The organism is Desulfonatronospira thiodismutans ASO3-1 (assembly GCF_000174435.1).
Taxonomy (GTDB): Bacteria; Desulfobacterota; Desulfovibrionia; order Desulfovibrionales; family Desulfonatronovibrionaceae; genus Desulfonatronospira; species Desulfonatronospira thiodismutans.
This window is the reverse complement of the sequence record NZ_ACJN02000002.1, coordinates 692059-749729: the sequence shown is the minus strand read 5'-3', so window position 1 is coordinate 749729 and position 57671 is coordinate 692059. Positions and strand designations below refer to the sequence as shown.

At 46.2% G+C, this 57671-nt stretch carries 48 protein-coding genes and 2 CRISPR repeat arrays (1 of these 50 running past the window's edge); of the genes, 5 read left to right on the top strand and 43 right to left on the bottom strand.

Annotated features, from left to right (window positions below):
• Window positions 1-140 precede the first annotated feature (140 nt).
• The 19 genes from DTHIO_RS09585 to cas1 (DTHIO_RS09495) all read right to left on the bottom strand — a co-directional run bounded on the left by DTHIO_RS09585 (window position 141) and on the right by cas1 (DTHIO_RS09495) (window position 23423).
• Window positions 141-908 carry a hypothetical protein gene (locus DTHIO_RS09585; RefSeq protein ID WP_008870105.1) on the bottom strand — a complete coding sequence of 256 codons (768 nt, stop codon included), beginning with the start codon at window positions 906-908 and terminating at the stop codon, window positions 141-143.
• A gap of 31 nt (window positions 909-939) precedes the next feature.
• Window positions 940-5391 carry a DEAD/DEAH box helicase gene (locus tag DTHIO_RS09580; RefSeq protein ID WP_008870104.1) on the bottom strand — a complete coding sequence of 1484 codons (4452 nt, stop codon included), beginning with the start codon at window positions 5389-5391 and terminating at the stop codon, window positions 940-942.
• A gap of 7 nt (window positions 5392-5398) precedes the next feature.
• The gene (locus DTHIO_RS09575; RefSeq protein ID WP_008870103.1) at window positions 5399-7048 is read right to left on the bottom strand and encodes a tetratricopeptide repeat protein; all 1650 of its coding nucleotides are present in this window, start codon (window positions 7046-7048) and stop codon (window positions 5399-5401) included.
• A 166-nt stretch (window positions 7049-7214) separates the two neighbouring features.
• Window positions 7215-7505: a hypothetical protein gene (locus DTHIO_RS09570; RefSeq protein WP_008870102.1), complete on the bottom strand. Its 291-nt coding sequence runs from the start codon at window positions 7503-7505 to the stop codon at window positions 7215-7217.
• Between the two features lie 229 nt (window positions 7506-7734).
• Window positions 7735-7872, bottom strand: coding sequence for a hypothetical protein (locus DTHIO_RS21425; protein ID WP_153305069.1), 138 nt, complete (start codon window positions 7870-7872; stop codon window positions 7735-7737).
• A gap of 543 nt (window positions 7873-8415) precedes the next feature.
• Window positions 8416-9000, bottom strand: coding sequence for a hypothetical protein (locus DTHIO_RS09565; protein WP_008870101.1), 585 nt, complete (start codon window positions 8998-9000; stop codon window positions 8416-8418).
• A gap of 83 nt (window positions 9001-9083) precedes the next feature.
• Window positions 9084-9257, bottom strand: a complete 174-nt coding sequence (locus DTHIO_RS21420) for a hypothetical protein (protein ID WP_161598659.1) — start codon at window positions 9255-9257, stop codon at window positions 9084-9086.
• Between the two features lie 227 nt (window positions 9258-9484).
• On the bottom strand, window positions 9485-9781 hold the full coding sequence (locus tag DTHIO_RS09555; protein ID WP_008870099.1) for a hypothetical protein: 297 nt from the start codon (window positions 9779-9781) through the stop codon (window positions 9485-9487).
• 96 nt (window positions 9782-9877) lie between these two features.
• Entirely contained in the window at window positions 9878-10498 is a 621-nt protein-coding gene (locus DTHIO_RS09550) for a hypothetical protein (protein WP_008870098.1), read from the bottom strand.
• 399 nt (window positions 10499-10897) lie between these two features.
• Window positions 10898-11098, bottom strand: coding sequence for a hypothetical protein (locus tag DTHIO_RS09545; RefSeq protein WP_008870097.1), 201 nt, complete (start codon window positions 11096-11098; stop codon window positions 10898-10900).
• A gap of 92 nt (window positions 11099-11190) precedes the next feature.
• Entirely contained in the window at window positions 11191-11820 is a 630-nt protein-coding gene (locus tag DTHIO_RS09540) for an EcsC family protein (protein ID WP_008870096.1), read from the bottom strand.
• A 502-nt stretch (window positions 11821-12322) separates the two neighbouring features.
• Window positions 12323-13073: a CRISPR direct-repeat array (repeat unit 36 nt; unit sequence GCCGCAATGGTTCTAAACCCAGCCAGTCCTTCGGAC).
• Window positions 13074-13550: 477 nt separating this feature from the next.
• Window positions 13551-13751, bottom strand: a complete 201-nt coding sequence (locus DTHIO_RS21670; RefSeq protein ID WP_008870094.1) for a hypothetical protein — start codon at window positions 13749-13751, stop codon at window positions 13551-13553.
• 318 nt (window positions 13752-14069) lie between these two features.
• Complete coding sequence (locus tag DTHIO_RS09530; protein WP_008870092.1) at window positions 14070-14267, bottom strand: hypothetical protein; 198 nt, start codon at window positions 14265-14267, stop codon at window positions 14070-14072.
• A 437-nt stretch (window positions 14268-14704) separates the two neighbouring features.
• Complete coding sequence (locus DTHIO_RS19780; protein WP_008870090.1) at window positions 14705-15955, bottom strand: putative CRISPR-associated protein; 1251 nt, start codon at window positions 15953-15955, stop codon at window positions 14705-14707.
• 80 nt (window positions 15956-16035) lie between these two features.
• Window positions 16036-16314 carry a CRISPR-associated endonuclease Cas2 gene (cas2, locus tag DTHIO_RS09520; RefSeq protein ID WP_008870089.1) on the bottom strand — a complete coding sequence of 93 codons (279 nt, stop codon included), beginning with the start codon at window positions 16312-16314 and terminating at the stop codon, window positions 16036-16038.
• 167 nt (window positions 16315-16481) lie between these two features.
• Window positions 16482-17258: a uridine phosphorylase gene (udp, locus tag DTHIO_RS09515; RefSeq protein ID WP_008870088.1), complete on the bottom strand. Its 777-nt coding sequence runs from the start codon at window positions 17256-17258 to the stop codon at window positions 16482-16484.
• A 78-nt stretch (window positions 17259-17336) separates the two neighbouring features.
• Window positions 17337-18974: a CRISPR-associated primase-polymerase type A1 gene (locus DTHIO_RS09510; RefSeq protein WP_008870087.1), complete on the bottom strand. Its 1638-nt coding sequence runs from the start codon at window positions 18972-18974 to the stop codon at window positions 17337-17339.
• Window positions 18975-19425: 451 nt separating this feature from the next.
• Window positions 19426-20389: a CRISPR direct-repeat array (repeat unit 36 nt; unit sequence GTCGCAATGGTTCTAAACCCTGCCAGTCCTTCGGAC).
• A 481-nt stretch (window positions 20390-20870) separates the two neighbouring features.
• Complete coding sequence (locus DTHIO_RS09505) at window positions 20871-22271, bottom strand: tetratricopeptide repeat protein (RefSeq protein WP_008870086.1); 1401 nt, start codon at window positions 22269-22271, stop codon at window positions 20871-20873.
• Window positions 22272-22604: 333 nt separating this feature from the next.
• Window positions 22605-23423, bottom strand: a complete 819-nt coding sequence (gene cas1 / locus DTHIO_RS09495) for a CRISPR-associated endonuclease Cas1 (protein ID WP_244156348.1) — start codon at window positions 23421-23423, stop codon at window positions 22605-22607.
• A 147-nt stretch (window positions 23424-23570) separates the two neighbouring features.
• Here cas1 (DTHIO_RS09495) and istA point away from each other — a divergent pair, with 147 nt between their 5' ends.
• Window positions 23571-25118 (top strand): IS21 family transposase, encoded by a 1548-nt coding sequence (gene istA, locus DTHIO_RS09490; protein WP_008869525.1) that lies wholly within the window; start codon window positions 23571-23573, stop codon window positions 25116-25118.
• Window positions 25119-25130: 12 nt separating this feature from the next.
• Window positions 25131-25886, top strand: coding sequence for an IS21-like element helper ATPase IstB (gene istB, locus DTHIO_RS09485; RefSeq protein WP_008869526.1), 756 nt, complete (start codon window positions 25131-25133; stop codon window positions 25884-25886).
• 111 nt (window positions 25887-25997) lie between these two features.
• On the opposite strand, the gene cas1 (DTHIO_RS09480) is transcribed toward istB, so the two are convergent.
• The 19 genes from cas1 (DTHIO_RS09480) to DTHIO_RS09390 form a co-directional block, all read right to left on the bottom strand.
• The gene (cas1, locus tag DTHIO_RS09480; protein ID WP_008870084.1) at window positions 25998-26999 is read right to left on the bottom strand and encodes a CRISPR-associated endonuclease Cas1; all 1002 of its coding nucleotides are present in this window, start codon (window positions 26997-26999) and stop codon (window positions 25998-26000) included.
• 508 nt (window positions 27000-27507) lie between these two features.
• Window positions 27508-29715 (bottom strand): HD domain-containing protein, encoded by a 2208-nt coding sequence (locus DTHIO_RS09475; protein WP_008870083.1) that lies wholly within the window; start codon window positions 29713-29715, stop codon window positions 27508-27510.
• A complete protein-coding gene (locus DTHIO_RS09470; protein ID WP_008870082.1) occupies window positions 29712-31097 on the bottom strand; it encodes an RAMP superfamily CRISPR-associated protein in 1386 nt (461 codons plus the stop codon). The genes DTHIO_RS09475 and DTHIO_RS09470 overlap by 4 nt, the downstream gene beginning before the upstream one ends.
• Window positions 31094-31483: a hypothetical protein gene (locus tag DTHIO_RS09465; protein ID WP_008870081.1), complete on the bottom strand. Its 390-nt coding sequence runs from the start codon at window positions 31481-31483 to the stop codon at window positions 31094-31096. Before DTHIO_RS09465 ends, DTHIO_RS09470 begins: the two co-directional genes overlap by 4 nt.
• Window positions 31484-31487: 4 nt before the next feature.
• Window positions 31488-32363, bottom strand: coding sequence for a hypothetical protein (locus DTHIO_RS09460; RefSeq protein ID WP_144311501.1), 876 nt, complete (start codon window positions 32361-32363; stop codon window positions 31488-31490).
• Between the two features lie 323 nt (window positions 32364-32686).
• Window positions 32687-33346 (bottom strand): RAMP superfamily CRISPR-associated protein, encoded by a 660-nt coding sequence (locus DTHIO_RS09455; protein ID WP_008870079.1) that lies wholly within the window; start codon window positions 33344-33346, stop codon window positions 32687-32689.
• 12 nt (window positions 33347-33358) lie between these two features.
• Complete coding sequence (locus DTHIO_RS09450) at window positions 33359-34939, bottom strand: hypothetical protein (RefSeq protein WP_008870078.1); 1581 nt, start codon at window positions 34937-34939, stop codon at window positions 33359-33361.
• Window positions 34939-36945 carry a TIGR03986 family type III CRISPR-associated RAMP protein gene (locus DTHIO_RS09445; protein ID WP_008870077.1) on the bottom strand — a complete coding sequence of 669 codons (2007 nt, stop codon included), beginning with the start codon at window positions 36943-36945 and terminating at the stop codon, window positions 34939-34941. Before DTHIO_RS09445 ends, DTHIO_RS09450 begins: the two co-directional genes overlap by 1 nt.
• Window positions 36946-36983: 38 nt before the next feature.
• The gene (locus DTHIO_RS09440) at window positions 36984-38306 is read right to left on the bottom strand and encodes a hypothetical protein (protein WP_008870076.1); all 1323 of its coding nucleotides are present in this window, start codon (window positions 38304-38306) and stop codon (window positions 36984-36986) included.
• Window positions 38307-38320: 14 nt separating this feature from the next.
• Window positions 38321-39148, bottom strand: a complete 828-nt coding sequence (locus tag DTHIO_RS09435) for a hypothetical protein (protein ID WP_008870075.1) — start codon at window positions 39146-39148, stop codon at window positions 38321-38323.
• Complete coding sequence (locus DTHIO_RS09430) at window positions 39141-43697, bottom strand: RNA polymerase Rpb2 domain 6 (protein ID WP_008870074.1); 4557 nt, start codon at window positions 43695-43697, stop codon at window positions 39141-39143. The genes DTHIO_RS09435 and DTHIO_RS09430 overlap by 8 nt, the downstream gene beginning before the upstream one ends.
• An 84-nt stretch (window positions 43698-43781) precedes the next feature.
• Window positions 43782-44786 carry a CRISPR system precrRNA processing endoribonuclease RAMP protein Cas6 gene (gene cas6, locus DTHIO_RS09425; RefSeq protein WP_008870073.1) on the bottom strand — a complete coding sequence of 335 codons (1005 nt, stop codon included), beginning with the start codon at window positions 44784-44786 and terminating at the stop codon, window positions 43782-43784.
• On the bottom strand, window positions 44779-46227 hold the full coding sequence (locus DTHIO_RS09420; RefSeq protein ID WP_008870072.1) for a hypothetical protein: 1449 nt from the start codon (window positions 46225-46227) through the stop codon (window positions 44779-44781). Before DTHIO_RS09420 ends, cas6 begins: the two co-directional genes overlap by 8 nt.
• 3 nt (window positions 46228-46230) lie before the next feature.
• The gene (locus DTHIO_RS09415) at window positions 46231-47652 is read right to left on the bottom strand and encodes a hypothetical protein (RefSeq protein WP_008870071.1); all 1422 of its coding nucleotides are present in this window, start codon (window positions 47650-47652) and stop codon (window positions 46231-46233) included.
• A gap of 763 nt (window positions 47653-48415) precedes the next feature.
• Window positions 48416-48751, bottom strand: coding sequence for a hypothetical protein (locus DTHIO_RS22385; protein WP_008870070.1), 336 nt, complete (start codon window positions 48749-48751; stop codon window positions 48416-48418).
• A gap of 166 nt (window positions 48752-48917) precedes the next feature.
• Complete coding sequence (locus tag DTHIO_RS22380) at window positions 48918-49160, bottom strand: type II toxin-antitoxin system HicB family antitoxin (RefSeq protein ID WP_008870069.1); 243 nt, start codon at window positions 49158-49160, stop codon at window positions 48918-48920.
• Between the two features lie 10 nt (window positions 49161-49170).
• Entirely contained in the window at window positions 49171-49710 is a 540-nt protein-coding gene (locus tag DTHIO_RS09400; protein WP_008870068.1) for an ORF6N domain-containing protein, read from the bottom strand.
• Window positions 49711-50049 carry a hypothetical protein gene (locus DTHIO_RS09395; RefSeq protein WP_144311500.1) on the bottom strand — a complete coding sequence of 113 codons (339 nt, stop codon included), beginning with the start codon at window positions 50047-50049 and terminating at the stop codon, window positions 49711-49713.
• Window positions 50050-50051: 2 nt separating this feature from the next.
• Window positions 50052-50660 carry a transposase gene (locus DTHIO_RS09390; RefSeq protein WP_244156346.1) on the bottom strand — a complete coding sequence of 203 codons (609 nt, stop codon included), beginning with the start codon at window positions 50658-50660 and terminating at the stop codon, window positions 50052-50054.
• 606 nt (window positions 50661-51266) lie between these two features.
• Here DTHIO_RS09390 and DTHIO_RS09385 point away from each other — a divergent pair.
• Window positions 51267-52421, top strand: coding sequence for an ATP-binding protein (locus DTHIO_RS09385; RefSeq protein WP_008870067.1), 1155 nt, complete (start codon window positions 51267-51269; stop codon window positions 52419-52421).
• Between the two features lie 247 nt (window positions 52422-52668).
• Here the strand turns inward: DTHIO_RS09385 and DTHIO_RS09380 are convergent, their stop codons facing one another.
• The 4 genes from DTHIO_RS09380 to DTHIO_RS09365 all read right to left on the bottom strand — a co-directional run bounded on the left by DTHIO_RS09380 (window position 52669) and on the right by DTHIO_RS09365 (window position 55358).
• On the bottom strand, window positions 52669-52917 hold the full coding sequence (locus DTHIO_RS09380) for a hypothetical protein (RefSeq protein WP_244156345.1): 249 nt from the start codon (window positions 52915-52917) through the stop codon (window positions 52669-52671).
• A 111-nt stretch (window positions 52918-53028) separates the two neighbouring features.
• On the bottom strand, window positions 53029-53466 hold the full coding sequence (locus DTHIO_RS21120; protein WP_161598658.1) for a hypothetical protein: 438 nt from the start codon (window positions 53464-53466) through the stop codon (window positions 53029-53031).
• A 482-nt stretch (window positions 53467-53948) separates the two neighbouring features.
• Window positions 53949-54983 carry a hypothetical protein gene (locus DTHIO_RS09370; RefSeq protein ID WP_008870065.1) on the bottom strand — a complete coding sequence of 345 codons (1035 nt, stop codon included), beginning with the start codon at window positions 54981-54983 and terminating at the stop codon, window positions 53949-53951.
• Between the two features lie 18 nt (window positions 54984-55001).
• The gene (locus tag DTHIO_RS09365) at window positions 55002-55358 is read right to left on the bottom strand and encodes a helix-turn-helix domain-containing protein (protein ID WP_008870064.1); all 357 of its coding nucleotides are present in this window, start codon (window positions 55356-55358) and stop codon (window positions 55002-55004) included.
• A gap of 91 nt (window positions 55359-55449) precedes the next feature.
• Here DTHIO_RS09365 and DTHIO_RS20820 point away from each other — a divergent pair, with 91 nt between their 5' ends.
• The gene (locus tag DTHIO_RS20820; RefSeq protein WP_008870063.1) at window positions 55450-55713 is read left to right on the top strand and encodes a hypothetical protein; all 264 of its coding nucleotides are present in this window, start codon (window positions 55450-55452) and stop codon (window positions 55711-55713) included.
• Between the two features lie 244 nt (window positions 55714-55957).
• Entirely contained in the window at window positions 55958-57076 is a 1119-nt protein-coding gene (locus DTHIO_RS09355; protein WP_008870061.1) for a glycoside hydrolase family 3 protein, read from the top strand.
• Between the two features lie 301 nt (window positions 57077-57377).
• Here DTHIO_RS09355 and DTHIO_RS09345 read toward each other — a convergent pair whose 3' ends face one another.
• Window positions 57378-57671: the end of a sodium:solute symporter family protein gene (locus tag DTHIO_RS09345; protein WP_008870060.1), read on the bottom strand. 1077 nt of this gene lie beyond the right edge of the window; the window shows 294 of its 1371 coding nt (coding positions 1078-1371); its start codon lies off the right edge, out of view; the stop codon is at window positions 57378-57380.

Genomic DNA, 57671 nt, shown 5'->3' with positions numbered 1-57671 from the left:
CCAATAAGCAGCCTTGAGAACTCTTTTTTGGATAAAGCCTGTTTGAAAGTTCAAAGATTTTTTCCTTAAAGAATTGAACTTCCCTGAAGTTTATCAAAGCTAAAAACAAAACATCTTCTTTGCTGATTGGCTCTATCTTCTCAACCAATTTTTGAAAACAGCTTATCAATACACTTTTCCATCCTGAAAAAATCATATCGCAGATCATCAGCATCCAGGGGATCAGCCATCCTTCTGTTCCAGGCTTTTGCCAGGGATTGTGCTAAAACCAGAAAATCAAAGTCCAGATGTTTGTAAGGCTTGAGCACCGACAGGTAGTATTCTACCTCTAACAGATCGTCATCTGCAGGCTGACTGAAGCTGTCCCAAAGAGTCTTAAGCAGTTCTCTCTTGCCTGCTTCTCTTATTTCATGAAACTTCGGGCAGGTACCCTTTTTTGTTTGGTAGATATTCAGATATCCCCAGCCTGCATCTTTTGATCCTACAGCCATCTGAACCCTGGGAACAGGTAAATAAAAGGCTTGCTTTATGAAAGAATCCACCTCATGGCTTTTCAAATATTCTTGAAAAGCGCTTACCATATCTGTAAAATCTTTTTGATGCTCTTGTGCAGAAAAATGACCGTTGGCCTTGCCTGCCTCTACTGTTTTAGCGCTATCATCGAGACATTCCTTTATTTTCTGCTGAAGTTCAATGTCACTTACGTTCTCCAACTGATATTTGAATGCATTCTTTTTGGAACTGTAGTGAATTACAAGCTGACCCTGGGGCAATACAACCTTGATACTGTACTGCCTGATACTGCCCTTGAGGACAGCAGCCCTGATCTCATGGAAGCGGAGCTTTTCCACCAGTTCCGCAGCTCTTGCTGCCAGATGTCCGGCATTTTCACCTTCAGTCTTGTCCATAAAAACCTCTATAGCATCTAAAAATCTTTTTTCAACCTTGCTTTATGTTCACCGCATCGCACCTGAGCAGTTCAAACCTGAGGCGTCCAAGCTCCCAGCCTGCGGTTCTGGCCTGGGTTTGTCTATTGATGTTCTTCACAAGAAAATCCAGGTTTGTTGTTATGACCAGGTTTTGCCCTCCTGAAGGAAACCAGGACTGGATAGCTCCGGCCAGGGACTGGTAGACGGTGACGGCATCGCAACTACCGCATGTCAACGGTTCTTTGCCTGCCGAACTGATTGTCAGGAGACGGTTTTTCCACCTTACATCAATGTCAGCTCCATTAGCGCCTCCACTTTTTTTATACGGCTGGATATCAGGGGTAAGCCTGTCTTTTCCCGCCAGGTATCCGAGAACATTCATTGCTGTCCCCCTGGATGCGAAACGGGCAAGATGTCTTGTATAAAAGCTCTTGAGACAATCATAACAGCCGTCAGTCAGGTTTTTAATACAATAATTACAGTCCCTGAGCCTGGCATAGGCCTCAATAAAAACCTTTTCTATTTCCGCTGCAACTTTATCCAGAGGCAAGTCGCTGTTGCCGGTGGAATCGTAAATTGCCAGGTGATGATGAGAAATCTTTTTAAACGGTGTGTACAGGTCCTGCCAGGGCAACAATCCCGTAACAGACGTTATTTCTGAATCGTTCAGCCTGTAGCGGTTTTTTATTGTACGGTCCAGTGCTGACAATAAGCTTATGGGTAGCTCAAAAGAATAAAATATTTCCCGGGGAATTTTCATAACCAGCGCATCACGTACAAGGTGATATCCCAGATAGAATTCTCCATTTTTATCTTTGAAAACAGTTTCCTGAGAATTTAAGCAGCCAAAATTCATAAAAGCGATTTTTGCCTGAGGATCCCTGGTTACCTGCAGAATATTTCCAAATTCTTTCCAACTGGTTGAAACATTATACATGGTATTCAGCAAATATATGGGCGGATCATTGTCTTTCTGCACCTGTTCGGGTTTTGATGCTGTGACTATGCTGTAGCTTCGCACCGGAGGCTCGATCCTGCCGGTTTGTGCCTCAATACTCCACTCCTGGTACCTGCCGGTGGTTTCAAACCTGTATACATCTCCGGCCAGATAGCCTGTACGACCAGGAGCAAATTTGGATACAGCCTGTTCCGGTTCTCTTTCGGAAATATGATCCCGGTTCATTGGGGAAAGTCGGCCTGACCCTGCAAGTTTCTGGTAATGGTCATATTCATAGACCCGTACATTATCACGGTGAAACCCGTAGTCAGGTAAAAAACCAGTCTGATACATGAGGTTCAGTGGATTAAGGTTGAAGGACCTGGATTTTTCAAAAATTTCCCGGCATTCATCTGTAAAATGGTTTCTTGCATAATCTTCAACAAAACTCATTTTGTTTTTGTCGACCACTGAGCTCAACCCATCCAGCCTCTGCAGGATCAGGTCCTGATCCATGGCTGCGAATTCCTGCATTGAACCTGTTCCGTCTGCATATCCACTGAGCAGCTCCGCACGGACATGTTTGAGCAAAAGTCGGCTGGAGGGCCTGTGAATGGTTGGAGGGTTAATGAGACCATTGATCATTTCAGCGGGCCGATGGAAATAAAAAACATCATGGGGCAGATGATCCCGGCAGTAACAGATGGTCAAAGACAACTGGCCACGGCGTCCGGCCCTCCCGGCTCTTTGAGCATAGTTGGCTGCGCAGGGAGGTACTCCCACCAGGAGGATAGACTGAAGTGAGCCGATATCGATTCCCATCTCAAGGGTAGGAGTGGCCAAAAGAAAATCTACATCCCCCTTTCTGAATTGATTTTCAACATCGGCACGTTTCTGGGTTTCCAGCTCTGAACTGTGATACCTGACAATGATTGCTCTTGGATCAGAACCTGCCCGTGTTCTTCTGGAATTGATCCACTCCGGTGAAAACACAACGTATTCCGGGTTAAGAGCATAACTGTTTCTCCCGTCATCAGAAAATTCCCGGACAATGCCCTTTTCAACCAGGGACGATATGATTTTCCTGACAATATTTGCTCCGGCCCTGGCTGCCTCTGAGACGCTCAGGTGGCTGTCAGCATCTGCCGGGACTGACCTGCCGAGGTCTGCCAGGAAAGCGTGATGGTTTCTGGAATAATGCGAAAGAGAGATTCCTGTTATCCTTTCTGACACCGGTGCCTGCTCCGCATCCAGATAAATCCGCCGCTTTCTTATAGCCAAGTGTCTGTTGTACTTGATATAACTGCTGTCCTTCCAGGCTTTAATGTCAAAAAGCTCTATAGCTCTTTCCTTTAGAAAGACATTCAGGATTTTTTGTTCTACCGGGCTTAAAGATGACACTGTCCGGAGCATCAAAAAATCTTTTTTTCCCTGAGAAGTATCCGGAGGTTTTTTGATAAATCTCAAAAACCAGAGTTCGGCTTCATCCAGGATCTCAAGTTCCTGGACGGTAAACATAGATTCGCTGCCGGGACTTGCTGGATAGCGGCACAAGGTGTTCAGTGCTTGCAGGATAGAGCATTGTGCGGTGGCATCAGGGTATAAATTGACCAGAAGTTGTTCGAGGAAGTCTGCTGCGAACTCATCCCGCAGTACTGAAGAATTGTGTGAAACACCCTCCCGGTCATCAATAAATGCCAGCAGCTTGCGCTTATTTTCGGGTAAATACTGAAGCACATGGTAAATCAAAGATCTGAGATAATCATTGGCCTTGTGCCTTTCAGTCAGATTTACAAACAATCTGTTCAGGGACGTCTTATCCCTGTCTTCCTGCAGCACCAGACAGTAATCCCCATGAGCGTCCTGATAAAAAACAAGGGATTCCGTGGAATCGTTGTTTTTCGCTGAAAAATCTATTCTGCATCGCAGTATTCCTGTTTCGTGTTCAAGCTCATGTGTATACCTGCGTATCTGCACACAAACACTATCTTCATAAAACTCCTGGAACTCGAGTGGATGTAGTCTGCCTGACTCAGCAATGGCCAGGCAGCAGTGGATGTTTCTTTTGTCCGAAGGAAAAAGAGGCAGGGAGCAGTCAGGGCAGACCCCAGAACCTTCTGGATGATAAGTTTCGCAGCTAAGGCAGAAAAAAAGATGTCCAGCAAGGGCGCGCATAAACATATGCAGCCTCAAGTCCAGAATCGGCTTTTTCAACCGAAAAGAGTTCATGCAGTTTATCAGGGAAAGCCAGGCCCTTACGTGCTCTGTCGCCTCATGACTGGTCAGCCTGTATGGACAGATGTCCCTGTATATCCGGATTATCTCTGCAAGGTTCATGGCTCCATTATCTCTTAGGTTTTGAGCAAGAGCCATCATAAATGGATGTCTGGCAATACGTTCGACCGGATGGGAGCTGTCAGAAACCTGGCTGTCTAAGTCTTCATGTCCATCAAGTGAGATACCGCAGAGATCTTTGAGCATCGTTGCCAGGGACTTCCGGCTCACAGGTCTGGAAAACAGTTCAGGGTCAGGTCCCGGCTTCCTGGGCCATTCAATGGATATTTCACTTGAAGGAGGCTCAGGCTCAGGGGTTATGATATTGCACCTGGTCACGCTGAAAATGGTGCAGACATAATTATGAAGTTCTTTTTCCCTCTCCTGGCCGTCGACACTGTCTCTGCCAGGACTTGATAAAGTAGCGCTGGATCCGATGAGCAGAGCTTTTCCGGACAGACGTCTTTGAAGCCGCCTGAGCAGCAGCATAATATGAGCGGCTTTGCTGCCCTGATAGGTATGCAGCTCATCCAGGACAACATACTTAAGGCTGTGGGCAAAGGATTCAACTAAGCTGTGCCATTTCCCGGTGGTCAATACCCTTTCCAGCATGACATAGTTGGTCAGCAGAATATCTGGAGGGCTCTTTGTTATTTCCCGGCGGGAATACTTTCTATTGGCATCTTCAATGCTTTTTTCCGGTAATGGTTCTTCTGGAGTAGCACCGGTCAGCAGGCCATAGCTGACATCCGTATCACGGCATAATTGAGCTATTCTCTGCATCTGGTCATTGGCCAGGGCATTCATAGGATAGAGCAGCAAGGCCTTGACGCCTGGGTCCTTACTTTTCAGGCAGTGTTCCAGCACCGGGATAAGGAAGCACTCGGTCTTGCCGCTGCCTGTTCCAGCGGAAATTACTGTGGGTACATTGTCCAGAATGGACTCAACAGCTTTTTTTTGATGCTCAAAAAGGCGAAAACCATGTCCGTGCAGACTGGTCAAAGACCTGTCCAGATGCGGTGAAAGACCTTTTTCGCTGCAATACCTGGAAAATGATTCAGGGCATTTCCGGTATTCCGGCTGAAGGGAGAAATACAGATCACTGCTGATGCGAAATCTTTGCACAACATGGGATATATACTCCGACTCAAGACCTTCCGATTCCAGGCCCTGCACCAGTTTGCGGCGGTAATCCTGCAATACGCCCAGGGCTGTCTCAGAATAATTATTAAGAATATCTTCCTGGATCATGTCTTTTTCACTCCTGCTTTCTATAGAGGCTCACAGCCCGCCACCCGTACTGCTCTTTTTTGGGGTTGTATTCCATAAGCGCCACCCCCTGGAGCTCATCTTTATTTTTCAACTCCCAACGCCCCACTAATTCCCGGGGAATATAAACTTCATCTACAAATCCGAAATCAGCCCAGCCTTTCAAGTTGAGGCTGCCGGAAAAACGTCTGGCAAACGAAGGCAATTCTTCTTTTTTCCCGATCCACACCACCCTTTGCTTCATGTCTTTCTCTGAGACAGTCCTTATATTTAGTCCGTCTCCTGGTTCAAAGGACCTTATCTCAGGGAGACTGTCATGGTAAACTGGACAGAATTCATCAGAGCTCAAGGCAACAAAGGTAATGCCTTTGCCGGTGTTGATATTTTTTACGACCCCGGGCCTTGGTTCTATTATATCCCATGACTCCCCTTCTCTTGGCTCCAGATTAATCACCACAGGCTCCTGTCCGGACAGCTCAAGGCTAAGACTCAGTGGAGTGCCCGGGGGCATATTATTCAGCACAGGAAACTTTTTTGTCTTGATCAGGACCTGCTCCAAAGAGCCCTCGCGGGTAAACCCCATGAAGGTCAGGCCTGGCCTTTTATCCTTTTCAGGCAGGTGCTTGATTACTATTGCAGGATGAACAGGAAGCCCATGAAATACAATTTCTTCAGCCAGGGATGAATGATCCTGGTATAATTGCCGGTTGCTGTTCAACACCTGAACTTGGGAAAACCAGGGGCTGGACCTGAAAAGCTGCATTTTTGCCGAAACTTTCCATTCATTGGATTCCTGGATATTAATGGCCTGTTCTATCTCATATCTGGCTTCAGGCAATTTTTCCTTTTCCACAAGAATCTCTGCCAGCTCTTCATGAACCTTGACCCGGTATTTCTCCTCTTTGGCCGGGCACAGTAAAGCCCTGCACAGGCATGACAGCCTGGTATCGTTATCACCGGGATATGTCTGGGCCAGATGTGTCCATGACCAGAATTCATTTTGTTTTTTGCGGACTAAAGGCAATAGCAGCTCCCTGGCCTGAGCCATCCTGCCGGTCTTGATTAAAAGCTTGGAATAATAATGGGGAAACCATTCCTGGTGGGGATATTTATCATAATGTTGACCAACAAACTCTGTTGCCCAGTCAAGATGGTACTGGTCATTTTCTTTTTTAATATTTTTTGCAATCCCTCTTATGGCCAGCTCCACAAGGCTGTCAAAAGACCTGTCTCCACCGTCCGGCCTGAACCGCTCAAAATCCTCCAGCCGGAAATTGGCCGGGTCCCACCAGCGCAGTATACTGATAAAGTTTGATATTTTTTCTTTTGCAGCCGCATTTGCAGCCCACCTGAGAAACTGGGAATGAAGCCTGCCAGGTTTTTTAATGTCATGGATGCAGGCGTACTCTCTCAACAGGTCTAAAAAGTGTTGAGGATTCGGAAAGTCATTGTTTTTCTGCTCTTTAAGAGATTTTACTATCTCCCAGGCAAGTCCTGTCCTGGCCATGACGAGATTTGGGGCGGCCTTTACTGCTTGCCGGTATAGACTCAGGGCTTTTTCCCTGTCATCCTGACCGGAAGCTGCCTTTGCCCTCTCAAGCAATTGATTGATATTTTCCTGACCACTACTGTAAGCCATAATCGCCTCCAGCTGAATACTAAACGCCATATTCCTGAAATTCCTGCTCATCTCTTGTTGAAGGCAGATAAAATACGTTGATGTGCAGAACTCTATCTCCCACTCGCCTGCCAGCACACCATATATAAAAAAGATGAGCTTAACTGTGCATATTCCGGGCACATAATCAATTGACCGGCATTGCAACGTCCTTCAGATACATACACAGAAAACTTCTATACGAAGATTCTATCTCAGGCTCAGGAGAATAGGAGGTCAGAATATGCATCTGGTTGATGGCAGGCATGACCGGGGTAATGCTGAAAATCTGGAGAGGCTGAAAAGAAATCCTGGTCGGGTCAGGCTTACCATGAGCCTTGATAATACACGGTTCGATCCATGACTCATCATCATTTATGATGTATATAATGGTTACCCCGTTGGTTAAGACCGAGCACATACAGATTTTTTCTTCCATGTCTTCCCCCTTTGGCAAGTAAGATGTTTCTTTTTAACCGGTAAAAATGTTTTGTTTATTTTATCAGTTTAGCCATTTGCATGTGGCATGGGGACTGGCTATTCCCGAACTTATTTTAAAACATGTCAATCTTCCTTTATAAAATAAATGCGGGGGTACCTGTCCCGTGTTTTCCTTAAAAAGGGATTAACTGTTACCATAAAACACGCAATATTCATTTTGAAATTTACTAATTTGATTCTTTATCTCCATCTTCTGCTTCTGGTTTGCTTTCATAACAATCACCTTCACAACTTTTATTTATAATGTGTTGAGTGATAAATTTTATTGCAGGAATAATTATTGGAAAAAAAAGTGGAAATGCCATGACTTTTCTCCCTAAGTTTAAAAATTTACAGATTAAGTAACTACCTATCACGGACAATTGTATTTGCTAAACTTAGTTCATTGTTTTCAAAATTTCATCACAATATTTTTTTTAATCTAACGCAGATAAGCGAAATACGGGGGTGGAACTAAGCGGATTATGATATCTCAGCGGGAAAAGTTTATTCAAGAAAGAACATCAGGTGCTTGGTAAGTATTTAGGTTTTTTTCCGCGACCATGCGCGGAAAAAGAGGCCCTTTCAGGGCAACATCCGAAAAAGGAAAGGATTTCATATAACCACCCCCAACCCCTCCTTGGCTAAGGATATGAGTTTACGCTGTGCACGTAATCCAGATGGGCATGGTGTTATATAAAGTTACCAACATGTTTACTTGAAATTTGTGCTAATCGCCTTAATGATCAAGTGCGAAAAGCAAGATTCATTACAAAAAGATATCATGTTGGATTACATGATGTACTTGCAAAGAGTCGGGCAGTGAAAAATTTAGCAATCAACAACAAAAAGAACCTGTTGCAGTCACATCATTGGTGAGGATTGAAGACGTTTTCAATGTCCGGCTTATATACAATCCTTAAAGTAGCTGGTTCGGCATGAATGGATTTTATCTGCACCAGACCGGCAATGCCGGCAGCACTCTTTAAAAGGTCACGCACATCCAGTCGGATAGAGCCTTCCTGGATATCCAGGCCGGTTAGTTTTAAGGCTCTGTGCGCCCCAATAACTGTCAGGACCATGTGGATAAAGGCGGTCTTTATTGCCGGAAATACTCCCTGGACGGTACTTTTGATCTTCAGGCCGTCAACCTGAAAATGCATCAACTGCTCCTGCCGGTTCCAGGACACCTCTTTGGGCACAAGGCCAATCTCAAATTGCATATTTTTGTCCTGAATAAGCCCGGTGGCATCGATTCTGTCCTTTTCTATATCAACCTGAACCCGGCTCAGGCCCTTTTGCCTGAGTCCCTTGACTGTCTCCTCCTCGGCCTGCAAGGCTTGGTTGATCACTTTCTGCGAAAGCTGGATACTTCTCTCCTTACTGATGAACTCACCGGCTTTGTCCACGGCACTGGTCACTTTATCCCGCAGAGAAGAAAAACCTTTGTTCATGAGTCACCTCGCTTTTTTTCAATTTAGGTTTTACCGGTGTGATTTTTTAAACAGCTGGGTTTTCCCTGGTTGACTGCAGATTTTTACAAGCTGCAAAGCTCATTTTTCCAGCACTTTACTTTGGGACGCAACTCTTTTTTGCGCTTTTTATTCTGCACCACCCTGGTTCTAAACCTGGAAGGATCTTCCAGGAAAAAACACCGCCTGGCCTTTTTCCTGGCTTTGTTTTCAAAATAAATCAAATCCAAGCTTTGCATAAAAAGTAACAGTTTAGCCATTTGCATGTGGCATGGGGACTGGCTCTCCCAGTCATTGTTTTTCTAAGCCTGTTTTCTTACATCAATAGAATACAAGGGCTGGGGTGCCTGTCCCCTGCTTTCCTTAAAATGGGCTGAACTGTTACCATAAATTCAACTCCATTTGATAAACTGTTGCTCTTTCCACCCAAGGGTAAGGATATTGAAACGCTAAAGATAAGCGATGCTCACATCAGGACACTTCTGACCAGATAGAAAATTACGACTGAGGCAATGCCTGCCCAAGTATAAATTATATACATACGCAGACAACCATTCAACTCCACCATCTCCTCACGGTATGCCTCCATACTTTGAGCCACCTCAGACCGGATCTGATTTCCCAGTTGCTCAATACGCCGGTCTATATAATCATCCACAGCCCGGACATCGCTTTGGATCTCTTTTTTCAGCTCCTCACCATGTCCTTCTGACTGGCCGATTTTCTGCTCAATCTGATCTATGATTTTTTCAGCATCAGTCATGTCTGCCCTCCTTGAAAGAAATCTTGTTCTGGCTATTCTATTCGATAAACACAGGCCTTATTGTAGCAAAGCATCAGTAACAATTTTCAAACATGATTATTGAACCAAATCACTCGTATCTTCTTTTTTCTTGTTAAAAACAGCATTTTTCTTTTGGATGTATAAAAGTGCAAATCGAGCGTCTACGATAATATACTGTAATAGTTCATTAAAATTTGGACTTTGGATAATCTTAAAAGCCACCACGACTGCGGCATGTGTCAGCCTGGATGATAGGCTGTATTTTTTAAATTCATCAATAGCATCCTGTGTATAAACATTGCTGCCCTTGTCATTACCTAATTCTGACATCTTTTTTTGAAATAAAATAGTTGATGCACTCTCTGCTGAGCGTTCCCTGAAATCATCATCCACACCGAAGGCCTCGTTTGAATCAATATTCAAATACTGCAGAACCGTGTTGCATAGGATAGGGTTAAAACTTTTAATTCCAAACCAGGATATAATGAGTGCTACTACTTCATCATAATTTAGATAGTAGTAAGAATCTGGTTTTTGATCAAAAAAATTATCTATATTTTCATATATCATTTCCAGATTTTTTTCGTAGGCATAATTTTCAACATTGTTCTCAAAGATAAAACTTTCAAGCTCAATGTTTTCAGGACAAAAAGAGGGAGAAACCCTAACTCTGAAATATCTGCTGTCATCTAACATATTTGCTCCTTATCCTGATTTATTCGACTGCTTACACTTGTTCGTACTCTCTGCAAACATCTTCAATTCCATACATACGCTCCAGTCTACGAACACTGAAATGACCTCGTGCCATGTTCTGAAAGTGAGACATAAAGACCCAGTTTACTGTTGCTCCACCCACTGCACCAATAACGGTGACTTCCTGCGCAGCTGCTTTATTCGAGACTGCAACACCAAATCGTGCAGAGAGCCGAGCAATCAGCTTTACCAGGTGCACCTGCAAAAAGTCGGAGAATGAAAAATTCAGACATCTGCAACCTAAACAACTCATTGATTTATAACTTATTGATTTTTCGACTTTTGTAGATGCATCTCACCATTGACATCCTTAATTTCCAGCTATTATGAACTTAAATCTTATCTCCAACGCTTTTTCCTGGCCGGCTTTCCATGGTTATCATTTTTCTTGCGGGTAAGAACATAGGCCCAGGCTGTACCTGTAAACACAATTGTAGCTGCTACTGCATAACCTATGATATCCGCCGCATCCCCCTCGGCATGAATGTTTCCTCCCCTGCTGCGGTCAAAGCTTGCATCCAAAACACTTCTCCTGTTCATAACACCCTCCTTGAAAAAATTTTACTCTTGGTTATACTTACTGGTTATACTTACGGTTCAAAAGGCGACCATTTCAATCCAGTACCTGCAGGTTATTCAATAAAGATCATGGTGGCTGCTTTGCCGACCCCTTTTGTTGTTACATAATCGAAACTACCGCCGACCAGGCCACCTGCCAGGGGAACCGCCTTGCCAAAGTTTACAATTCCTCGTTCGCCGAACTTGGTAGCCAGGCGAAAGCCCACCTTTTTGTTCAATTCGATGAGCGCCCTGCCGGATATCTTATTAACGGCCCTCTGAGCGACTTTTCTGCCAAGCGTCACTCCGGCCTGCTTCAGTATTTGCTGAGCGTTATTGCCTACAAGACAAACATACACCAGAGTTCTCACCCGATCGTCTTGAATGTCGTATCCGCCCATATGTGCTATAGCTACTACCATGCGGATCTGGACATAAATTACACTGGCGATGTTGGCTGGAATACCTACAGGCATGGTCATCAATCCGCCCAGGTTGGATACAAAACCCGAGGTGCCGGCTTTAGCACACTGCCACCTGACTAAGGAGTTCGCCTTATCAAGTGTAGTTCCATTGCCATTCATGTAGCCTTCGGCAATTTCACTTGCAGAGCTCATTCCAGCAACGCCATTAAGAGCTTTACCATAGCCCCAGTTCAGCACCTGCAGCATCTTTCCCTGGTCTAGATCTGTATTGTTCTGCATAATCTAAGCTCCTTATATTTTATAAAAAATCATACATACAATGACAAAATTATCTTTTTACAAGCACCCTTCGAATGATCTCGATAGCAATTTTTTGAGCGCTGGGGTCCCTGGCAACTATCGACAGTACCTTAATGATATTGTTCATAATGTCCTCCTGTTCTCTTTATACTTTTTCCTTAACCTGGTTTGACACTTCAAGATCAGACTTGCCTTCAACCAAGACACTCGAAAGAAAGCTATCGAAGCATCCTGATGCCTTATTTTTTTATTAGGAAAGTTGTTTAAAGAATGAGTGCTGGTTACGGAATTTGAGACAAAGGATTTGTAAATATCGCCAGGCCAGACCGCATTAAGGCGGTCACTAAGTGGACCCACTTAAGCGATTATCAATTGTTCTAATCAGAGGATCATGAGGAGGAGTTGTTGTGGTGGCAATGAAGTGGGCCATTGAAAGCCGGTCAATGACAGACCATTCTGGGTAAGTGGATTAGATCCACTTGTCGCAATGGTTCTAAACCCAGCCAGTCCTTCGGACTATTTCAAGGAGGACGTATACATTACAGTAGCTCAAGCCGCAATGGTTCTAAACCCAGCCAGTCCTTCGGACCCTGGTAATTTCATGGAGGACCACGAGGTACCTCTTGCCGCAATGGTTCTAAACCCAGCCAGTCCTTCGGACAAAGAATTAAAGATACTAAGGGGTCTTGAAGTCATGCCGCAATGGTTCTAAACCCAGCCAGTCCTTCGGACATCAGAATTAAGAAAATTTTACTCAAACCCTAACAGCCGCAATGGTTCTAAACCCAGCCAGTCCTTCGGACGATATTGAGGGCCTGGGTCTACACTCCCAGAAATAAGCCGCAATGGTTCTAAACCCAGCCAGTCCTTCGGACAGCTCACCAGTCGTGTGCTCATCAAATGGGGCAAGGCCGCAATGGTTCTAAACCCAGCCAGTCCTTCGGACGGTAAGGTAGAGGATTTTGCAGGGTAAGTAACACAGCCGCAATGGTTCTAAACCCAGCCAGTCCTTCGGACCCAAGTAGCGACCCCGAGGTACTACAAAAGCTAAAAGCCGCAATGGTTCTAAACCCAGCCAGTCCTTCGGACCGAAGGCCGCCGATACCGGCGGCTTTCGTATACATCAGCCGCAATGGTTCTAAACCCAGCCAGTCCTTCGGACCTCTCTGAATGGAGAGATAGTATCATAGATAATTGCCGCAATGGTTCTAAACCCAGCCAGTCCTTCGGACACTTAGACTTATAAACCCGCTCCTGTCAATGGTTTTGAGAGGCAAAAAGTTCACCCTACCCCGATTTTGCCTGCCGGTAAATTTGAAAGTGCTTTCTGGAGGGACAAAAATCAATTAACTTGCCGAAACAATTGAATATTTACTCCGGTTCACCCTTTTTAACCCAGATTCAATAAAAACAGATGGTTGGAGAGTTTCTACAAAAATCCCAAAAGGTGTGTCTTAACAATGGCTTTATAATTTTTTAAGAGGTAAATATCTGAATTTAAATACTTTTTAACAAAAAATTCGTTTACTGGAAAACAAACCTTTTATTTTGGCATATTTTGTGCTTAATAATTCAAAACACAAAAAAATCAAGTGAACCTTTTCAATAACACTCAGACAAATGTCGATTTTTCCCGGGTGACTGCATATCCTTTTATGGATTGCAGCCCCCCGGGATGACACCAGACACTCCTTTTTTGCAGGACGTGCTTACACTTTGTGCTTTTGCTCTACCTTCTCAATAGCCTTTACAAGCTTCTTCAAAAAGGGATAGCCTGGTGAAAAATCAGACAGGTCTTGGGCTTTTTGCCGGCCCTGCTCCACTTCATTCAAGTGCAGATGACAGGCAGACTGCCAGAACAGGGCGTCGGCATCGGGGCTCAGGACCGGCCAACTCAGAGGGCAATTCATCCTTCAGGACAGTAACAAAACTATCTTTTTACAAGCATCCTTCGAATGATCTCGATAGCAATTTTTTGTGCGCTGGGGTCTCTGGCAACTTTCGAAAGTACCATAACAATACCGTTCATAATAACCTCCTGTTCTCTTTATAGTTTTTCCTTAGCCTGGCTTGACACTTCAAGATCAGACTTGCCTGTAACCAAGACACTCATGAGCTCGAACAGAAAAAATCGATTGCACCGTGAGCTTTCCGGAGGGGCTGCTTCATTCACTTTCTAATGGACTGCAGCCCCAGGGATGACACTAAGTTTTTTATGAGAAGGTGCTCTACTTTTTTCGTTTATTTATGGAAAAGGGATGAATGTTGAGATCTTTTCTCCTCCAGAATTCGTCCATTCTTCGATTGTACTCGGGATGTTCTTCCTTTTTAAATAGATTTGACAGATAGTAGATGCCGCCGATGATACCAAGCAACACGAGCTCTCCTGGGAATTCATCCCTCCAATAGTTCTTTTCCTTGCTCATAAATCCTCCTGTTTTCATTTTTTCTCCATTGTTTACCTATAAAAAGACGCAGCCTTAAAAATTATGGGAGCAATAGCACATGCATGGGCATAGAGCATTCATAAATCCAGCCATGCCCCATTGCATACATGCTTTCCTGCCAAAGAGTGAAATTGTTCACACTTTAAACATCAAATTACAAAAACTGGGTCACAGCAGCATGCTGGAATCACTGAGCTGGACTGCAGCCTGATGAAAGCGCCGGGGCTTATTTTTTAATTTGGAAAGTGCCTTGAAAAATGCAGGTAAATTGCAGGAGGCAGCCATTCAGGGGGCGGGTACCGGCCAGGCCTGGAACTACAACTGATTGCCCCCTGAATGTTTACGGAAAGAGTATGCTGCTGACATACCGATGTGTATTTAAAAATGAGCAGACGTCAAAATGAACAAAGTTCAGGCTACTGCTCTTCAAGCCACTCTTGAAAACGTTTAACCAGCCAGCTGCGCTCCAGTTCGTTTGCAGCCAGGGTGAGAACCTGAAATCGTGCCCCAAAACCATTTCGGTCACTGTACTCGCCGATAATACCGCTTTTGAGATCATAAAAACGGTTTTTTATGGCTGACTGGCGGTCGTAGGGTACTGAGTGACATTCACTCACATGTTCTGGAAAAGAATCGTAAAATTTATGGACATATTCTTTAAATCCAACGGGATAATGGTCGTCCCGAAAACGGCATCCCCGGCGTTTATCTACTTTAGCCGGCTCCAGGCAGACTTCAGGATGGGCTGATCTGAAAGCCTCCCAGTAAACCATGCCCAGAGCAGACAGGCTGAACAGAGTGGCTCCGTCATCCTGGACCCTGTCCAGCAGGGAGGCCATGCTCTGAAGCAGGTTTGCATCATCTCCCAGTAAATCCTTCAGATCTTTTTCATCAAGGACACAGCCTGGTTCTGCCAGATCAGCCCATACTTTGAGGTTGTTCTGTACCAGACTCATATCCAGACTCAGTGGAATGCGGGGAAATTTTATGACCTGGTCAAACCTTTCATGCTTATAATATACAGTAGCTCCAGCAGCCTGACCAAATGCCACAGCCAGGGCAATCTGCGCCTTGTAACCGCCAGTGGCGTTTATGGCAATTGCTCCTCCCCATTTGCGGAAATGCTCCCCCAGCAGACGTACAAGGTTGGTCAGCCCTTCAGTCTGAAAGTCCAGTGGCTTTTCATCCTGAAGCCCCTGCACTTTTTCTACATAGCACTGCTCGAAAGCAACATGGCAGTCAGGGTGCGTAAAGTAGCTCTGAAGCACACTTCCCATGGCCTCACCATCCGGGGTGTCCGAGACCAGAAGGACAAGCCTGACCCGGTTGTCCCCAAGAAAGCCCTTTCTGACCATGGCCTCTATGGAATTGATTTCAGCCCCGAGCATCCGAAGCTCTGCCGGAAAAGAGGCCAGTAGCTTGCCCAAACGGGTAAATTCCTGCCTGCCCAGGGCCTCTTTGATCTGAAAAAGCCTGTCTTTAAGGTCCTGCGGCTTTTGAAGCCACCCTGCCTTATCCATAATATCATAATCAGCCGCATGCTGAGGCTGCACCTGTTCTCTGGATAACTGAAAGGCTGTCTCGGGGTCTAAAGGTTTGAGGCTGGAATATAAAAGGCTGGTTCCCACAGTGCAGATTAAGTTGGGACCGCCTGACTGCTCATACATGATTACCTCCCCGTTCTTTTTAACTTTAAGTAAAACTCACGTATAATGTCATTACATGCGCCCTATCAAAAGGCACAAGCCTACAAGATTCCGTATTCGTCAGCGGAAGGAGCTTCCCCGATACCTGAAAACTCAAATTCACCCAGACATGCCCTGCACTGTCGGTAATACCGGACACTGTCTTCAGTGGCATCGATGAGGTTTTCAAGCCTGTCCTTGAGTTTGAGGTACTGTTTTTCCGTGAGCTCAGGGCATTCAAATACCGACTTCTGCACCCTGTATCCATAACCTTTAAGTACCTTTGCCGCTTTATAACGGACCTTGTCGTCAACTATATCAAAACATACAAGGCAAAACATATTCTCCCTCCGGCTGTCTGGAAATTATGCATACCTGACTGCGAAAAATCATTTTTGCAGTCACAGATGTCAGAGATCAGAGGTCAGTAAAAATAAAGACTTATGTAGATTGTTTATTTCTGAATTATTCATTTTCTCGACTTTTTGCAGCTGCACCAAATCAAAAATCAATTTTTTTCACGGGTCAGGATCTGCATGGCCCTGACAGCTGTCTGTACTGCATTATTTTCGCCCAGAACAAGGTCGTCCTGGCTAATATGCTCTTTTTGATGCCTGTTGACTATTACCCCCGTAACACATCCGCCGACCAGTCCCAGAACACTGCACATGGTTAAAACTGTAGCGGCTTCCATTTCATAGTTGAGCACGTTGAGTCGTTCCCACTCTTGAGTAGCCCCCTGAAATCGCCTGGGCACATAACCTGAAAATGAATCCACCCTCTCCTGCCCTGGATAGAAAGTATCGCTGGAGCAGGTTATACCCACGTGATAGTTGATCTCAAGTTCCTGAGCCGCCTGCACCAGTGACTGCACAGCTTCATGATGGGCAACAGCCGGATACTCCAGGGGGGCATAGTGCGTAGAGGCACCGTCCTGCCGGACAGCCCCGGTGGTGATTATCACGTCTCCAGGACTGATATGATCCCTTATGGCACCGGTAGTGCCCACACGAATAAAGTGTCTTATTCCCAGCATGGCCAGTTCTTCTATGGCAATGGAAGTAGACGGGCCGCCTATACCTGTGGATGTAACAAGTACCGGTCTACCTTCCAGGTATCCCAGCCAGCTGCGGTACTCCCGCTTGCAGGCAACCTCCTTAGAGTATTCAAAGGTAGGCGTACCTGCAATGTCCTCAACCCTGCCGGGATCACCAGGGAGTATGGCAGCCTGTGCAGCACGGACATCTTCCCTGTTCATTCCCAGGTGATAAACTTTGTCGGGCATGGCTTCTCCTTTTTACTGTTTAAAATTTATAAAATAAAACCTGTCTGCATTAGACTTCTGGATCATACTGCATATACTTCAGCTGCTGATTTCCGGAACCCTGGATGAGTCCGGGAGAAAGCGCTTTACGGTATCCAGGCTGTTCTGCAACTGTTCCAGGGCCTGCTGCAGGTTCTCCACCTTTTCCGATTTCGGCACAGCAGAGGCCGTCCATTGCGGACAATGAAGCAATGGGTGAAGATAGCCATCAGTATATTCAAAAGCACAGTAGTCTATGTTCATGGACATAAGAGCATGGATCTTTTTACACCCCAGCGGAGTCCCTCTGACCCTGGACAGTCTGTAATCCACCAGGTGCTGGTTATAATCCGGCAACTCCTGAAACAACGCATGGACCAGGGTCTTTGACCTTTTCAAAAACCCCAGGGTAGCAAAAATGATCTTCTCTTCACGCATGCCCAGTTCCTTGTGTCTGCGGCAATTGAGAATAATCTGCCCCAGAGGGGGACACTTGTCTATAAACATGGCCAGTTCAGGATACTTACTGGCCCACTGCTCGTACCTCGGGTGAACAGATATGGAAGATGATTCCTGCTGCTCGCTGGACTGACCTGTCTCCTCGAAAGAATTAGTCTTTACTTTTTCCAGAATCCCCATGTTATCCCATACGTTTGTGCCTTTACTGGACAGAAAGTATGATTTTTTGCCGCTGTGCCTGTGTATGCCAAGTGGAAGCTTTACCAGGTTGCCAAACCCCTTGCCTGACAATCTGTCCTGCTTCGGGAAAACTTCCAGCTTGAAGCAGGAGATATCCCTGCCAAGCTTTTTGGTGATCTTTTGCAGAGCCCCTCTGGCCAGACCAGCGTCTACAGGAGGAGAGAAAAAGTACCAGAAATGATACCCTTTTCTGCCGCTGAACTCAGTAAGGCACTCCAGACCAAGCCTGCGACTCTCTTCTGGAATACGCTCCAGAAGATAATCTCTTTCCCGTCGCAAAAGATCTTTCTTAGATGCTGCCAGTCCTTTGGTCTCAAGGAGGTTTTTATCCAGGTCCATATCCACCACTGCAGTACTGACCTGACTGGACTGATTCAGCAGATAAATGCCGTAAGTTTTTCTGCCTGCAATATGCTCCCTGACGTCTTCAATCTCCAGCGGGCGGCGTACTGGAACATATCCCTGTTTGTCAGCCTTTTTGTCCGACCACTGCCTGGCGAAGCAGTCCTCTCTACCCTGAAAAAGTTTGAGGTAAATCTCAAGCAGTTTCTGTTGTCGGTGGTGCTCCCAGAATGGATCGTCCGACACGGAGACAGGCTCATTTCCTTGATCATCAACAACAGCAGCCTGATTCATTTCGCCGGCCATCTGAGGCACCATTGACAGCGCCCTGGCCCTGACTCGGGCTGCCTGCTGATCTCTGCTAAGAAACTGTAGAAGCTGGTAATGTTCTCTCCAGGCCTCCCTGTTTTCTGGATACTTAGAGTTCAGCCACTCCAGAATTTCCAGGCTCAATTCATTCTCACCGGCTGCCTGAGCCAGTCTGGCCCACTGCAAGCTCCTGTCCAGAGACAGGCTACTCCAGATATACTTTTTATGAAGAATGCTTCTGCCTCTTTCCTCATCTTTTCCCGAAAGTATCAATTCCTGAAGGCGCTTCATCAAAAGCGATATATCTACTTTCCTGTCATTTACGGTTTGAAGTTCGGAAGACGTCATACAACACCTCCTTTCTGCTGCCTGTGTTGTAACAGACATTTTTTGAAGTAAATCAAGCAGCTACAGCTGCAAAAAATCTTATTTTAGGGGCAACAGAACAGATACCCCTCACTATACGCACAACCCCATGCCTATTACTTAAGTGGGGGTGGAAGCTTACGAAAAATAAAATGAGGGACTTATTGTTGGCGCAGAAGGGTAGAGGATTTTCTGATGTCGTCTGAAGTGGAAAATTCAAGCAATTTTATATGGCCAAAGCCTGGCACTGGGCAGAATGCTTTTAATTGCTGCCAGTCTTCTTGCCAGAGAAGGGAGACTGTGGTTGGTCTGGCCTATGTCCGGGCCAGAACTCCTGGACATTGTGATCAGTCATAAGACCTTCTTTAGGACCAGGATCCCTGTGAAACGTGGGGCCAAGCAATTTTGTCGGGCAGGCTCAACCTCCCAACAAGTCGCAATGATTCTAAACCCTGCCAGTCCTTCGGACCTTGCAGCTAAAAAGCTGGAAGAGGGTATGGTTGGGTCGCAATGGTTCTAAACCCTGCCAGTCCTTCGGACCCTGCAGAAGCTGATAAACGCTGGATGCACCGGGTCGCAATGGTTCTAAACCCTGCCAGTCCTTCGGACGTATGCAGTGCGTGAGGTGTAATCATCAGTTGAGGCTGTCGCAATGGTTCTAAACCCTGCCAGTCCTTCGGACTGATTCAGAACCAAGAACAACAACAGACAACTCAAGTCGCAATGGTTCTAAACCCTGCCAGTCCTTCGGACTTTGACATCCTTAATCTATATAAGGTATATTTCCTGTCGCAATGGTTCTAAACCCTGCCAGTCCTTCGGACACAGCGTTTACGTTTGAAAGCTTCGATCTTCCGCCCGTCGCAATGGTTCTAAACCCTGCCAGTCCTTCGGACCCAATCTTTTCTGTTCCCTAGGGAAGCCCAGTATGAGTCGCAATGGTTCTAAACCCTGCCAGTCCTTCGGACGTTTGCATATACCCTAAAATCCAAAAATAAATCAGTCGCAATGGTTCTAAACCCTGCCAGTCCTTCGGACCTGAGCCCCTCATGCCCCCGGCTGAGGAGCTTGAGAAGTCGCAATGGTTCTAAACCCTGCCAGTCCTTCGGACGATGCTGAAACGGATGCTAAAAAGAAGGAGGCAAGTCGCAATGGTTCTAAACCCTGCCAGTCCTTCGGACCTGATGAGCTGGAGAGTTTCTGGAGAAAAAGGAGAGAGTCGCAATGGTTCTAAACCCTGCCAGTCCTTCGGACATAGTAGACGAACTGCTGGGGTCGTTCGATAAAGTGGTCGCAATGGTTCTAAACCCTGCCAGTCCTTCGGACGGAAATTAGGAGGTTTATACTTATGCTGAGTGACGGTCGCAATGGTTCTAAACCCTGCCAGTCCTTCGGACACTTAGACTTATAAACCCGCTCCTGTCAATGGTTTTGAGAGGCAAAAAGTTCACCCTACCCCGATTTTGCCTGCCGGTAAATTTGAAAGTGCTTTCTGGAGGGACAAAAACCAATTAACATACCGAAATAAATGAATATTTACTCCGGTTCACCCTTTTTAACCCAGATTCAATAAAAACAGATGGTTGGAGAGTTTCTACAAAAATCCCAAAAGGTGTGTCTTAACAATGGCTTTATAATTTTTTAAGAGGTAAATATCTGAATTTAAATACTTTTTAACAAAAAATTCGTTATCTGGAAAACAAACCTTTTATTTTGGCATTTTTTGTGCATTAAATTTTTCAAAACACGAAGAAACTCGAGAGACCCTTTTCAATGATACTCAGACAAATGTCGATTTTTTCCCGGGTGACTGCATATCCTTTTATGGATTGCAGCCCCCCGGGATGACACCAGACACTCCTTTTTTGCAGGACGTGCTTACAATTTGTGCTTTTGCTCTGCCTTCTCAATAGCCTTTACAAGCTTCTTCAAAAAGGGATAGCCTGGTGAAAAATCAGACAGGTCTTGGGCTTTTTGCCGGGCCTGCTCCACTTCATTCAGGTGCAGATGACAGGCAGACTGCCAGAACAAGGCGTCGGCATCGGGGCTGTTGAAGGTCTGACGATGAAAATCATCAGCTTCACGGGCCTGCTGCAGAGACTGCTGATAATCTTTCTGTCCAAAATGAATCCTGCAAAGCCTGATCAGCGTTTTGTGCCTGGATCGACGGTCTTTGTTCAAAGCATGGGTCAACACCTGCACTGCCTCCTGGGTCTGTCCTACAGCCACCAGAATGTCCGCCTCTGTCCAGCGTACATAAGGTTTTCTCAATTTGAACGGAACCTTGCGCACCGCTTCAAGGGCCTTTTCATTTTCTTCAAGGGAAAGTAATACCCTGCCCAGCATTTCGTACACATAATCCCCGTCTTTTACGTCAGCCATGGTAGCGGCAAATTCCAGGGCCTCCCTGGCTTGAGAAAACTCACCAAGGGAATAGCAAACCTTGCCCAGGGCAAAATACTTGTTAACCGCTGATATATAATGTTTCTGGTCTTCCTGGATGCATTCCTGAATATTCTTGAGAGCCATCTGTGCCTGGTTGAGCTTCAGCCGGCATGAACCCAGGTTGTACAAAGCCTTGATATAGTTTTTGTGCTCCTGATGCCTGGCCTTTTGCTGCTGTGGGCTGTAGCCGCGCCAGTTGGTAACCGCCCTGGCAAACAACGGCAGGCCAAGTGCTGGTTTGTTCTGCAGGTTTTTATACAGCATACCCTGACGATAATAGTTGGTCACCCCCTCCGGTCGAATTTCCTGGGCTTTTTCAAAGTGTTTATGCGCTTTCTCGGCTCTGTGTTTTTTACCGTCAGGGGTCAAAAGAATCTCCCGGTTTTGAGCGGCATAAAGGCTGTTGTAAAGCGTATAGGCCAGGCCGGAATTGGCAAAGTAGTTGTCCGGCTGTACCTGAAGGCATACCTCGTATTCCCTTACCGCCTCGTCAAACCTGTTGACCTGCCCCAGGACAAAGGCCAGTTCCATGCGCAGCTCCATATCCAGCTCAGAAGCAACCAGTTCAGGGGCCTTGTCCTCCAGGGGATAAAACATGTCCAGGATCTGCTCCCAGCTGTTCTCCTGACGCAAAAGGGCCATTTCCGCCATACATGACTTTTGCCTGAGCCGCAGTTGTTCCTGAACCTGCGCCTGCCCGGCAAGGTCCTCCAGAAATGCAGCGCCTTCCTGCACCTCATTGTCAACGAAGTTTTCCTGACTGTCTTCCTGCTTTTCTGCAAGGCCACTATTGAAATGAGGGGTGTGAATAATTTTTGCCTGGGCGTTACTCATGATAAACTCCTCCTTTTTTTTGACTGTTAAGCATAAAATGTTTCCTGAACCCAGCAAAGAAAGCTACGTCCAAAACTCTGCCGGTTGGCTTTTAAAAAGCTTTCCCGTGGCCAGCGACACCAGCCCAACCTGCATTTTTTTATTTGGAAAGTGGTTTTTACCAGCCTGCATTTTCAGCAGGCATTTTTTTATTTGGAAAGCGCTTTGTAATCAGGTATGTTTTCGCATGAAAAACACTTGATTTGCGCTTTTGCCCTCTGCCCTATAAGTGCTTATGGACAGGACACCGGACGACAGAGTACTGAAAAAAACAAGGCAACAGATTTTCACCGCTTAAACCCGACCAGCCCACAGGAAAGGCTGGTACTTTTCTTTCTGGCTTAGATGCTTTTCAAACCTTTGAACCTGCTTGAATATGTATTCCCGGCACCCAAACTCTTTCCCACTTACAGGGTCCAGGATCTTCTGCTGCATCCATTTCTCATAAGATTGCAGAAAAGCCCGGCATATTGCGGGCTTCATTTCCACAGGCCTTTTGCTGCGCAGATCTTTTTCATCTACAAAATCCGTATCTTTCACATCACGATAAACAAAATCATCAACACTTATGCTTTTTTTGTTTATAAGCCCCAGGACCAGCCTGTCCCCCAGAAATGCCCTCCATTCCTCCACCAGGTCACAGGCCAGAGAGGGCCTGCCATAGTCGATGACATGCAGAGCACCCAGGTAAGGGTCAAGGCCAACTGTCTTTACCGCTGTCTGTACTTCATTGGTCAGCAGTGTATAAACAAATGAAAGCAGGGCATTGACCGGGTCTTTGGGTGGACGCTTGCTACGTCCCTTGAAGCTGAAATTTTTGTTGGTTAAAAGATGATCAAACACCTGAAAATACAGCCTGGATGCATGTCCCTCGCATCCCCTGATCAGTTCTACGTCCTGCAAGCTGCCAAGCTCTTTTCCCAAAGCCCTTATCGCAGCTGCTTTGGACAAAAGCTCCTGGTTCTTCATCCGTTTACCCCTGACCTGAAGCATGCGGGCCATGTTTTCCAGCTTGCTGCGTATTTCACGGGAAAACGGACAGCATTCCACAGCAAAGTGGACAGTGTTCCATGGGAAAAAGGACAGCATTCCATGCTCATGATGGACAGTCATTCCACGGCAAGGTGGACAGCATTCCACGGGAAGATGGACACCTTCACAATGAACTCGCCGCTCTAAGGAGCACCTCTTCTTTTTAAGTTTGACGCGGGATAACCTGTCAATCATGTACCTCCAAACAAATTCAAACGGGAGGTACAAATGCCACAGGAGAGGTTATCCATGCGAAAAATTTCTGAAATCCTGCGTTTAAAATACGGACAAGGCTTCAGCACCCGCCAGATTGCCAAGTGCTGCGATATAGGCAAGTCCACAGTTGCCACCTATATATCCAGAGCAAAAAATGCCGGGATTTTCTGGCCGCTGCCTGAGAATATGACAGAGGAGAGGCTTCACGAGCTTCTGTTTCCTCCGCAGCAAAATGAGCATAAAGTATCTACCCCAGTACCGGACTGGAACCTGGTGCATCAGGAAATGCAAAAAAAGGGTGTGACCAAGTTTTTGCTCTGGGAAGAATACAAAGAGGCCAACCCAGACGGCTTCGAGTACAGCTGGTTCTGCCGGGAATACAGAGCATGGCGCGGCAAGCTTGATCTGGTCATGCGCCACAACCACAGGGCCGGCGAAAAGCTCTTCGTTGATTATGCCGGCCATACTGTACCGGTTACGGATCCGGGAACAGGAGAAATAAGCCAGGCCCAGATCTTTGTAGCTGTCATGGGTGCAAGCAACTACACCTATGCGGAAGCCACCTGGAGCCAGAACCTCTGGGACTGGATCAACTCCCATGTCCGGACCTTCAAGTTTCTACAGGGAGTCCCCTTGATTACAATCCCGGACAATCTCAAGTCCGGAGTCAATAAACCCCATATATATGAGCCGGATCTGAACCCCACCTATCAAGACATGGCCCTGCACTACAATACGGCGGTCATCCCTGCCAGGAGAAAAAAGCCAAAGGACAAGGCCAAAGCCGAAAGCGGTGTGCTTCTTGTCTCCAGGTGGATTCTGGCCAGGCTCAGAAATCAGCAGTTTTTCTCCCTGTGGGAGTTAAACCTGGAAATCAGGAAGCTGCTGGAAAAGCTAAACGACAAGCCTTTCAAAAAACTGCCAGGGAGCAGGAAGTCGCTCTTTGAAGAAATAGACAGACCTGCTCTGCAGCCGCTTCCGGCCACACATTATGAATATGCCCTCTGGAAGAAGGTTAAGGTGAACATAGACTATCACGTGGAGATTGACCGGCATTACTACTCAGTTCCCCATCACCTGGTCAAAAAAAGGCTTGATGCCAGGTACACGGAAAACACTGTGGAGCTGTTCCACAAGAACTCCCGGGTGGCCAGCCATAAAAGATCCTATAACAAAAGGAGCTATACCACGGTCAAAGAACATATGCCCAAGGCTCACAGGGAGCATGATTACTGGAATCCGGAGCGGCTGATAAACTGGGCCAGCAAGACTGGACCTGCCACGGCCAAGCTGATCAAAACCATCATGGGCAAAAGGATCCATCCCCAGCAGGGCTTTAGGCCTTGCCTGGGCGTCATGCGCCTGGGCAAGCAATATGGAGAAGAAAGGCTTGAATCTGCCTGTTTAAGAGCCCTGACCCTGGGATCGACAAACTACAAGAGCGTAGAATCCATCCTGAAGAACAACCTGGACAAACAGCCTTTACCAAGTCCGTCCGAGAATTCTGAAGCTCCGGTGCTGGAGCATGACAACATCCGGGGCGCAAACTACTATCATTAAAAGGAGGACAAAATGTTAAACCACCCCACTCTTGAAAAACTACAAACCATGCGACTGACAGGCATGCTTAAGGCCCTGCAGGAACAGCAGGAAACCAGGGAAATTGAGGCCCTGTCCTTTGAAGAAAGACTGGGCCTGCTCCTGGACCGGGAGATGACGGAAAGAGAATCCAAACGTCTGCAAACAAGGCTCAAAAAAGCCAAGCTGAGGCACAGGGCTGTGGTTGAAGACATTAACTACCGTCATCCCAGAAGACTGGACAAGTCACAAGTCTTCAAGCTTTGTGACTGCCAGTGGATAAAAGAGCATCAAAACCTGATTATTACAGGACCCACAGGGATAGGCAAAAGCTGGCTGGCCTGTGCCCTGGCCCAAAAAGCCTGCAGAGAGGGATACAGCGCCCTCTATACCCGCATGCCCCGTCTCTTGCAGGATGTGGGCATATCCAGAGGTGACGGGCGTTACCCCAAAGTCATGAAAGAGCTGGCCAAAACAGATCTGCTGGTCCTGGATGACTGGGGCATAAGCCCGCTTAAAGCTGAACAGCTAAGAGATCTACTGGAGATCCTTGAGGACCGGCACGGGCTGCGCTCCACCCTGGTTACAAGCCAGCTCTCAATCCAAAAATGGCACGAGTATCTGGGTGATCCCACCCTGGCTGACGCTGTCCTGGATCGCCTGATCCACAATGCACACCGAATGGATCTTTGGGGAGATTCCATGCGCGAACTGGAAGCATCGTTGACTTCAAAGAACAGTTTCGATTAAAACAAGGCATCCCGCGTCGCTTCGCTCCGATAAGCGCTTTGTTCTGTGAATGACATCTGTCCACCATCAGCGTGGAACACTGTCCACTTTCCCATGGAATGCTGTCCACCATCAGTGTGGAACACTGTCCATCATGCCGTGTACTGACTGTCCACTTTGCGTGGAATACGCACCACTTACAGGGTCCAGGATCTTCTGCTGCATCCATTTCTCATAAGATTGCAGAAAAGCCCGGCATATTGCGGGCTTCATTTCCACAGGCCTTTTGCTGCGCAGATCTTTTTCATCTACAAAATCCGTATCTTTCACATCACGATAAACAAAATCATCAACACTTATGCTTTTTTTGTTTATAAGCCCCAGGACCAGCCTGTCCCCCAGAAATGCCCTCCATTCCTCCACCAGGTCACAGGCCAGAGAGGGCCTGCCATAGTCGATGACATGCAGAGCACCCAGGTAAGGGTCAAGGCCAACTGTCTTTACCGCTGTCTGTACTTCATTGGTCAGCAGTGTATAAACAAATGAAAGCAGGGCATTGACCGGGTCTTTGGGTGGACGCTTGCTACGTCCCTTGAAGCTGAAATTTTTGTTGGTTAAAAGATGATCAAACACCTGAAAATACAGCCTGGATGCATGTCCCTCGCATCCCCTGATCAGTTCTACGTCCTGCAAGCTGCCAAGCTCTTTTCCCAAAGCCCTTATCGCAGCTGCTTTGGACAAAAGCTCCTGGTTCTTCATCCGTTTACCCCTGACCTGAAGCATGCGGGCCATGTTTTCCAGCTTGCCGTGCACCAGGATTCTGGCAGATTCTGCAACAAACTCAGGATCACTGAGATTACGGTACTGATCAATCCTGCGTTGAACATGCTTATGCTCATCCACATTAAGCCTGCCCTGAAAACGCCAGTTTTTATCAAGAAAAACAGTCTCCACCCTGTTTTGCATCAAAACCTGCAATACAGAACCACTAAGGGCGGCGTAACCTGCGAGCACCATCTGTTTCAGGTTGCGCACAGGTATCTCTTCTAACGTCTGCCTGTTTTTGGTAAGCACCAGGTTGTCGCCGTTTTTTCTCAAGTAAACCCCGTCTTCCAGGATATACACTCTTTCCATGGGGACTTCCTCCTGGCTTATTCGAAGAAAAAAAACAATAAATTGCACAACCGGCCTTCCATTATATGCCTGCAAAAACATTGTCTGCCCCCAGTTCCACCTGAAATGCTAATAACTTTAAGGCACTTGTCATATAATAATCCCACGCAGGTGCAGGACAGAGGGTAGATGTCAGATGGCTATACCAGGGATCTTGTGCATAGCTGGCAACGAATCGCTTTTCTATTCCCCTGCATTTTTTTATATGGAAAGTGGTTTATGATATGCTGGGATTTATAATAGACAGCTCAAAAATGGCTGAAATGCTATGCCTTGCACTCTAGAACGCAGGTCAGGAGCTGGGAAGGCCTCTCCTGCTTTCTTGAGAAAATACTGAGGGGGGGCGGGAAACCGGACTACAAGCTAATAAAAATCAGAAAGGGGATTAGACTTTAAATCCAATCCCCTCCCATATTTATTTGCCCTTCGTTTATTTAAGCTGCTTTTTAATATTCAACCACCTATTTTTTTAGATGGATTTCAGACAATATTTGCCAGCTCTACCACCATCACAAGAATCATCATGTTTTTCATGATGGCACAAATGGTACACTTGTCCATTCTCTATGAGAAATATGGCCAGGCTGAACGGCAAAAGATGTGCGACAGGCTCAAACTCTGTGGCTAAAGACACCATAATGTCATCCAGAACAGTCTGCCTGTTGTATTCAAACCCTGTGCTGTCATCCCGACCTGTGTTTGCCAGACAATATACACCAATAACAGGATGCTTGCTGGACCCCTGGAAAGCACACAGGCCCTGACTGCCTGTTTTTTTGCAGTCATCGCCCTTGACCGGAACAACAAAGGTGTTACTCAGCATGCGGTGTTTCTGGTAGTGTGGAGGTTGCCTGGACTTGAACTCCGCCTCAATGGCTGGCCCAGTATGTGTTGTAACGCCGTCCCACTGGACTTGCTGGATATCTTTGATCTTTGTACTCAGTTCACTATCCCATTGAAAAGAGGCAAAATAATCACCCTGATCAAATAATTCAGGACGGTTATTGCACAACGAGGCCAAAGCACCCGTAAACTCCGGCATATCCAGCATAGCCGATACCCGGCGCTTGATCACCCAGCGCATGACTTTCTCATACTCATGACTGCCGCTTCTTTCAGCCTGGTTCTCTGCTCCATCACAAACCCTGAGTAAGGCGGCAAGCATGGGGAAGCCTTCAACCACTTCGTTGCCCTGTTCGAAGTCACTAAGACCCCTGGAAACCATGAAAGCACCAACCTCCTTCGACCCTTTGACCGGCATTTTACGGCGATGATAAAGGCAGGCATACTTGACTGAATCGACAAGTCTCTGCCTGTGGTATTTCTTGGGAAATCTGCCTGGAAAAATGACCCGCCTGTCTTCAGGGACCAGCTCATCATCCTTTATCAGCTGGTAGGTGAGCAGGTTGTGATTGACCCGTACCATGTCAGGGTCCCCGTAACAGAAACATTTGCCTGTGCTGCTTTCATCTTCAGGATTTTGTACCAGGCCGTCACTCCCTTCGTACTGGAAATAATCACCGGTATGGCCCAGATCGTGCAGCCATATGCATGAAATAAGTACAAAAAGCTGTTCATCGCTTAACTCCAGCCCTGCAGCCAGAATAAACTGCTGGGCCAGTTCCAGCAGACGCTGCACATGACCTCTTCCGTGCTCCACTGTCTCAGGAATATGATCTCCAGTAGACATGTGTCTCCAGTGAGGAATACAATTCTTTGCCAGATATTCGCGCAAATCCCGGTCATTGATATTATCCAGCAACTGATCACCATAGCCGAAACTACTGAGCTGACCCTCCTTGCTTTCATCATAAAGTTGTTTAAGGAAGTTTCCCATGGGATTCAGGACTATATCCTGAGCATCGTTTTTTTGAAGCAGACTGACTGCTCTTGTGCCCTGAAGTGCTTCATACAGTTTCTGCTTTTGAGAAGGCTCAAGAATTGTACATTGAGGATCTTCAAAGGGCTTGAGAAGCCCCCTCTGATCTCTCCACTGCATGACATCAAAGGCCATGGGCAGGGTCGGCAGCCAGATAATCTCCGGGGACTCCTCGAACAGGTAAAATATGCGCACCATTTCCCCCAGGGCCATGCCCAGCATGGTCAGATAGGGAACAAGCCCTTTGTACCCCCCGGTGATGTTCAGGAACACTTCTGCCTCAGGATGCGCATTTACCTGCTCCTGCACAATCTGGAAAAGACTCTCTGTCGCCCTGGGAAAAACATTTGCATCCTCAGGATCAAGCTGGCTTATCTCCCTGCAATTTTCAAAATCCCACCTCTGTTCCTCTTCCAGATTTTTAAACTGATGTCTGGTCACATCCACCAGTCCCTGGGCCACTGCAGGTCCGTTTATTCCCCTGGGCACTTCTTTCTGACTCAAGTCCGGCGAATGAATAAAGACAACTTTCTTGTATTTATCCTTTAGCTCTTCCTCACTATAAGGATTGCTCTGGAGGAAGGCATACAAGCTGGAAGTTTCTGCAGGAAAAGGGTTATTCTTTAGGTCTATGTGGTTCCAGATCAACTTCCTGCTGAGCTTATTTGTTAACTCTTTGCATACCTTTTCTTCCTGCTTTTCGTTTTGTCTGAACTTTTTCAGTTCGTATCCATTGTTGGTCAGCAAAGAGGTCCCAACGGTGGTAAAGATCAAGACATCAACATCTTCCGGCTTCATGCAGCCTCCTGTTTTTCATGAATACGACTTTCAACGAGACTCTTGAGTTCTCCCTGGGCAGGTTTGCCATCAGGATATTCAGGACTTGAAAACTTCGCCCCCAGATAACCCCTGGAAGCATGCCCTCCAAAAGGGAGGATATCCAGTGACAGAAGTATTGCTGCGTGGGACAGAAGCTCCTTTTGCCAGTCTGGAGAGTCTTTGGGGACACTGATTTCCAGCTCTGACCTTCCCTTACACAACGGTGCAAACTCAAACTTGGCCCCGCTTATGGTCTGCTGGGTGAATTCGCATAGCCTGATATGGTCTTCGCGACTGATATCAGCATCATGCCAGACCATTTCGCAGGCCCTGAATCCGCCTTTTTTTTCTGTGCTGCCGAAAAACTGAGCTGCGTTAACCCATTTGCTTTTTGGATCCTTCTGACCTGGTGCTGGATCAGGTATCAGTTCCTGCTCGACTTGTTTTTTTGAAAGTCCATGGCTTTTGAGATGAGTACGCAGAATCATCTCCATAATAGTCCGCAACTGGCCTTTGACACTTGAACCGAAATCAACATATTCTGGCTGTAGTACCCCCTGGTCGTCGATGCGCTGTCGGGTGGCCTGTTCAATGTCCGGGCTTTCCTTAACAGGCACCCCGGACATGGCTGCAACCAGGTGCAGACCATCGATCTCCGCCTGAATCCGGACCCGCCAGCGTTCATCTCCAAGGTTTTGAACCGGAATATTTTTTTCTTTAGAGCTAAAGTCAAGCGTGGAAGGATCTCCGGTCCAGTTGAAGCCATGGCCTTTCAAAACCCATTCCCTGACACCTTCAGGAGTGGAAAGGTCAAACCTGGCAATATGAAATTCATCAGCCTTCCACTGTCCTTTACCGGAATTGGTCTTACCCCCCAGGGGTGGGGACATGTTTAAAAAAGTGTTTACAAGTTCCCTGAATTCGCTTGCCTGCTCTTCATTCTCGGCATCAAAGCGGCAGGAAAAGCAAAACCTTGTTCCTACGGGCAGCACCTCGGATTGAAAAAGGTGGTTTTGCTTGGCTGTAAGAGTGTCACGCTTTATGGTCACTGAAGTCCTCACATCTACAGGATGAAGAATGGAATACTGCTGTTGAGGAATCGGCAGTGCATCGTCAAAGGTAACCCGGGATGGCTTGTTGTCTCCCTTCTTGTGTGAAGAAGGATAGCCAAGCAAGTCTATTTTCTGCTTTTCATCCAGAATTCTGGCAAACAATCCACTCAGAGACCCTCCGGGGATAAAAGGCATGCCGGCTGTGTTGCGCATTACAGGGTTGTCTGAGAGAGGGTCATCTTTTTTTCCAGAGCCTATATGCAGGGGAGCCACCATTTCCAGGGTTGCAAAGAAAAGTATGCGAATCATTTTGCCTCCCATATATGCAGAGCTGTTTTCAAGCTCTGTTTTTTATTTTTATCAGTGATATCTTGAACCTTAAATGACGCATCCATTTCCAGGCAGAAATAAATAACAGCATTGATATACATCCTGACCTGTTCCTGGTCATTGTCCTCACTAAAAAACATTTCATATAATTCTTTACCGAATTTATCGGCATATTCATGATGGTTAAGACGGGAGTCTTCTGAACAAAGATATTTTTTTATAGTTTCTGGTCTTTGGCGCATCATATCGCTTCTGAACTGCCTCCAAAAGCTTTTGGCATTGGCACCCTCCTGTTTAAAATAATTTTGTAGCCCTTTATGGCTCAGTATATATTCGCCTATGTGGTACATCTGCTCATGATACATATTTTTACTCCTGAATTCCATGAATGTTGGCATTGATGAAGAATCTACCGGAACCATTAACAGTATCTTTTCCTGCTCCTGTCAATGAAAGAACAGCAAGCCTTTTCTTATCTTCCGGACCTATTTTGTTTTTTGTATCAATAAACACGCAGGTACCTGGAGAAAAACAAGGCCGCGCTTCCATTCCAGTTGTTTCTTTCTGAGTATCAGGACTGTCGAATCCATGCTCATCTTTAACAACATTAAATCCATGCTGCATGCCTCGTACGCAGAATTTGTTCTTGATTTCGAGTTCTGGCAAATCGAGATCTTTTTGCAGATGACTGTCCTGTAAAGGAAAGATTTCTGATTCTGAGGGTAGATATTCAGAGTGAAAGCTTATGCTTATATTTTGAGCACCTAAATCAAAAGAGTTGAGCACCTCATCCAGGATATGATCTGCTCTTTCTGCAGAAATGCACACAGGTGATCTGCGCCTGCCCATAAAGATAACATGCAGAGGATCAGGATTCATCGGATCACATCTTGAGGCAAGAGGCTCAAAAATCCTTAAGGCCTCTTCTGTACAGATTAGAAGACCGCTGAAACCGGAATCTGCACCCATATAAGGTATCATTTCTTCTGCAAAAAGACCGTCTTCCCCTACCCTCCCGCTTTGGGGATCATGCCTGTTACGCATATCCAGAACGCTCGGGGCCTGCTCTGAAAGTTCAGTACCTGTCTGCAGATCTTTTACAGCGCCCCCGGCAGCAGAGAGTTGAGAGTGTACTTCACAAGGCATTTTATCGGACCTTAGAAAATCTATAGGCTGCCCAGTGTCTGCCAGTGTAAAATCAGTTTCTACGCTTTCGTCGTCCTTACCGGCAAGAAGCTTGTGCATAGGGTCCTGGGCTCCGGTTTTACCCACCCGGAATACTGATGCTGGCAAATCAAACCTGTCTCCAAGTCTGCAAGAAGGGAAAGAAACACCTGAATCTGAAAAATCACTTCCCTGAAAAAGCTTCTTGAATAAAGGTTCTTTATTGGAGGGAATACGACCGTTTCTTATACTCCAGCCTGCCAGAGCTCCCCTGAGCACCCTGCCCGGAATATAGTTCAGCCCGGCAAGGACACTGCCCTGCTGCAGGCCAAACCCGCAATGCACATCGCTTAACGGAAAAAGATTTACCTTCAGAATATTTATATCCGCCATATCCACATCTCCTAAAATAGTTTTTCAAAAATGTCTTTGGGTGTTTTTGCTTCCAGACTTGATCCAGGCGTAAAACTGCGCACACTGTCCCAGACCCAGTCCACTTTGCCGTACCCCCTGCTGCGCCTGTGACCAATCCGGTCCTCGAAGCGCATGCAGGCCAGCATCAGGGCTGCATCCTTTTCCTCTGCAGGTGTATTGGAATAAATCCTGCCCACCAGCTCCATACTTTCACCCGGTTTTTTTGCTCCAGCCTTCTCATAGCCAAACAGGTTGAGGACAACCCCGCTGACAGGATCAATATGTACATGGGCCTGTCTGGACCAGGGTTGCAAGCCGTCTTCCCTGGATTCGGCATCTTTGACCATGGCCCTGGTAAAGCTCCAGCCTCTGGGACTATTGACTGCAGCATAGTTTTTTTCAGCTGCAATATCGGCTGAACCATCAGGGAAGTTCTGTTTGAATAAGCCTTGCAGCTCAGGAATACTGCGTTTGATATTGTGACCGGCCTGGCGCAAAAGTCCCCGGACCTGGGTGGCGGGCAGATAGGGTTGACTTTCTTCGTCCAGCCTCAGTCCATGAGTATTGCCCGTCACAAGGGTAATGCCGGCTCCGGCGTGAAAATCGGACAATAATCTGATCCGGTAATCAATAATCCAGTATGTATTCATAATATATACTCCTTATTTGTCAGGCCTGGTCAGAAACAACAGCTCAAGCACGTCAGGCATCTGGGTCCTGCACGCCTGAACATCCATATCTGGACCGGAAAAGTCCTCCCACATCGGCCATTTGCTCTGATTTTTCAAAACCTCCGCCCACACAGGGGAATAGCTGGTCAGCTTTTCATTATCATCACGCAACAAGACGTAAGTAAGGAAATCCCGAGTCGCCTGACATCCGGAACGCAGGGCATTGTAGAGGGCAAACAACTTTGAGTTGCTTATCACAGAAAGCTTTCTTCCTGTCTCAGTCAGATCTGAAAAATCCTGCAAAAGGTAAGGCCTGCATGTTGCCGCCTGGATTATGGCTTCTCCAGCCTGATGGTCCCTGCTGAAACGAAGTCCTTTTGTTACAAAATGCTTTTTACGTATAGCCAGGGGAGAACCAAAGGCTGTTTCCTGGTGCACATGCCAGTCAACTGCGCACTGATACTCTGCAGAAAGTGCTGATTCTCCAGCGATCTTTTTTCTATAACGCACCATGGCCTTGGCAGAACCCACTAGCTCTTCAGCCATTTCCACCAGGCGATTGATGGGGAAGGTATGTTTGGCTACCACAACACCTGCACATGCCGGGTATCCCTTGCCTGCCAGGCCACGCAACAGGTTGTTCACAAACTCAGGCCATAAGGGCGCAGGCATGGCCAGGGCCATATCATCACCGCCGAGAAGCAAAGGACGCAGTCGAAGAAAACAATCATTGGCCTTGCGTCCACACCATTCGCTTTTAGGGGTAAAATCATCTGTCAGGGCAGCAAACACCTCATCAATATCCAGTTTTAACTGTTGGGAAAAACTATTCAGCCCTTTAAAACCTTCTTTATTGACCACATCTTTTATCTTCTCACCCATATCGTTTAAGTCAACTACAACTACAGCCATCAAATCATGAGATGCCTCCCCGACATTTTCTGCTGTATTCTCCTTGCGGGTCAGATCAGCAAGATCCAGAGGAAAGGGAGGATCAAACTGCTTATTTCCTACATATTCCCAAAGCTTTCCCATGGAGGTAGAAACATCTCCAGTCCTGCCTCCTTTATCGTATCTGGGACGACATACAGAGCATACAGGCTGTTTCTTGTTATTATAGTCATCAAGGGCACCCTTGCCATCTCTGGACCTGACTCCACAATAATGACAACCAGGTGTAACAGGCTGAAAAAACGTCTGATCATAATCAGAAAAGTCACGATTACCGCTTTTAAAAAGAGATATCCTTTTTTGCAGTTCATTCCAGATGGCATTGTCACTGCCAGGACCTGTCTCTCCAGGCTTGCCCTCAGCGTTGGCCCAGGCTATTTCCATGCCGGCAGGAGCAATGTTTATGGCTTCTTTTCTGAAACTGTCTGCATCTGTCTTATTGTCAAAAACCGCTAAAATATTTCCACCACCTGAAACCAGCACATTGCCTGGCCATCTTTTGCTGCACTCCTGCTGCCATTTGTCCAGAAACTGGCTGGCCCCGATAATGATACGCAATGTATTGGTGTCAAATATGTATTTTTGTATGCCTATGGCATCCAACAAGACATAATGTTGCATTAGCGCTTGCCTCCTTTGCTTGATTTTTTCTTACCCTGAGGTCCTTTACCCGGCATTTGTCCGCCTCTATTCTGTGGTGTCCAGTTGATGGGTAAATACTGGGGCTCATCACTGGCTGGATCCGGCAAGACAGGAGGAGGAACTTTTCCTTTATCCTGTTTGACAAACCATTCAAAAGTTTTTGGAGCATCACTACTGTCTTTCCAATTTGGTGTACTGTTGTCCTTATATTTGACAGGATACATAATTCGAGCTGTCTTTGCTTTATAATACGCACCTTCAAAAGACATTATTCGTTTCAAGGCCTGAATATTTCTTTTCTGTTCAAACTTCTCCTGCCAGGAAGCCAAATCATCCCTGATTACTTCCAGATCATCATTTTGTACAACTGGTTTAAGATACTGTGAATCAAAGCCCAGCACATGCATTGAGTTGACAGTCATGCAGGCGCTGCCGATAAAAGGCCTGGCATGTCCAATTTTGTGCATCCACTGTTTACCGTCCTCGTTTTTATCAAAGCCCTCAATAGCAGTCATGAGCAGATAAATTTCGTCCCTGGAAAGATTCATGAACCTGATGCTGAACCTGAAAGAAACATGGGTGTTTTCATCAGCCATAATGACTTCTGACCTTGCCCATTGTTTTTTGTTCTCATTTGGAAATGGATTTTCAAAAGCATGCAGGCCGCACTTTTGATCATGGTTATCCCAGAGCTGCCAGCGCCATTTTGAATCATGCCAGTAAAACTTGCGGCCTCTGATTGTGGCTTTATTGTCATCATACCCCTTGCCATTAAGATAAAAACAAGCCGCCTTGGGTGGCTGAGAGGATAGTATCCTTAAATTTTTCTCTTCAACAGGTGGTTCATCTGTAATGCATCTTGCCATATCCACCCATAATCTACTCTTAAGGCCCTCTGAGCTGTCTGAGTCACTGGCGAATCCTCCGGTAAAAGGCAGCAGACATGTCTTATTGCTGAGTTCTTTATTGGTTCTTTCAACTGTCTCCTCGATGCTTCCCTGATGACTTAAATACCTGTAGTGCCTGCCAATGGAGGTTACTGTGTCGCCGTTTGCCTCAAAATAAACAAACATGCCGGGCTTGAGTTCAGACATCTGCCTGACCCTGTTGTAAACCTTGGAACTGCATTCTCCTCTGTCCTGTAACAGCTTGGCCATTTCGGATACATTTTTCTGGAATTTCTCGACAACATCCTTATCCAGCCTGTACCTTCTGTTGCTGATTTGTTTTATATCAACTATGTGAGCATCGATTTTATGAGCTTTGGTTTTGTTGTTGATATCCTTGATTTCGTTCAAACCATCCTGACCTGACCATGAGGGAAAATAGACCCAGTTCCCAGTTACTGAAATTCCTGAACTGTCGCTCAGATATTTTTTGTACTTTCCAGTTTTGTTTTTGGGGTGACCATAGTGAAGTTCACCATATGTTCCACTTTTTGGTGAATCGACATTAAATTCTATAATATCGGCCCCGTTTGATAAAGTTAATTTGGTTTTAGGCTTGCCTTGTTCAAAAAAAAGTTTTCCACTCCTATCCTGAGCAGCCATCAGTATTTCATCATTTATCTTGACTACATAAAGCTGCCCGTTTTCCTGAATAATGTAGCCTTTCTGATGATCGCCCGGTTCTCTTGCAAGAATAGCCCGGTCATTATAGGCAGTAACTGGCGAAGAATTAATGGCTTTCATCAGATTAAAAAGATGCCCCCTGAGCCTGGAGCCTGGGATAGCCAGTTTATCGTTATGCCGGTAAAGTTTAATGCTCCCTGGAGCTTTTTCAGTACCGGCCTGTTGATCTCCGGGTATCACTGCAGGGGTAATGAAGCTCAACTCAACCTCAAGCCTGCCGGTAAAACAATCTTTTTCAAAATAAAGATGATGGGCATTGTCGGGTCCATTCTCTGGCACCTCGATAACCGGTCCGGACTTGTCCAGGGGAACAAAAGTGTAAGGGTTGATGAAAAACTCACGATCTTTACTCATACTCTCTTCTCCTTCGCAAAAAATTAAACTTCCTATATCTATTGCACTGAATGCCGGACTTGATTCAGCCCCAGGGCCCAGTCCAGCTTGGTAATCTCTGAGGGACGAAGATCCAGGCTGTCTTCTAAATATCTGGCCAGCGTACCTGTATTCTCTGATGTATCGCTGATCCCCTGAATCTCAAGCTCTCTCAGGCATTCATCAAAACTGTCTTCGGCATTTGCTGCAGCTTTGACAAAATCAGACCTGATTTCAGTCCTGGACATATTTCTTTTATTCTGCAGCAGAAATATGTTTCTGTCTGTGTAAATTTTTATTATCGGCTTTAACTTGGAGTGATCCTCCATTAAGAAAGAAAGCACAGTGGAGACGGGATAGGAAAAAGAATTGCTTTCAAGAATCTTCTCTGCTCTAACTGGAGATATGGACCAGCTTTCTTTTGCCCTTTTGTACTTCTTCTTTTTCTGAATATAACCTCTTTTCATATCAATGAAAAAATAATCTTTTTTCTTGAATTTTATTTGCCTGAGGCGGATAGATATATTCTTTGAGTGCAGATCATATTCTTTTGTATCCAGGTATGTATCGTATATCTGCAGACTGTTTCGGCCTACATAGTTGTACAGATCAAAATCCTGCAGGCGCTCAGAGTCAAAAGGTTCTTCTGTCAAATATTTGTACTCCAGACGACCTTCTTTATCCGGAGCCTGATAAGTGTAATCAATCTCTATTTTTTGGAGTTCTTCTTTGTATCTTTTCAGGCGTTTTTTCTGAGACAGGTCCAGGTCGCTTTCACTCAGGAGCATCCAGTAGCTTTTGTGGTGGGTATAATCGGGAGGTTCCGGGACCCGGGTTATGGTTCCATTCAAAGTGTGAAACTGCAGCCACATAGATATCCCGGGCACAACCCCCTTGCTGGTCAAGGGCTTGACCAGATGGTACTCAAAAATGTCTTCAGGGGCGTATTTCTCGGCCTGCCTGGCCCAGAGCGGACTTAAATGCCCTGAATATGGGAACGGTTTCTGGAAATAATAAAGGTTGGGGCGGCATACAGAAGGAATTTCTACTCCTTTGGGAATATTTTTTAGGTCATCAAATTCAATTTTAAAGGCAGTGAGTATAAAATGAATAACATCGATGCTGTTGCTGCATATATAGGATTTCCCTACCAGGTTGAACGGCAGATCTTTTTGGATACGTACAAAAAAAGAGTTTTTTGAGGCCTTGATTCTCCAGTCCCGGGGAAGGTATTGATTTATTTCCGCCAGATAAGAACTTAGTTCTCGAATCTGCATACCATGTCCTCGTTCGCTCAGTCTTTGGACAATATGATCCATGCTTTGAGCAGCAAAAATAAGCATCCAGCCTCCTTAATTTAAACTTGAGATATAAGCTTCTTGAGATACTCACCTGCCTGCTGGTCAGTTATTTCCCAGGCCGCCCACTTTTCATTCCAGCTGCGAATCCTGGCGGTCAGTTGTTTGTTCAGTTCTGCCGCAGAAATGCCGGGATTTGACTTCACCAGAAAACCAGTCTCCCTGAGAATGGAATAAGTGGAAGGCCCTTCCTGCTTGGCCTGACTGAGATAATTTTTCAATAAAATGATCCTGCCTCCGGGAAGGGCTATGTGCAGATGATTGAAGAGTTCCGAAGCCTTGGTGCTGATGTCGCTGTCTGAACCCCAGTTTTTATATATCTGCTTTTGAGATACAGCCGGTATATATTTATGTTCCTCAGGGCTTCCCAGATGATCCAGCCATTCCCTGAAGTGTTCGATAAAAAACCTGGCAGTTTTATCCAGAAACTCATGTTTTTCTAAAAACTTTGAATACATCTCCTGGTAGCTACTTAAACCATAATGAACCAGTCGGGCAGTGAAGAGATAATACATATAGCCGCTGGGAGAGTTTGCTGATTCAATTATGCGTATGTCCGGCTCAACTCCTGCCGTGACATATTCATGGTCCAGGGATAGATCAAAAAGAGCCGCCTCGTCCTCCTCTTGCGTATCCAGCTCATCATCCAGGTCATCTCCTGTGACCGGACTTTGCTCCAGGACTTCCAGCCCCTGGTTGTCATCAAGGTGATCTTCTGTTTCCAGTTCCTCCTCTTCCAGCATATCTGAGTATGTCCAGGAGGGTTGCTCCAGCGGCCTTTCATCAAGAGTTCCTGGAGGAGAGCGTCTATGAGTTCTTTCAGGCATCCTGCTTCTCCTTTAGTTTTCGAATCCTGTTGTACAGAATAAATTTTTCCTTTAAGTTCATCTGAGTCCGGTGCTCGTGCTCTCTTGTGAGAGCACGGCCAAGAACCTTGCGTACATGCCCATAACTAAGCGCTGCCAGAATATTATCCTGTTCTGGGCCAAGATCCTCTATCCCCAGACCGGCTTTATGCAGACACTGCAGCACAATGGACCAGAACACTTTTTTATTGTCCCCGTCCTTGATATTTAGTTCCGCGGCAATATCCCGGCACATCTGCACAGTCTCTTCCGGGCTTGTCGGAGGTGCCTTGATCATTTTCAGTACAGAGGAAATCTGGTCCAGGTTTTCGGTCTGACCGGTATGAAAAACTTTCATGGCAGCCTGAGTTCCCTCTTCGCCCAAAAGGTGCGCGCTTAACAGCCCAGCCGGAAACCCCTGCATCTCATAGAAAGGCTCTGGAAAAACACCCTGTTCAGTCCCTGATACTTGGGCACCCTGATACCCGGCCTCTACCAGTTTGCGGGTAAAATATCCTCCATGAGCCGTACGTAGTTTTTTATACATCATGGCTTCTCTGGTAGCGCAGGCAGAGAGAAAAAAGTCTGCGGGATGCAGCCCGGAGGTATAGCTTCTATGAATCACCCCAGCCTTATTCTTGGCCGGATCAAAAGGCAGGCGGATCCCTCCTCTGGAGTGTAGCAGCTGAGTTGTCTGCTCCAGCTTTGAGGCAGCTTTGCTTTTAGTCAGAATGGCTATGGCTGAATGGTTGTCTTTTGCATGAAGGCTGGTCTCCACAAGTTTTCGAGCCTTTTTGTTGGCTTCGCTGACAGGATCATCGCCATACTCTGCCTTGTAAGCGTCAACCTCCAGGATTTCACAGTCCTGGTCCATCCTGGCTGGTTTTGCATGCTGCTGCACAAGATCAAAAAAGCTGAAAGAAAGACCGGACTCTGTAGCTTCTTTAAAGCACAGCCATAAAACATCGGCCATGAAACTTTCTCTTTTTTCTTTGGAAAGTCCCTTAAGATTTTTTTCCATATCTGGTTGTTCAAAAAAACTGCACTTGTCAGTTGATTCTAAACCGTATTTTGTAAGAAGTTCATCAAGCTTTTCCGGAGCTTGCTGGACAAGATAAATTCCCAGCCTGATGTCCAGATTCATGGACAGATTGGGCTGTCCTGTTTTGGGGGCTAATGGCATGGCCCCGGGACGCATCAGACTTTCGGCCTGGTTCAGGGCATTTTCGGCATGCAGGGCAAAAGCGCTCATCTGGTCGCCATCAAAGTCAGCCCCGAATCCAGCGCAAAGTCCGGGATTTAGCTTTATAACCTTGCTGCTGCCACCGTGCTGGGCTGAAAAAGCCTGGATGTTGCTGGGCAGCAGGCTCGGAGGGCGGTTGAGAAGAATCCAGTTTTCCTGGTCCGAATGCTCAAAAAACTCGTCATACATAGCTCCGGGTATACGTACCCGGCCAAGAGGCAGGGTTGGATCAGGAACGATGACAGCCCGGCCTGACAAAGGAAAGCGCCTGCCCAGGATGTGGCCCCGCAAAAGTCCAGGCTTGCCCTGTAGAAGGTCAACCAGGTACTGGTAGTAAATCTTCAGGCAGCAAATGATCTTCTGCCTGGCTTCAAACACCTGATTGGACAGAAGCTGCTCATTAATAACCGACAACCCGGCATTACTACTCTCTTTCTGCTGAATTTTCTGAGTTTGAGCGGCACAGATCTTTTTGATTCTGGACTTGATTTTCGAGGCACCAGATCCAAGCTGCCTGACCTGCAGAAGAGATGTCTTTGTATCCAGGCGGCATTCGAGCCATTTGGATACAAAACTGAAAATATCGGCATCCTGCTCTTTTATATCTTTAAGGATCTGGGCCAGCTTTTCTTTCTTGCGTGTCTCAAGCCCGTCATAATATGAGCACAATTCAAGCAGTACGTCATGGATATTATCCAGGGTACCAGTAATAAAACGCTCATCATCTGATTTGAGCAACGGCCTGTACCTGCACGGCAGTACAGGTATTCTTGATATTTTCAGCTCAGCGGAGGTATAAGCATCCAACAGGGGATGGTTCACAGAAAAAGGCAGCCTGATAACGCCCCATCCTGATGCAGAAAGCCCGGACCTGGCTTCCTTTTTTAGAAACTTCAGAGATTCCTGCCCGAATATACTTTGGTCATAAGAAGTCTTGTCTAAGGCTGCATCTTTTCTGTTTACAGCCCTGGAAAGAGGTTTGGAAACCTGTGGATGTTCATATGACTGATCATGGGGGCGTAATACATATGATTTATCATCACAGACCAGCTCCAGGCCAAGGGCATAGAGAATATCTTCTAAGGCCTGGTTGGAGCTGACCTGTCCATCAGGCTCACTTTTTTGCAGCAGTTCGTCAATGACATCCCAGGCCTGACGCTCGATAATGCACCAGTTCTCCATTTCTCCCAGCCTCAGGCCCCCTCCCCGACTCCGGCCTTTTACCGGCTGGTTGGTGATCATGCATCTTGGAGGCTTTTTACCGCAGACATGAAACTTGTCTCTGGCCATATGATCAAGCTTCATCAGGTATTGCACCCCGATCATGGATGCGTGGCCGGTCTGCACATGATTTCCGGCTTCATCCCTCCAGAACAGGCGGGCTTTACCTGTTTCATCCACGATTTTCGTGGATAACAGGTCCTGCCTTAATGACTCAATGTCAACAGAACTAAATGGCATGCCGCTGTTCTGGTAAAATTCCATTCTTTCTGGAATACAACGCATAGCCAGTCCGGTGTGACATTCCAGAAGCTGGCCTGTGTTCATCCTGCCGATTACTCCCAGCGGATTGAGAATAACTTCAACATGGGTATGGGCCTGCTCTTCTCCATGGAAATGACTGCTGGAACGTAGGTCGGTTATACCATGCATGCTGTCCAGAAAATAAGGCATCTCCCTGTCTGGCAGAATTCTGCTGATCACCCCCTTATTGCCATGCCTGCCCATTATTTTGTCTCCGGGCTCAAGAGGCCTGCTCTCTTCTATTTCCATATGCACTGCCATTCTGGTAATATGACGGGGCAAGGGCAGGTCACTTGTTTCCAGGCAAACCACTTCGAACCTGACCAGTTTTCCCTGGACATGGTCAGGAACACGCACAAGCAAGGGTTCGGCCAGCGTATTTACAACTATTTGCCTTTTTTTACTCCTGGAGTCATGATTCCAGCGCACAGGATAAAAGGCGGCCAGAACATCACCGGACTTCACCTCCTGGCCCTGGGGGGCCAGGCCATCCCGGTCCAGTTTGCGCCATTTGCTGTCCGGATTAGCCGGTCTATAATTTCCAGGACAAAAGTACGGCCCGAATTTGTGTTTTTTCACGCTTAGAAACTTTTCCGCTGCGCTCCTGCTTATCACTATGCCGTCTTCATAATTGAACCCGTACCAGGGGAGGTAAGCCACCAGAAGATTACGGCCGATGTCCATATCCAGATCATGCTCCCCTCTGCCGAAAACTTCTTCTTCATGCCCGGTGCGTATAAGGGGTGCTTCACCCTGAGTCAGAGACAGGGCCTGCTTCATGTTTTTTGCACCCATCATGGCCCTGGTTGGATCGGTATGCTGAATATATGGGACCATGCAGGCTGAGTAGCCCAGAAAGTTGTCCGGATCAGGAGTTTTTAAAATTCCTTCTTCACTTCTTTGATCATTTTCATTGAAGGCTGCGTCTTGAGACCACAGTTCCGGACGGGCCTTTCGTGCCAGATGCATGACCAGGCCAATACTTTCGGACTCAGGAGTTTCCACCGGACAGATCATTCCTGTATGTTCCGGCAAAAGGTTTCGCACATTATCCTCTGGCTTGGAGCCGATCATGGTCTTTCTGTGGCAGCGAAGAGATTTGGCGCTTACCTGTCGGCCCTGGGCTGTTTCTGCCAGCTTGTTGGTTGTGTCTGCAAGGGGGAAATGATCCACTCTCCGGTAGAATGTGGAATAAAACGCCTCATCCAGACTGCCTGCCAGTAAAACTGAAGCAGCATAAGAATTTGTAACTGCACGACTTTTCCACTTTTCAAGGTTCTTTTTGAGGAAATATCTCAAACGATGTGTAAGGGAAGAAAGCCTGCACCACCTGGGATGCAAGCCGTATTTTTGGATATTTTCCTTTAAATTCTTCCTCTCTTCCTCCCAGTCTGCCGGAAGAATATCTTTTTCTTGCCTGAAAACCACCTGCCATATCGGCCTGCGCTCCTGTATTGCTCCAGACTTGCCTGAAAAAAGAAGTGTGCCATTCTCGGTAAAACAGGGAAAACTCGTGGCCGGCACATGTATCTTGGTGCCTTCTCTTTCCAGCTTCAAAATAAGCCAGAACCTGTTCTGACCGGGCCGGGTATCGTCTGATTCGAAGAAATAACTTATATAGCGCAGACTGCATCCTGGGCCGCACTTGCCGGCTGCATCATAAAGCATCTCGTGCATACCCTTTAGATGCAAATCTGTCTTCTGCAGGGCATCATGCATCTGGATAAAACTTTCAAATTCCTGACGATTAGGATCCTGTTTCATATCTGGTCCTTTAATTCTATTATATAGCCCTTCCAGCGGTTCTCAATGCTTATTGCCGAAAAATCGTAACCATTCAGGGGGTACTCATACAGGATAAACCTGATAACTGCCGAAACCTGCCGTGGTATTCTGACCTATTCCCAGGGGAGCGGCCAACTCCATGACCTCAGCGAACATACCCGCATCCCCCCTGAAAAGCAGATTGCCCGTCCATCCGCTGATCTGCTGCCTGTTTTTTTCCTGCTGAGAACTGCGCTGATCCGTCATCTTCCCGGTCTGCCTGTATCTCATAAGCCTGGGCTGCTTGTCAGAATTGTAATCCAGCCTGATGGGCTCTACCCTATTCTCACCCCATATCTCGGCCAGACGGGCTATCCTGTTGATTGCCGTCTGGGCCAGCTGGGCAGGATTGAGTTTCCAGGGAGGAAGTTTTTTGCCCAGATTCTGCACAGCGAAAAGAGACGGGCTGGTAAAATTGATATGCACCATCTCGGCTCTGCGACCTGCTCCAGTTTCTATCACAGCAGATTCAGGCGGATAAATTCTGTCTGGCTGATCCATGGTCCAGATCAATCGATTGGAGTCGCTTTTGTTGACTATTGAAGTGATCTGAAAGGGAATGCGGTTGTTTACACCAATTCCGGACTCACTCAGCTGCATCCATGCAGCTGCACATGGTTCCCAGGCTTGAATTGCTTTACCGTAAAGATTGAAATGAAATCTGAATACCTGGCCTGCATCCACCCTGTTGCTGATAAATGGTGCACTGACCCGGTAAGCCCTTGGAATCTGCTGACCACTGCCCAGGGAACTTAAAAGATTGCCCGGCCTGGAGCAGAATATTGTGCCATAAGCGCACTGGCACTCATCGGGGCAACTGTGAACTTCTCTCCATTGCTCCTGGTCACAGCACACTTCCTTGAATTTATGTCCCCATCCCCCCCTCAGAACCTGTGGAAGATAAACCTTTTCTCCTTTTTTGTCCCCCAGGTTTCCAGAAATCCTGAAGACAGCAGTAAATTCCAGCTCAAGCACGTGCAGCCCGCTTGTCATTATTCTTAGCTGTTCCAGGTGGTTGTTTTCAAGCATACGCTCTTTCCCTGCTCATGGATTGATAAAGTTCTTCAAATACACTTGTGCATAGCTCAGGATTTACCAGACGCCTTACGTATAAGCCGTTTTTGCGGGCAAGGTTTACAGCTGTACTTTCCTGTCCCGCCGTCTCCGGTACAATCATCCCCATTTCTAGACCTTTTTCTTTCGAAATACCTTCAAAAAAGGCACTTAGCTCCTTGGATTTGTTGAGCCAGATACCATCAGAAAAAATAATGCATACTGTTTCTTCTCTTTCAGATGTTTCAGAGCGGACTAGTTCCAGGATCTCCTCTCCCGGAAAGTTTGACTCTTCAGGGTCGGGCATACTTAAAATATGCTTCTGGAGTAATTGATATGACCCCTTGTCAAGCCAGCCGGAGCTATGAAAGTTCCTGGCAAAATTTACTGCCGCTGCGTTAGTGAAAGGTATTTCTGCAAAGGCTCTGATACAGGTTTCAAGTATGCTGTAGTAAAGCCTGCTCTGACTCATTTCCAGCATGCTTCCTGATTTGTCCAGAATCAAAACCAGCCTCGGGTCCTGCTCTTTTTTTTCAGGTATATCTATATGCATGTCAGGAGTTGAGGGGAAAAAATAAGGTTCCCAGGGCACCAGTACAGGTCTTAACCAGTTCAGTTCTGCCCCGGGCACCCAGGGCTCGTCAGTAAGAGGCTGAAAGTGAGACTTTTTTAATGCCCGGCCTTTTTTATAGGTGCGCATTGCAGTTGATTCAAGCTTTTGAATATTATTCATCCATTCCAGGGTTTCCGTCTGCAACTCCTTTTTTATCTTTTCTGACTTAGCGTGCGAGCTGGAGCCCCTGGTTTCAATTTTACAGCTCTTGAGCACTTTTTTATTTTTGTCTTCGATGCTCTGAATAAACTTCTGTATCGAGTCGGCGAACCGGCTTACAGCTTCGGGCCAGTCCCGGCTGTTTTCTGAAAAATTTATGCTGTCCATGTCAGATTTCAGCAGGCATTTTGAAGAATCAAAAATCCAGTTGTAAATCTCTTTGCGTACTTTATATTCCCAGGTACCCTGCAGGTACTCTATGTCCAGGGTGTCGACAAAAAGCTTCTCCCAGTCGGCGAAATAATCGCTGCGCTTTGCAAATGCATTCAGAATCACAACCTCAGCAAACATTCTGACCACGTATCGTCTTTTGTACTTAAAAAAAGAATGCTTCAGCCTCTGTTGGACTTTGCGTAAAAGGACTCTCTCGTAGCTTCCGTTATAAGGGCAGATCTGCAAAAAACCACCACATATTATTCTGGCTTTTTTCAGGCAGATATCAAGCTCTTCCTGCCTGGCCCTGTCAGGGTGATAATACATTGTCAGAGGGAGGTTCCAGTTCCACACGGACCTGACTCTTGAAAAAAGACTGCTGTCAGATGTCCATCTGACAATCAGTTCCTGGCCCAGGCTTTTAAAATCCAAGTGCTACTCCCTGATTCTTAGTGTCTCTGCCCTGTAGGTTGGAAAAAGTCTCAAGACCCAGTAGTCTGTTTGGCGGCTCACGTAATCCCTGATCTCCCGCATTACTTTCTCATTGAGGGCCTGACCTTCATCTGCTTTCATGGCGTGCTCCAGTATATTCTTCTCTTTAATCTTTTCCCAGCGCTTCCTGATCAACTCTATAGCTGAAAGCAGGGCTATCCATTCTGAACCTGCATGAGCATTCAACCATCTTTGGGAGAGCTGGAGCTTTTTATACAAAACCAGAGGGGCAATGGCCCAGACATCTTCTTCCTGAACAACAAACTCTGAAGTTTTATTCAGTCGACTCTCTTGAATCATAGCTCCGACACATACTGCCTGAGAAAGGCGCAGAAGCTGTCTTAAAGCTCTCTGAGATAGCGCTCTTACAGAACCGCAGATGTTATGCTCGCTGTTTAATTCAGTGGCAGCGGCATAACGGCAATCCGAACAGAAAGCCTCGTTCAGCTGGATAAGCTCTTTAACTGGAGGCCAGACATTGTATTGAGCGACTTTATAACAGTAGCTCATTCCTGAAAGATAAAGAAGAAGAAATGATACTTCCCGGTTTTTTTTAACCAGTCCTTCTATTTTTCCGGAAAGTTCAGGCATGGACATACTAGGTTCTTCAAGGTTAACATCATTATCTTTATCTGATTTGGATTTGGCCATCTTCTTCAGCATCTCCAGGCAGTCACTGGAGCTTTGATAAAAACCGTCCATTGGAATTTCCAGGCCCACTCGATCCCGCAGGGCCTTGTCCATAGCTGTGGTTTCGTACTCTTCCCCTTCATTGATTGTAATAGTCCGAAACTGATAGTTCTGGACGCCGTTATCCACACCTACATCAACATATTTTCCTTCAATATCCATCTTTTTATCTAAAAAAGGGATCAAAAAATTCTGCACAAATCCTGGCGCTCGGTTGGCTTCATTGAGAATAACCCCAGGAACTTGTAGAATGGGAGTTTTCTCCATGGCACCCTTGAGACTTTCTCCGCTTTCAATAAATAATTTATAACTTATGTCCAAAAACTCCTGGGGACGCATGGAAGGGGTTATGGTTTTATTCACATACCCTTCCATGTATCTTGATTCATTGTTATCATCTATTTCTGTTTTATTTTCTCTATGCTCATCGCCAAAAAGAGCCTGCATAGCCAGTGAAGAAAGGTGCGTTTTTCCTGCACCTGTCTTACCTGTCATAAGACAGTCTGTTCCGCTCAATGCGCACAAAAATAAAATATCTTTTATATCATAATTGATATCTTGGTCATTTTTATTATAATTTACTACAGATCTAGAATTAACATATTCTTGTGAATTAATTTGAACCTTATTACGATACAGCCTGCAATCTTTTATCATATTATATATTTCACTCATATCGTATATCCTTTTATAATAAAATTAAAATAAACATGTTATCCAATACCCATTGGCTAAACAATTATTATGATGTATCAAGTTAAAATTGATATATCACATATATCGAAAAAACATAAATACTTTAATAGACAACCATTTGATTGATGCTGTCTTTTTATATATGGTATCGTAATGAATTACAAAATAAAATTTTGCAATCAGGCATCTTGTACATAAAAGAGATTGCGATAAAATAATTTTTTAATATAAAAAGTAAGATGACTGACTTAAAGACTAAATTAAAGGGAGTAAGATAAAGACGGACAGATTGGAGAGGGTGTAAGATGAACAGCACGAATCCTCCAGAATAAGTGGCAGGCTGCTGGTTTTTGTTTCAAGCTTTTCCTTTATAGTAGTTAAAACCTAAATAAGTTTCAACCGTTTTGCACTTCTTCACTCTAGATTTAACGTAAGATATTGAATTAATTATACAAAACTTCAATAATCTTTTATTGGCACCACCGCACTTGTTTTTTTGAGAGAGATTTGACAGGTTTTAAAAATAAGTGAGTGGAGAGCCAGCATTTTTTGATGGGTTGTGTGGAATGCCATCAAAAGAAATAACCATCTGAATGAACTGCTTATTTTTATTAGTATTTACTATGCATTAGCTTATCATTAACTTAGCAGTTGCTCAGCATTTACTTAATATTTACTTATAATCAGCTTAGCATTTGATAAGCATCTTCAACAGGGGTTCCCAGAACGTTGATTTCATTGTTTATACTTGTCCCTTCCCCTGCATTTTTGACCAACAAAAAATGACCATGCTCGGGCATTGAAAATCCATTCTGTACTGCCTGCCAACTCCATCCCTGGCCAGCCAAAGTCTTAGCTGGTTGCTCAAGCCCCTGATAAACTCTCGGGCCATGTCTTCACCTGCCGCGTCGTCCAGCGGTTCGAGCTCGTCAACCATCTCTTCCAGGTCTTCGCTGTCCCAAGGCGGGGCGAGATCGGTAAAGAAGCTGCGCGAGGTGAACAGATCAAAATCCTTGGTCTTGATGTTGTCCCACTCGTAAACCGATCCGACAATATCTCCGGCAATAGCTCCAATCATTTATCCCTTCTCCTTGTTGCGAGATAGTGGCTGACCGGGACAGGCACAAAGGTCCAGAGATATGCCGGGATTCAGCCTGGATTGATATACAGAACAACATTTTAGCCGTTTTGTGAGGCGGACCCTGAAGGGGCAACTGGTATTGGTAAGGGATGTAAACAACTCCTCAGGCATACATCAGGCGACGTCCTTTGGGTTCCGGAACAGGGTCTCCAAATTCCCTGGCAGTATCTATCCAGAGCTGTATCGCTTCTTTTACATTGGCATCCGGAATGAATTTGCCCCTGTAGATGAACGGAGCATCTTCCACGGTGTTCAGGAGATTTTTGACGAAGGCCTTAAAGCGGTCCTTGTCAAAAGGGCTTTCAAAGGTCTCTCTTATGAGTTGTCCGGCCTGGCTTTTATCCATTGACGATTACCTATTCCGAAGGTTCCTGTTGCGGATATTTTTCAACCTCTTCCCTTAGATATCCGATTTTCGGGCCGGTTTTTTCCTCTTCAGACAGAAGCTGTTTGATTGCTTCAAATACCAGGCGGAATTGTTCATCATATTTTGCTTCCATCTCCTCGATCCTGCGCCTCAGGTCCTCATTATCAGCCAGCATCCGCCTGAGCCTGGTAAAGGCCCGCATGATCTGTATATTTACCTGTACAGCCCTCTCGCTGTTTAAAACAGAGGACAACATGGCCACCCCTTGTTCGGTGAACGCCATGGGGTAATACCTTGCCCCACCCCATCTTGAGGTCACAAATTGTGACCTCAAGTTCATAACCTCCTGTTTTGACAGCTTAAACATGAAGTCTTCAGGAAATCGTTTTATGTTTCTCCTTACAGCCTGCTTTAAAACCTTGGTTTCGACTCCGTATAGTTCTGCCAGATCGCGGTCCAGCATAACTTTCATCCCTCTAAGGACAATGATTTTTGCGGTGATTGCTTCCAAGGGTATGAGATCACTCATTTAACCTCCTCCAAGATACATGGAAAGGATAACTTCCCGCTTGCCGGAGATGGCGCTGCCTTGTTCAACGTAGTGGGCCAAAAGCAGTCTTTCCGGAATGTTTTTCTGCAGCGTGGCCAGCACTTTCAAGGGGTTGAGCAGTTCATCCCCCAGGTTCTCCAGAGACCTGAAGGTCTTCTGAGCTGTTTTTCTGGGCAGGGCGCCCTCCTCCAGCCGGGACAGAACTGTCCTGACATATTCTTCCTGGTCCTCGGTAAATCTCTGGGAATTGGCCAGGGTGGCCTTCAGCCGACTGTTTCTTTGGGTTTCTTTGTCTTTGGGGTCGGACCTAACCATCATCCTTAAATATCAGGATAAATATCCCAAAATAGCCTATTTTCGGAGCTTAGAAGCCCCATTTTACCCTCAAAAACATCATTGTAAGCCGATACAGGTTCTTTAAGTGCGTACATCCCTGACTTGCCTACTTCATGGACCCTGCGGCCGCAAGCTCTGCCGCCAAGCATTTCCTTGACCTTTTCGACAAAATCTTTGCAGCCCACTGCAACACCTTCAGTCCAGTCGGCTTGCCTTGGAGTTCTCTCATCCAATGCTGTCTGAACCCACCCAGAGTAAATACCTGATAAACCATCATCGATATCCAGGAGTTTTTGCAAGAGATCCCTATTGATAATCCGGTATCTTTGTTGTGGCTCGACTATTTCAGGGTATCCCCCGTGACTCCACTCATTGGGATGCTTAACCACTTTGGACCTGACCATATTCAAGTCTATATAGACCAGACATCGAACAAGGTGTTCATCAACATCCACTGCTGTAGCGTGATACCTGTCTTCCCAGAAAGCCCCCTTACGCTTCTTCCTTTGATTGTATTCCTGGCCTGTCCTGCCAGCTATCAATTGTAGCGATCTGGGTATAGCATCTTTGTCTTCATGTCCGTGTACCAGCAAGTGAATATGACCTGTCCCGTTAAATTTTTACCCCGTGAAGCTTTCTTTTGCTTTACTGGGGCCGAAGGACAGCGCAGCGCATTTAACTGGGATTCGAGGTAACCGTATAGTTCAATACCTGTAGCCCATACCTTTTTTTGGCTTCAAACAACCATTTTACCCATGTGCTACGGTCCTTGGCGAATTTAAGCAAGAATTCCTTTTTATGGCATCTATGGGTAATATGCCATACATGATCAGGCAAAAAATATCTGTTGGCTCTGGGCATATTTGCTTACAACTGGTTTTTGAGCATCGAAATGGGCGTTCTAAGGCCAATTTTAGACTATATAGAGGATATTTATACAATCAACTCAATAACTTGATTAGGTCCGACCCCAAATCTTCAAATCTTATTCAAGAGTGTTTGCTGTCTCATACCCGTCTCCTTTCTTTCGTGGTTATATGAACTTGGGTACGTTTAAAGTCAGTTGTTACGCTTCAGAACGCACAATGTATGCCAATCTGGTATATGTTGCTACAAGCTTTTAAATGATTATATTATACGTCAGGACAACTTATCACAAATGAATTGACTTGAACTCCAAATTATCATAGCTGTTCTGCATGCCACAACATAATTTTATTCCCCGGATTTTGAGCATTGATCTGCCGGAAAACAGGTCCGCCTTTCTCTGGGGACCTCGCAAGACCGGAAAGACCACGCTGCTCAGACAACAGTTTTCTGAAGCGTACTGGATTGATCTCCTTGACTATGAACTGTTCATGCTGCTGAGCAGGGAGCCGTTCAGACTGCGCCGGATCCTGGAAGCCCAGTCGTCCATGACCGTGGTCATCGATGAAGTCCAAAAAATCCCTCATTTGATGGACGAAATTCACTGGCTCATGGAGAATCGCTCTTACCGCTTTCTTTTGTCCGGTTCCAGCGCCAGAAAACTTAAGCGCGGCAACGTCAACCTGCTCGGTGGACGGGCCTGGCGTTTCGAACTTTACCCTCTGGTCTCACGTGAGCTTGGGGGCTTTGATCTGGAAAAAGCTCTTGTCTCGGGATTTTTGCCTTCTCACTACCTTTCCCCGGATTATCGCATGGATCTTCAGGCATATGTTCACGATTACCTTAAGGAAGAAATTCAGGCTGAAGCATTGACCCGCAACCTCCCTGCATTCTCCAGGTTCCTGCAGTCGGCTGCGGCAACCAGCGGCATGCTGCTGAACTATTCCAACGCTGCCAGAGACTCGGGCGTATCTGTGAAGACCATCCGTGAATACTATCAAATCCTTGAAGACACTTTGATCGGCAGAATTTTGCCGCCTTGGAAAAAAAGCTCAAGGCGACGGCTCATAGAAACTGCCAAGTTTTATTTTTTTGATGTTGGTCTGGTCTCTGCGCTGCTGAACCGGTATTCTCTCAGTCCCAAGACCAGGGAGTTCGGCAGGGCCTTTGAACAGTTCATCCTTCAGGAATGCTGGGCTTACAGGCACTATAGCCGCAAGGACTTTCCCGTTTCATACTGGAGGACAGCCAGCGGATCTGAGGTGGATATCATCCTGGGAGACGCGGATGTGGCCATTGAGGTCAAGGCGGGAGAGCACGCTGCATCGAAATTGCCTAAAGGGCTGCACCTGTTTGGGGAGGAGTGCAGGCCAGGGAAAAGTATCATTGTTTCGCGAGACAGGTATCCTGAAAAAATCAGCAGCCGGATCACGATTTTGCCTTGGGAGCAGTTCTGCGCAAAGCTCTGGAACGGAGATATCATATAGGCAGCTTTCATCGTTTTTGGCCCCAAAAAAAGTATCCTAAGATAATTTTTTAGCCCTGTAGAGACAATTTACTCAATCAGTTCAACAACCTGGTCAGGTCCGACCCCATAAGTCACCCGGAAACATTCTAATTTATGAGTAGCTATGCAAAACCTGATTTAGCCTGGACATTAACTCCCGGCCTTCCTGCATCCCCGGTTTTAGAGGCAAAGTCAGTATTCTTTGGGGTCGGACCTAACCATCATCCTTAAATATCAGGATAAATATCCCAAAACAGCCTATTTTCGGAGCTTAGAAGCCCCATTTTACCCTCAAAAACATCATTGTAAGCCGATACAGGTTCTTTCAGTGCGTACATCCCTGACTTGCCTACTTCATGAACCCTGCGGCCGCAAGCTCTGCCGCCAAGCATTTCCTTGACCTTTTCGACAAAATCTTTGCAGCCCACTGCAACACCTTCAGTCCAGTCGGCTTGCCTTGGAGTTCTCTCATTCAATTCTGTCTGAACCCACCCAGAGTAAATCCCTGATAAACCATCATCGATATCCAGGAGTTTTTGCAAGAGATCCTAACATGGCTTTCTTCATAGAAACCTCCATTCTTAAGTTTAGTGTATTGCTGAAAATGCTCGTAGTGCTTTATTTCTGATAAATTCTTTTCTCTTTTCATCACTAAAATGGCTGGGAATCACAGTATTTCTAATAGCATAAGTCATATAGGTAATTCGATTTTCTGAATATTTCCTGTTGAATGAAATATATTCATAATTTCCCACAAAAATCAAGCTATGCCTTTCAGCTAGCGTTGCTAGCATCATATCTGACTCAATATTGTTTGGCATAACAACTGTTCCAAATAATTCATCCTTACCTGTGCCAGGAACAAAATACCAGTTTAGAGGCAACCTGACAGTAGAAATTTCTAATAATTCATCTATCCAATCTCTATTGTCTACTTTTGCATAGCAATGTCCATGAATATATTGAGTGCTTCTTGATATACCTCCAAAATATGGCTCCCCCCTTCTCTCGATATCTCCTTTCACCAATATATTTAAAATCATCGCTGATTTTAATTTGCTGTGGTGGACCCCAAAAAACAACATTGTTTACAGGATCATCTGAAAATGTGACACAGGCTGATAGTAAAATAAATAAGAATGACATAATAACCCAATTAAAAAATTTCATGAAAAACTCCTGTGATATAACAAGTTACTTGAAAGCAATATTGCTGAGCTATTGCCATACAAATAAAAAGCCCATCCCCACCTTCAAAGGCGGGAACGGGCTTGTATTTTACTCTCTTCCCTTCAGACCATCATCAAGATTCAGAATACTGTGTAAGGACCAGCCTGAATAAACACCACATTGACAAGGCATGAATACCACTTGACAACTCTCTCTTGACGGGGGGTTAAGGATATTATGATTCGTCTAAATACCTGCATAAACTAATAAGACAGATCAATCAACAATAACCGTGTCGGAATAAAAATTATGTGATATCGTCTCCTTGCAGACAGTATTATCCGCGACCCCGCCATTCCCGAACCTGATTTTTATGCATGTTCTTTCTGATATGAACAATATTCTGTGGATCAGCAGACTCATTCTCCGGCAATGGATCAATACGCCTGGTCTTGCCCATCTCAGTTATGCTTTTGAGTTTTCCGAGTATCTCTGCACCAGGTAATGGCTTTGAGTCGCTATAATACTCAAACCAGGGCATACCGTAATCAGAGTAATCCCTGGCAGTAAGAGGAAGTGAAGGAGGGTTCTTGCCTGTGATGGCTTTCCAGACCTCGGAATTGGTCAAATGCACAAAACACCTTGCTGAACGGTTCAAATCCCATTCAGACATGTCAAGCTCATCTTCATAAATTTCCTGGCGCATTTTTCCGCCCGGAGCCAGAGACATATCTGGTGGTGCAGAAAGACAGTAGCTAACGCTACTTTCATCCAAAACATAGTGTCTTTCATCACGTTGTATTATAGGAAATCTCTTTTCAAACGCGGATCTCTTCATGGGATAAACTTCAATCTGCAGACCTCCCGTCTCCGCACTTTTAGTTATCTGCTCTTCAGCACTATACCCGTCTCCCAGAGGCATGGCCACAAACTGGCGGATAAATCCCTTTTCAACACAATATCCATCCAGCCAGGGTTGATCTGGGATAACCATGTAATCCTGGGGATTGCGGGATAAACCATTGGACCACTGTTCTCCTGTGACAGCGTTTATTTTGCCTGCTGCAATTTTTACAGCAAAGGGGTAATCAGTTTGATGATCATAAAGGTAAGTGGAATTAAAATTTATCCACATGGCTTCTGACTGATACATAGGCAGCATCACACCACCACGCTCTTTCCACTTTTCAGGCAGGTTGTGTAAATGATCATCCACATGTTCTATGGGGAAAGAGCCAAGTCCCGGAGGAAGCGGATACTCCTTATCATCATCAGGAACGCGCAAAGTCTTTTGAAAATTAATGGACAGGCTTGCACTCCCATGAACATCTGGGAAGCTGAAACGCAGAGTGTTGTCTCTTAACTCAATCATGATTCCTCCTTATGATTATTACCAGTCACCATCCCGGACTTCCCGCACCAGCCTGAGAACGGCATGATCCGGCATTTCCCCGAGTTCCCTGATAAGTTCTGTGAATAGTTCAGGTCTTTTTCTGATAATTGCCTGGATTTCTGTTGACACTTTCCCGCTCAGGGCCAGAAGCAGGTCCGGGTTTTCCCCCAGCTCCCCGGCCAGAGAGATTATCTTCGCCTCGGACAGAGGCACAGGCCAGCCCCGCTCAATCCTGCTCAAATAGGACGGCTCAACGCTGATTCTCCCTGCCACCTGGCGCAAGGAGTACTTCTTGTCGGTTTTTTTCAGTTCAAGGCGCTTTTCACGGACGTATGATCCAAAAGGTGTTTCCATAAGACTATTGTGGACTCCATAATACACGAAGTCAAGGTTTTTTTAAAAAATCCGCCCACCCGATATAAAAAAGGACCAACTGCCTGCTGGAATGGATTTGAATGGCTCATTGGCGGCTACAGGCATGCCTGCTGGACTGAATACCGACCCGGTTGCCCATGATGCCTGGTTTAGAGCCAGGGTCAGGGAGGCCCTTGAGGACTCGCGGCATCCCATGTTGCATGAAGATGTTGAGGCCCGTTTTGAAACCAGACGAAACAAGGCTCGGCATATTTCCCCGAAGACATTCCACAGTATAAAAAAATCGCTTAAACTCCTCATCAAGCCCGGTAAGCAGTTCGAATTGGCTATATGAGAGGCTGCTTATGAGCTTTTCAGGCGACAAAATAAATTGTGCGGACGCTGTTCGCACTTTTTGGCTGTTAATGTTTTGGGAAGCAGGTGGCCGGTTTGTGCGGGTACTTTCCCCTGAATTGCTACTAAACATCATAGAGTAAAGGGCAGGCTTTTGAGCGCAAAAGTCTGCATATTTTTATAGTACACTGCTTTTGACTTTTTGATTATGGAACTATAATCTTTTTTTCAGGAGTACATGAATCATGAAATCTTTTCTTCCGGTGCAATTATTATTGATCATGCTGCTTTTGCTGAATCTTCCGTCCTGCGGTGGAAGCAGCGCTGGCGATGAAGAGCTTGCAGACAAAGTCGGCCAGATGCTTATGATCGGCTTCAGAGGGCTGGTGGTTGATGAGAACAGTCCCATTGTCCGGGATATTCAAAACGGCCTGGTAGGCGGAGTGGTGCTGTTTGATTACGATGTGGCTCTGGAAAGTCCAGCCAGAAATGTCCAGTCCCCGGATCAGCTGAGAAAGCTGGTTGCTGATCTGCAGGCTGCCGGCCCGGATACCCTGTTGGTGGCTGTGGACCAGGAAGGCGGAAGGGTGGCCAGGCTCAAGGAAAAATACGGATTTCCACCCACCGTATCCCAGCAGTGGCTGGGTACAGCCGATGATCCTGAGCTGACGTATGAATATGCATCAAAAACCGCCGTTACCCTCAAGGATATGGGTATCAACCTGAACCTGGCTCCAGTGGTGGATGTAAATGTCAATCCGGACAATCCGGTCATCGGCAGACTGGAAAGAAGTTTTTCATCTGATCCGGAAAAGGTGGCTGTGCACGCGGCAGAGGTAATAAAGGCCCACAGGGACAAAAATATTCTGACCGCGCTCAAGCATTTCCCGGGTCATGGCAGTTCCACCAGGGATTCACATCATGGTTTTACAGATGTGACCAATACCTGGCAGGAACTGGAACTAAAACCCTATGAACTTCTGTTTGATTCCCCTGGAATGGATATGGTCATGACCGCTCACGTCTTCAATGCGCGTCTTGACCCGCAATGGCCGGCCACCCTGTCTCCCGCGGTCCTGACTGGAATGCTCAGGGAGGACCTTGGCTACGAAGGAGTCATCATTTCTGATGATATGCAGATGGGAGCCATTCATGACGAGTATGGCCTGGAAACAGCCCTGGAGCAGACCATCAAGGCCGGGGCGGATATCATAATCTTCGGGAACAATCTTGTTTATGACCAAGATATCGCCTGGAAGGCCAGGGATATAATTCTGGATCTGGTCCGTGCAGGACAGATTCCCAGGGAAAGAATTGATGAGTCTTATGAACGGATTATGCAGCTTAAGTCAAAACTGCAGTAACTTGAAGCCCAACGCGGGCCATGCCTGTAACCCGAAAACATTTCCTCACGCAAAGGCGTCCATTTAAATCTTCCTGGAGGTGCTTACGCATTTAATCAGGCCAAGGCGTGACAAGCAAAGCTCGCCAAGGAAGGCAGGTTATCCGGAAAAGTTCAAGCAAAGCACGGCAGTTTTTCATACCTGATTTCATCGATACCCACCTGACAATGGCCTGTCTGCAGCTGCATATTTTTAAGTCCAGAGGCCGTGGCAGCAAGCCTTGCTTCAGGCAGTGCACTGCCTGTAAGCTCAAGGCGCAGTCTTAAGCTGCGGCTTTTTTTTCTCTATCCAGCAGTATAAAAACCAACAGGTTGGCAAAAAAACCCACCACGATCCCGTGAATTTCCCAGGGGCCGTTCAGGACATAATTCCAGATGAGCAGGGCCGCAATCCCCGCTCCAGCTCCACCTAAGAACTTTGTGCTGCTGACCCTTCTCTGCATTATGGCCATAACCAGGGGCACCAGGATTATGGGGGCCCAGAAATTGTATGCATATATCAAAATGTCCAGCACGCTTTCGATGGATAAGGCAAAAACCACAGCCATCACTCCCAC

What these genes read in the sequence shown, in the direction of transcription:
- DTHIO_RS09585 (WP_008870105.1), bottom strand. Translation starts at nt 908, where the DNA reads ATGGACAAGACTGAAGGTGAAAATGCCGGACATCTGGCAGCAAGAGCT.
- DTHIO_RS09580 (WP_008870104.1), bottom strand. Translation starts at nt 5,391, where the DNA reads ATGATCCAGGAAGATATTCTTAATAATTATTCTGAGACAGCCCTGGGC.
- DTHIO_RS09575 (WP_008870103.1), bottom strand. Translation starts at nt 7,048, where the DNA reads ATGGCTTACAGTAGTGGTCAGGAAAATATCAATCAATTGCTTGAGAGG.
- DTHIO_RS09570 (WP_008870102.1), bottom strand. Translation starts at nt 7,505, where the DNA reads ATGGAAGAAAAAATCTGTATGTGCTCGGTCTTAACCAACGGGGTAACC.
- DTHIO_RS21425 (WP_153305069.1), bottom strand. Translation starts at nt 7,872, where the DNA reads ATGGCATTTCCACTTTTTTTTCCAATAATTATTCCTGCAATAAAATTT.
- DTHIO_RS09565 (WP_008870101.1), bottom strand. Translation starts at nt 9,000, where the DNA reads ATGAACAAAGGTTTTTCTTCTCTGCGGGATAAAGTGACCAGTGCCGTG.
- DTHIO_RS21420 (WP_161598659.1), bottom strand. Translation starts at nt 9,257, where the DNA reads ATGCAAAGCTTGGATTTGATTTATTTTGAAAACAAAGCCAGGAAAAAG.
- DTHIO_RS09555 (WP_008870099.1), bottom strand. Translation starts at nt 9,781, where the DNA reads ATGACTGATGCTGAAAAAATCATAGATCAGATTGAGCAGAAAATCGGC.
- DTHIO_RS09550 (WP_008870098.1), bottom strand. Translation starts at nt 10,498, where the DNA reads ATGTTAGATGACAGCAGATATTTCAGAGTTAGGGTTTCTCCCTCTTTT.
- DTHIO_RS09545 (WP_008870097.1), bottom strand. Translation starts at nt 11,098, where the DNA reads ATGAACAGGAGAAGTGTTTTGGATGCAAGCTTTGACCGCAGCAGGGGA.
- DTHIO_RS09540 (WP_008870096.1), bottom strand. Translation starts at nt 11,820, where the DNA reads ATGCAGAACAATACAGATCTAGACCAGGGAAAGATGCTGCAGGTGCTG.
- DTHIO_RS21670 (WP_008870094.1), bottom strand. Translation starts at nt 13,751, where the DNA reads ATGAATTGCCCTCTGAGTTGGCCGGTCCTGAGCCCCGATGCCGACGCC.
- DTHIO_RS09530 (WP_008870092.1), bottom strand. Translation starts at nt 14,267, where the DNA reads ATGAGCAAGGAAAAGAACTATTGGAGGGATGAATTCCCAGGAGAGCTC.
- DTHIO_RS19780 (WP_008870090.1), bottom strand. Translation starts at nt 15,955, where the DNA reads ATGTATGAGCAGTCAGGCGGTCCCAACTTAATCTGCACTGTGGGAACC.
- cas2 (WP_008870089.1), bottom strand. Translation starts at nt 16,314, where the DNA reads ATGTTTTGCCTTGTATGTTTTGATATAGTTGACGACAAGGTCCGTTAT.
- udp (WP_008870088.1), bottom strand. Translation starts at nt 17,258, where the DNA reads ATGCCCGACAAAGTTTATCACCTGGGAATGAACAGGGAAGATGTCCGT.
- DTHIO_RS09510 (WP_008870087.1), bottom strand. Translation starts at nt 18,974, where the DNA reads ATGACGTCTTCCGAACTTCAAACCGTAAATGACAGGAAAGTAGATATA.
- DTHIO_RS09505 (WP_008870086.1), bottom strand. Translation starts at nt 22,271, where the DNA reads ATGAGTAACGCCCAGGCAAAAATTATTCACACCCCTCATTTCAATAGT.
- cas1 (WP_244156348.1), bottom strand. Translation starts at nt 23,423, where the DNA reads ATGACTGTCCATCATGAGCATGGAATGCTGTCCTTTTTCCCATGGAAC.
- istA (WP_008869525.1), top strand. Translation starts at nt 23,571, where the DNA reads ATGCCACAGGAGAGGTTATCCATGCGAAAAATTTCTGAAATCCTGCGT.
- istB (WP_008869526.1), top strand. Translation starts at nt 25,131, where the DNA reads ATGTTAAACCACCCCACTCTTGAAAAACTACAAACCATGCGACTGACA.
- cas1 (WP_008870084.1), bottom strand. Translation starts at nt 26,999, where the DNA reads ATGGAAAGAGTGTATATCCTGGAAGACGGGGTTTACTTGAGAAAAAAC.
- DTHIO_RS09475 (WP_008870083.1), bottom strand. Translation starts at nt 29,715, where the DNA reads ATGAAGCCGGAAGATGTTGATGTCTTGATCTTTACCACCGTTGGGACC.
- DTHIO_RS09470 (WP_008870082.1), bottom strand. Translation starts at nt 31,097, where the DNA reads ATGATTCGCATACTTTTCTTTGCAACCCTGGAAATGGTGGCTCCCCTG.
- DTHIO_RS09465 (WP_008870081.1), bottom strand. Translation starts at nt 31,483, where the DNA reads ATGTATCATGAGCAGATGTACCACATAGGCGAATATATACTGAGCCAT.
- DTHIO_RS09460 (WP_144311501.1), bottom strand. Translation starts at nt 32,363, where the DNA reads ATGCACAAGCTTCTTGCCGGTAAGGACGACGAAAGCGTAGAAACTGAT.
- DTHIO_RS09455 (WP_008870079.1), bottom strand. Translation starts at nt 33,346, where the DNA reads ATGAATACATACTGGATTATTGATTACCGGATCAGATTATTGTCCGAT.
- DTHIO_RS09450 (WP_008870078.1), bottom strand. Translation starts at nt 34,939, where the DNA reads ATGCAACATTATGTCTTGTTGGATGCCATAGGCATACAAAAATACATA.
- DTHIO_RS09445 (WP_008870077.1), bottom strand. Translation starts at nt 36,945, where the DNA reads ATGAGTAAAGATCGTGAGTTTTTCATCAACCCTTACACTTTTGTTCCC.
- DTHIO_RS09440 (WP_008870076.1), bottom strand. Translation starts at nt 38,306, where the DNA reads ATGCTTATTTTTGCTGCTCAAAGCATGGATCATATTGTCCAAAGACTG.
- DTHIO_RS09435 (WP_008870075.1), bottom strand. Translation starts at nt 39,148, where the DNA reads ATGCCTGAAAGAACTCATAGACGCTCTCCTCCAGGAACTCTTGATGAA.
- DTHIO_RS09430 (WP_008870074.1), bottom strand. Translation starts at nt 43,697, where the DNA reads ATGAAACAGGATCCTAATCGTCAGGAATTTGAAAGTTTTATCCAGATG.
- cas6 (WP_008870073.1), bottom strand. Translation starts at nt 44,786, where the DNA reads ATGCTTGAAAACAACCACCTGGAACAGCTAAGAATAATGACAAGCGGG.
- DTHIO_RS09415 (WP_008870071.1), bottom strand. Translation starts at nt 47,652, where the DNA reads ATGAGTGAAATATATAATATGATAAAAGATTGCAGGCTGTATCGTAAT.
- DTHIO_RS22385 (WP_008870070.1), bottom strand. Translation starts at nt 48,751, where the DNA reads ATGATTGGAGCTATTGCCGGAGATATTGTCGGATCGGTTTACGAGTGG.
- DTHIO_RS22380 (WP_008870069.1), bottom strand. Translation starts at nt 49,160, where the DNA reads ATGGATAAAAGCCAGGCCGGACAACTCATAAGAGAGACCTTTGAAAGC.
- DTHIO_RS09400 (WP_008870068.1), bottom strand. Translation starts at nt 49,710, where the DNA reads ATGAGTGATCTCATACCCTTGGAAGCAATCACCGCAAAAATCATTGTC.
- DTHIO_RS09395 (WP_144311500.1), bottom strand. Translation starts at nt 50,049, where the DNA reads ATGATGGTTAGGTCCGACCCCAAAGACAAAGAAACCCAAAGAAACAGT.
- DTHIO_RS09385 (WP_008870067.1), top strand. Translation starts at nt 51,267, where the DNA reads ATGCCACAACATAATTTTATTCCCCGGATTTTGAGCATTGATCTGCCG.
- DTHIO_RS09370 (WP_008870065.1), bottom strand. Translation starts at nt 54,983, where the DNA reads ATGATTGAGTTAAGAGACAACACTCTGCGTTTCAGCTTCCCAGATGTT.
- DTHIO_RS09365 (WP_008870064.1), bottom strand. Translation starts at nt 55,358, where the DNA reads ATGGAAACACCTTTTGGATCATACGTCCGTGAAAAGCGCCTTGAACTG.
- DTHIO_RS20820 (WP_008870063.1), top strand. Translation starts at nt 55,450, where the DNA reads ATGGATTTGAATGGCTCATTGGCGGCTACAGGCATGCCTGCTGGACTG.
- DTHIO_RS09355 (WP_008870061.1), top strand. Translation starts at nt 55,958, where the DNA reads ATGAAATCTTTTCTTCCGGTGCAATTATTATTGATCATGCTGCTTTTG.